40 protein-coding genes are annotated in these 43,106 nt (G+C 69.1%); 17 read left to right on the forward strand and 23 right to left on the reverse strand.

What is annotated here, in order from left to right:
• Positions 1-207 precede the first annotated feature (207 nt).
• Positions 208-1,635: a hypothetical protein gene (locus tag OXS49_RS17470; protein WP_267425868.1), complete on the reverse strand. Its 1,428-nt coding sequence runs from the start codon at positions 1,633-1,635 to the stop codon at positions 208-210.
• Between the two features lie 594 nt (positions 1,636-2,229).
• Here OXS49_RS17470 and OXS49_RS17475 point away from each other — a divergent pair.
• The 5 genes from OXS49_RS17475 to OXS49_RS17495 all read left to right on the forward strand — a co-directional run bounded on the left by OXS49_RS17475 (position 2,230) and on the right by OXS49_RS17495 (position 9,513).
• On the forward strand, positions 2,230-3,819 hold the full coding sequence (locus OXS49_RS17475; RefSeq protein ID WP_244007894.1) for a TolC family outer membrane protein: 1,590 nt from the start codon (positions 2,230-2,232) through the stop codon (positions 3,817-3,819).
• 119 nt (positions 3,820-3,938) lie between these two features.
• Positions 3,939-4,559: a DUF2497 domain-containing protein gene (locus OXS49_RS17480; RefSeq protein ID WP_267425870.1), complete on the forward strand. Its 621-nt coding sequence runs from the start codon at positions 3,939-3,941 to the stop codon at positions 4,557-4,559.
• 78 nt (positions 4,560-4,637) lie between these two features.
• Positions 4,638-7,355, forward strand: a complete 2,718-nt coding sequence (locus OXS49_RS17485; RefSeq protein ID WP_267425895.1) for a valine--tRNA ligase — start codon at positions 4,638-4,640, stop codon at positions 7,353-7,355.
• A 144-nt stretch (positions 7,356-7,499) separates the two neighbouring features.
• Positions 7,500-7,694 (forward strand): type II toxin-antitoxin system VapB family antitoxin, encoded by a 195-nt coding sequence (locus tag OXS49_RS17490; RefSeq protein WP_267425872.1) that lies wholly within the window; start codon positions 7,500-7,502, stop codon positions 7,692-7,694.
• Between the two features lie 277 nt (positions 7,695-7,971).
• Complete coding sequence (locus tag OXS49_RS17495) at positions 7,972-9,513, forward strand: Do family serine endopeptidase (RefSeq protein ID WP_267425873.1); 1,542 nt, start codon at positions 7,972-7,974, stop codon at positions 9,511-9,513.
• Between the two features lie 130 nt (positions 9,514-9,643).
• Here OXS49_RS17495 and OXS49_RS17500 read toward each other — a convergent pair whose 3' ends face one another.
• The 7 genes from OXS49_RS17500 to dxs form a co-directional block, all read right to left on the reverse strand.
• Positions 9,644-10,354: a phosphorylase gene (locus OXS49_RS17500; RefSeq protein ID WP_267425897.1), complete on the reverse strand. Its 711-nt coding sequence runs from the start codon at positions 10,352-10,354 to the stop codon at positions 9,644-9,646.
• 226 nt (positions 10,355-10,580) lie between these two features.
• Positions 10,581-12,578 (reverse strand): squalene--hopene cyclase, encoded by a 1,998-nt coding sequence (shc, locus tag OXS49_RS17505; protein ID WP_267425874.1) that lies wholly within the window; start codon positions 12,576-12,578, stop codon positions 10,581-10,583.
• 43 nt (positions 12,579-12,621) lie between these two features.
• Positions 12,622-13,923, reverse strand: a complete 1,302-nt coding sequence (gene hpnE, locus OXS49_RS17510) for a hydroxysqualene dehydroxylase HpnE (RefSeq protein ID WP_267425875.1) — start codon at positions 13,921-13,923, stop codon at positions 12,622-12,624.
• The gene (hpnD, locus tag OXS49_RS17515) at positions 13,923-14,774 is read right to left on the reverse strand and encodes a presqualene diphosphate synthase HpnD (protein WP_267425876.1); all 852 of its coding nucleotides are present in this window, start codon (positions 14,772-14,774) and stop codon (positions 13,923-13,925) included. The genes hpnE and hpnD overlap by 1 nt, the downstream gene beginning before the upstream one ends.
• Complete coding sequence (gene hpnC / locus OXS49_RS17520; protein ID WP_267425878.1) at positions 14,771-15,718, reverse strand: squalene synthase HpnC; 948 nt, start codon at positions 15,716-15,718, stop codon at positions 14,771-14,773. The genes hpnD and hpnC overlap by 4 nt, the downstream gene beginning before the upstream one ends.
• On the reverse strand, positions 15,715-16,743 hold the full coding sequence (hpnA, locus tag OXS49_RS17525) for a hopanoid-associated sugar epimerase (protein WP_267425880.1): 1,029 nt from the start codon (positions 16,741-16,743) through the stop codon (positions 15,715-15,717). The genes hpnC and hpnA overlap by 4 nt, the downstream gene beginning before the upstream one ends.
• 149 nt (positions 16,744-16,892) lie before the next feature.
• The gene (gene dxs / locus OXS49_RS17530) at positions 16,893-18,833 is read right to left on the reverse strand and encodes a 1-deoxy-D-xylulose-5-phosphate synthase (protein WP_267425898.1); all 1,941 of its coding nucleotides are present in this window, start codon (positions 18,831-18,833) and stop codon (positions 16,893-16,895) included.
• Positions 18,834-19,318: 485 nt separating this feature from the next.
• Here dxs and OXS49_RS17535 point away from each other — a divergent pair, with 485 nt between their 5' ends.
• The 3 genes from OXS49_RS17535 to ettA all read left to right on the forward strand — a co-directional run bounded on the left by OXS49_RS17535 (position 19,319) and on the right by ettA (position 22,363).
• Entirely contained in the window at positions 19,319-20,212 is an 894-nt protein-coding gene (locus OXS49_RS17535) for a DNA/RNA non-specific endonuclease (RefSeq protein ID WP_267425882.1), read from the forward strand.
• Positions 20,213-20,221: 9 nt separating this feature from the next.
• Positions 20,222-20,530, forward strand: coding sequence for a hypothetical protein (locus OXS49_RS17540; protein ID WP_267425884.1), 309 nt, complete (start codon positions 20,222-20,224; stop codon positions 20,528-20,530).
• 180 nt (positions 20,531-20,710) lie between these two features.
• Positions 20,711-22,363: an energy-dependent translational throttle protein EttA gene (ettA, locus tag OXS49_RS17545; RefSeq protein ID WP_243925452.1), complete on the forward strand. Its 1,653-nt coding sequence runs from the start codon at positions 20,711-20,713 to the stop codon at positions 22,361-22,363.
• A 108-nt stretch (positions 22,364-22,471) separates the two neighbouring features.
• Here ettA and OXS49_RS17550 read toward each other — a convergent pair whose 3' ends face one another.
• Positions 22,472-23,419, reverse strand: coding sequence for an NAD(P)-dependent oxidoreductase (locus tag OXS49_RS17550; protein WP_244006867.1), 948 nt, complete (start codon positions 23,417-23,419; stop codon positions 22,472-22,474).
• A 258-nt stretch (positions 23,420-23,677) separates the two neighbouring features.
• Here OXS49_RS17550 and OXS49_RS17555 point away from each other — a divergent pair, with 258 nt between their 5' ends.
• On the forward strand, positions 23,678-24,880 hold the full coding sequence (locus OXS49_RS17555) for an OpgC domain-containing protein (RefSeq protein WP_267425887.1): 1,203 nt from the start codon (positions 23,678-23,680) through the stop codon (positions 24,878-24,880).
• Positions 24,881-24,889: 9 nt separating this feature from the next.
• Positions 24,890-25,057: a DUF2256 domain-containing protein gene (locus OXS49_RS17560; protein WP_244006871.1), complete on the forward strand. Its 168-nt coding sequence runs from the start codon at positions 24,890-24,892 to the stop codon at positions 25,055-25,057.
• A 4-nt stretch (positions 25,058-25,061) separates the two neighbouring features.
• On the opposite strand, the gene OXS49_RS17565 is transcribed toward OXS49_RS17560, so the two are convergent.
• From OXS49_RS17565 to OXS49_RS17580, 4 genes are read right to left on the reverse strand one after another with little or no spacing between them, the layout of a single operon-like run.
• Positions 25,062-25,655 (reverse strand): nucleotidyltransferase family protein, encoded by a 594-nt coding sequence (locus OXS49_RS17565; protein WP_244006873.1) that lies wholly within the window; start codon positions 25,653-25,655, stop codon positions 25,062-25,064.
• Positions 25,648-26,682: a molybdopterin-binding protein gene (locus OXS49_RS17570; protein ID WP_244006876.1), complete on the reverse strand. Its 1,035-nt coding sequence runs from the start codon at positions 26,680-26,682 to the stop codon at positions 25,648-25,650. The genes OXS49_RS17565 and OXS49_RS17570 overlap by 8 nt, the downstream gene beginning before the upstream one ends.
• Entirely contained in the window at positions 26,679-27,380 is a 702-nt protein-coding gene (locus OXS49_RS17575; RefSeq protein WP_244006877.1) for an XdhC family protein, read from the reverse strand. Before OXS49_RS17575 ends, OXS49_RS17570 begins: the two co-directional genes overlap by 4 nt.
• Complete coding sequence (locus OXS49_RS17580; RefSeq protein ID WP_091720836.1) at positions 27,380-27,703, reverse strand: XdhC family protein; 324 nt, start codon at positions 27,701-27,703, stop codon at positions 27,380-27,382. Before OXS49_RS17580 ends, OXS49_RS17575 begins: the two co-directional genes overlap by 1 nt.
• A gap of 384 nt (positions 27,704-28,087) precedes the next feature.
• Here OXS49_RS17580 and OXS49_RS17585 point away from each other — a divergent pair, with 384 nt between their 5' ends.
• Positions 28,088-29,482: an ATP-binding protein gene (locus OXS49_RS17585; RefSeq protein WP_267360645.1), complete on the forward strand. Its 1,395-nt coding sequence runs from the start codon at positions 28,088-28,090 to the stop codon at positions 29,480-29,482.
• 6 nt (positions 29,483-29,488) lie between these two features.
• On the opposite strand, the gene OXS49_RS17590 is transcribed toward OXS49_RS17585, so the two are convergent.
• Positions 29,489-29,794: a hypothetical protein gene (locus tag OXS49_RS17590; protein ID WP_267425890.1), complete on the reverse strand. Its 306-nt coding sequence runs from the start codon at positions 29,792-29,794 to the stop codon at positions 29,489-29,491.
• Between the two features lie 175 nt (positions 29,795-29,969).
• On the opposite strand from OXS49_RS17590, the gene OXS49_RS17595 reads away from it, so the two are divergent.
• Complete coding sequence (locus tag OXS49_RS17595) at positions 29,970-30,161, forward strand: hypothetical protein (protein ID WP_244006880.1); 192 nt, start codon at positions 29,970-29,972, stop codon at positions 30,159-30,161.
• 23 nt (positions 30,162-30,184) lie between these two features.
• Positions 30,185-31,366, forward strand: coding sequence for a pyridoxal phosphate-dependent aminotransferase (locus OXS49_RS17600; RefSeq protein ID WP_244006882.1), 1,182 nt, complete (start codon positions 30,185-30,187; stop codon positions 31,364-31,366).
• 117 nt (positions 31,367-31,483) lie between these two features.
• Here OXS49_RS17600 and OXS49_RS17605 read toward each other — a convergent pair whose 3' ends face one another.
• Positions 31,484-32,488 carry an esterase gene (locus tag OXS49_RS17605; protein WP_267425891.1) on the reverse strand — a complete coding sequence of 335 codons (1,005 nt, stop codon included), beginning with the start codon at positions 32,486-32,488 and terminating at the stop codon, positions 31,484-31,486.
• Between OXS49_RS17605 and OXS49_RS17610 the strand changes: the two genes are divergently transcribed.
• Entirely contained in the window at positions 32,487-32,717 is a 231-nt protein-coding gene (locus OXS49_RS17610; RefSeq protein WP_267425892.1) for a hypothetical protein, read from the forward strand. The genes OXS49_RS17605 and OXS49_RS17610 overlap by 2 nt on opposite strands.
• An 86-nt stretch (positions 32,718-32,803) precedes the next feature.
• Here OXS49_RS17610 and OXS49_RS17615 read toward each other — a convergent pair whose 3' ends face one another.
• The gene (locus OXS49_RS17615) at positions 32,804-33,322 is read right to left on the reverse strand and encodes a DUF533 domain-containing protein (RefSeq protein ID WP_244006884.1); all 519 of its coding nucleotides are present in this window, start codon (positions 33,320-33,322) and stop codon (positions 32,804-32,806) included.
• Between the two features lie 68 nt (positions 33,323-33,390).
• On the reverse strand, positions 33,391-33,735 hold the full coding sequence (locus OXS49_RS17620) for a hypothetical protein (RefSeq protein WP_244006885.1): 345 nt from the start codon (positions 33,733-33,735) through the stop codon (positions 33,391-33,393).
• Between the two features lie 233 nt (positions 33,736-33,968).
• Here OXS49_RS17620 and OXS49_RS17625 point away from each other — a divergent pair, with 233 nt between their 5' ends.
• A complete protein-coding gene (locus tag OXS49_RS17625) occupies positions 33,969-34,850 on the forward strand; it encodes a transglutaminase family protein (RefSeq protein WP_244006886.1) in 882 nt (293 codons plus the stop codon).
• Between the two features lie 10 nt (positions 34,851-34,860).
• Here OXS49_RS17625 and OXS49_RS17630 read toward each other — a convergent pair whose 3' ends face one another.
• Positions 34,861-35,889: an alpha/beta hydrolase gene (locus tag OXS49_RS17630; RefSeq protein ID WP_244006887.1), complete on the reverse strand. Its 1,029-nt coding sequence runs from the start codon at positions 35,887-35,889 to the stop codon at positions 34,861-34,863.
• A gap of 170 nt (positions 35,890-36,059) precedes the next feature.
• Between OXS49_RS17630 and meaB the strand changes: the two genes are divergently transcribed.
• Together meaB and OXS49_RS17640 are read left to right on the forward strand one after the other, a co-directional pair.
• Positions 36,060-37,046 carry a methylmalonyl Co-A mutase-associated GTPase MeaB gene (gene meaB, locus OXS49_RS17635; protein WP_244006889.1) on the forward strand — a complete coding sequence of 329 codons (987 nt, stop codon included), beginning with the start codon at positions 36,060-36,062 and terminating at the stop codon, positions 37,044-37,046.
• 136 nt (positions 37,047-37,182) lie between these two features.
• On the forward strand, positions 37,183-37,560 hold the full coding sequence (locus OXS49_RS17640) for a CsbD family protein (RefSeq protein WP_244006890.1): 378 nt from the start codon (positions 37,183-37,185) through the stop codon (positions 37,558-37,560).
• A gap of 46 nt (positions 37,561-37,606) precedes the next feature.
• Here the strand turns inward: OXS49_RS17640 and OXS49_RS17645 are convergent, their stop codons facing one another.
• From OXS49_RS17645 to OXS49_RS17665, 5 genes are all read right to left on the reverse strand, one after another.
• Positions 37,607-38,392: a 3-hydroxybutyrate dehydrogenase gene (locus OXS49_RS17645; RefSeq protein ID WP_267425893.1), complete on the reverse strand. Its 786-nt coding sequence runs from the start codon at positions 38,390-38,392 to the stop codon at positions 37,607-37,609.
• Between the two features lie 30 nt (positions 38,393-38,422).
• Positions 38,423-39,166 (reverse strand): acetoacetate decarboxylase, encoded by a 744-nt coding sequence (locus OXS49_RS17650; protein ID WP_244006892.1) that lies wholly within the window; start codon positions 39,164-39,166, stop codon positions 38,423-38,425.
• A 63-nt stretch (positions 39,167-39,229) separates the two neighbouring features.
• Positions 39,230-40,360 carry a patatin-like phospholipase family protein gene (locus OXS49_RS17655; protein ID WP_267425894.1) on the reverse strand — a complete coding sequence of 377 codons (1,131 nt, stop codon included), beginning with the start codon at positions 40,358-40,360 and terminating at the stop codon, positions 39,230-39,232.
• A 243-nt stretch (positions 40,361-40,603) separates the two neighbouring features.
• Positions 40,604-42,052, reverse strand: coding sequence for an ATP-binding protein (locus OXS49_RS17660; RefSeq protein ID WP_267425899.1), 1,449 nt, complete (start codon positions 42,050-42,052; stop codon positions 40,604-40,606).
• A 17-nt stretch (positions 42,053-42,069) separates the two neighbouring features.
• The gene (locus tag OXS49_RS17665; protein WP_244006894.1) at positions 42,070-42,765 is read right to left on the reverse strand and encodes a response regulator transcription factor; all 696 of its coding nucleotides are present in this window, start codon (positions 42,763-42,765) and stop codon (positions 42,070-42,072) included.
• Positions 42,766-43,106 lie beyond the last annotated feature (341 nt).

The following is a 43,106-nucleotide window of genomic DNA, read 5'->3' on the forward strand; positions in this document are numbered from 1 at the left end:
TGTGTTGCTTCTTGGGCCATGCCCCCGGCGCGACGAGCGCGCGGGGACGATGACGCGCATGTCGAGGAGGCCGGCATCTCGGACCGTCAGCGTGAGCGCAGCACAGCCACCCAAGCCGGCGCAACATCCGTGAGCGAGGCGTGCCTCTGGCCGCGTTCGCACCCCGCGCACAGGGTCAGGAGCCGACCGCATCGACCGCAAGCGGCCTCACTCCGCCGGCACGCCCCCCGCCAGCATCTGCGCCCGCGCCACGGAGGCGCTCTTCTCGCTCTCGCTGACGGCCATCGACATGCCGGCACACATGAAGAACAACAAGCCAAGGTCGACGAACGGAGATCCGATCGAACCCAGGACCACCTGACAGATGCAGGCCAAGCGGATGCTCTTCTGGAAGCTCCGCGTCCGGTCATCTTTGGAGGGACGGGCGAAGAAGAACAGGAGCACGAACGCGAAATACGTGACCGTGCCGATGATCCCGAGGCTCGCCAGCACCGCGAGCGGCCAGCTGGATGTCCGGGTGCTGCCGACACCGACGCCGAGCCCGTTCGTCTCGAAGAGGTTCTGCAGCCCCTGGTAGTTCCAGGAGCTTCGCTCGATGCCGGAATCGGAGGTCAGCTTTTCCGAGAACGCCGCTTGATAGATGTTCTGGACGGCATTCCAGACCGATTCCTGCAGCGCGCCGAGCATCACGAGGAACGCGACGACGAACGGGCCGAGGAACAGGAACAGCGTCGCGTTGCGGGTCGATCTCCGGTGGATGACCAGCATGTACAGGCAATTCAGGTACTCGAAGGTCACGACGATGGCCAAGCCGGCATAGGCGGTCGTCGAGGTCGACGCGATGACCGCGATGAGCGACGCAGCGGCGGCCAGGCCCGCGCGCCGGGTGAACACCTCTTCGAGCCACATCTTCCCGGTGAAGGTGAACAGAAACAGCGAGGCCGACCCATACGTGGAGGCTTCGGAGAAGGAGCCGACCACCCGCTTGAAGCCGGCCATCTCGACCTCGACCAGCATGGTGTAGCCGGCATTTCTAAGGAACGACAAAAGTTCTCCGGTCCCCGTGAGATAGGTCGCGACGTCGATCAGCCCGAAGGCCAGATTGGCGAAGGCACAGACCACGGCCGCGGAACAGAGGACCGACAGGCTGCGCGAGCCCAATTCCCGGGAGCAGGCGTAGAACGCGACGTAGGCCAGAAGATCAGAGGCGAAGTACAGGCTCTGCGTCAGGTTACCGGTCGTCGGAACCAGCGGCACGAGGGCGATCCGGACGCCATCGCCCAGGCGGGCGATCGAGTAGACGTTCGTGCTGCCCGCGAACAGGCGCGTGATCAGCACCGAGCCGGCCAGCGCGTACAGCACCGTGATCAGGAGCCAGAACCCCGGCCGCGGGAAGCTCAAGGAGGACAGTCCATCGGCAAGGCGGTAGGGATTCGTCCCGACCTTCAGCAGAACGAAGGCGAGCATGAGATGGGCCGGCTGCAGGCTGGCCCCGCCCAGCGCCGACAGGATGGCGGCCGCGGATGCCCCCAGCAGCGTGCTGAGGAAGACCATGTAGACCGAGAAGCCGGGACTGCGTCCCAAGCTGATGAGCCCGATCAGGAAGGCGACGACTCCGATCAGCTCGATCTGCATGCTGCCTCAACGCCAAAGCCGATCCGTCTCAGCCCGAAGCGCGGCCCCGAGAGGCCGCCGCGCGCCGCCCATGGATGACAGTCCGGGGGCGGCCTTCGACTGGAATTCACGTGTCTCGGACTTGACGTCGATATCACGGGCCGAGATTGTCTGTGAAGCGATCAGTCCCGCGTGCCGTCCTGAACCGGCGGCCGACGACTACCGACCCGAGCCTGCGCAAAGCCGAGGTCGTGTTCGAACGGGCAGGTTGCGGCACAGCGATTCGTGCAGTCCGCGGGGAACCGCGCTTGTCGGACCCCAGTCCGACGCGAGTCCCGCGGGTCGCCCCCGTCAGCCTTTCCGGGCGGTTGGGCGATGTGTCACCTTAATGCCCCAACCGCCGTACATTCCGACTCGCCCGGCCCCTCGGCGCAAGCCAAAGCGACCAATTTGCGCTAAGCGTGACTGTGGGGCGGGCTTGATCGGATACCAACGGACTGCCTTACCTTGGCTGTTTTCGTCGCACATATTCGGATCGGAAAAGGCCGGAAGGGCTTGTTCATCGTGACACGACGTCCGCCAGCGACTCGCTCCACGTTCCGCGCGATCGGAATGATGGCGTCCGGGCTCGCGATCTCTGCAGCGGCCCCGGCCACCGCCGAGACGTTGGAGAGCGCCCTCGCGAAAGCCTATCAGGGTAACCCGACCCTCAATGCCGGCCGCGCCGGGGTGCGCGCGATCGATGAGAACGTGGCCATCGCCCAATCCGGGTATCGGCCGCAGGTGAATGTCGGCGCGACGATCGGCGTCCAGTACCTTCAGACCCGCAGTTCCAGCACGGCGGCGGCGGCGGCCGGTGCGGCCGCGACGGGCGCGACGACGGCGACCGCCGGGACCTCGGGTGTAACATCCGGCGTCGGAACAACCGGCCTCGGGACATCGACGGGAACCACGGGCGTCGGCACATCGACCGGCATCGGAACCACCAGCACCGGAACGAGCGGGACGTCCGCGACCGGAGCCGGCGGGGTGGGCGGCGCCGAGGCCTCGACCGCGACCACCGCGCAGTCGATCACGTCGAGCAGGACGGTTCGGACGACCTATCTCCCGACCACGGCGAGCCTGACCGTCTCACAGACGATCTTCAACGGCTTCCAGACCGACAACCAGACACGCCGCGCCGAATCGAACGTCTACAGCCAGCGCGAGACCCTGCGCTTCACCGAGCTGACCGTGCTCTACAATGCCGTTCAGGCCTACATGAACGTGCTGAGCAACACGGCGACGCTCGAACTCAACCGGAACAACGTCGAAGTTCTGGAGGAGCAGCTGCGGCAGACCCGGGACCGGTTCAACGTCGGCGAGGTGACCCGCACGGACGTGGCGCAGGCCGAGGCCCGCCTCGCCGGGGCTCGTTCACAGGTCAGCACGGCTGAATCGACCCTGCGCACCAGCATCGGCATCTATCGGCAGAACATCGGCGTCGAGCCGCGGCAGCTCGCGCCCGGCCGGCCGCTGGACCGGTTCGTGCCGGCCTCGCTGGATGCGGCCATCGCCATCGGCCTGCGCGAGCATCCGCAGATCGTGTCGGCCATTCACGCCGTCGATGCGGCCGAGGCGCAGGTCAAGGTGCTCGAAGGCCAGCTCGCGCCGAACCTGAGTCTTCAGGGATCGCTGAGCCAGATCTACGATCAGACCGGCCCGAACCAGTCCTACTTCGTCGGCTTCGTCGGCGGGCGGCTCAACATCCCGATCTACGAGGGCGGCCAGACCTACGCGCAGATCCGGCAGGCGAAGGAGACGGTTGGCCAGACCCGCATCCTGGTCGATCAGGTCCGCGACCAGGTTCGGGCGCAGATCGTCAGCTTCTGGGGCCTGCTCGAAGCCGCAAAGGCGCAGGTCATCGCCGCCCAGGCGCAGGTCCAGGCCAACGAAGTGGCGCTGAACGGCGTGCGCGAGGAAGCCCGGGTCGGTCAGCGCACCACCCTCGACGTGTTGAACGCGCAGCAGGAACTCCTGAACTCGCGCGTGAACCTGATCCTCGCCCAGCGCGACCGCGTGATCTACTCCTACGGGGTGGTTCAGGCGATCGGACAGCTGACGGCCCGGTTCACCGCCCTGCCGGTCGAGTACTACAGCGCCAAGGTCCACTACGATCAGGTCAAGGACCTGTGGTTCGGCCTGCGCACTCCGGACGGCCGCTGACGCCTTTTCACGGGAGTGTGGTGAAACCACGCTTGCCGCGACGAAACGGCATGGAATACTGATTGAACATCGACCCAATCGGGTCGCGTTCCAGTCTCCCATGCCGAGTGCGCCTGCCGATGAGTGCAGCTAGCCCCAAGATCCCGGATACGAAATTCCAGGACAAGGCTGCCGATAAGGGGCAGGAGCCTTCGATGGAGGAGATCCTCGCCTCGATCCGGCGGATCATCGCCGACGATCAGGCGACCAAGCCCGCCGAAGCCTTGCCCGAGCCGGAGCCCGACGACGTGCTCGACCTCGCCGAGGTCGCCCAGCCGGTGGTGCGCCCCCGCGCCGTCGCGCCGGAGCCCGAGCCGCTCGATTTCGACGCGATCGACTTCGACGCGCCGGCCTTCGAGCCAGAGCCCAAACCGGAACCCAAGCCGGTTGCGGCTGCGCCCCTGCCGCCGCCGGCGGCACCGCCGCAGCCGGCAGTTCAGGCCGCGGCACGACCGCGCGAGCCGGAGCCGGAGCTGGCTTTCGAGCCGGAGGCCCTGGTCTCACCGTCGACGGATGCCAGCGTGAGCGGCGCCTTCAACCTGCTCGCCCACACCGTCCTGACCCAGAACGCCCGGACCCTGGAGGATCTCGTCAAGGAGATGCTCCGGCCGATGCTGAAATCCTGGCTCGACGACAACCTGCCGGCCGTGGTCGAGCGGCTGGTGCGCGCGGAGATCGAGCGGGTCTCGCGCGGCCGCTGAGCTACGTGTTGACGGGAGCGGCGTGACGGTCGAAAGCGGGACCGACCCCGTTTGGACAAGCGCCCGCCCGTACCCGCGATGATGGACAAGACCTTCGAGCCCGCCTCCGTCGAGGCGCGGATCTCCGCCGCCTGGGAAGAGGCGGGCGCCTTCCGCGCCGGCCGGCCCGAGCGCGCCGGTGCGCCCCCCTACTGCATCGTGATCCCGCCGCCGAACGTGACGGGCTCGCTGCATATGGGCCACGCCCTCAACAACACCCTGCAGGACGTGCTCTGCCGCTTCGAGCGCATGCGCGGCAAGGACGTGCTCTGGCAGCCCGGGACCGACCATGCCGGCATCGCCACCCAGATGGTGGTCGAGCGGCGGATGGCGCAGGCCCAGGAGCCCGGCCGCCGCGAGATCGGCCGCGCCGCCTTCGTCGAGAAGGTCTGGACCTGGAAGGCTGAATCCGGCGGCGCCATCGTCAACCAGTTGAAGCGTCTCGGCGCCTCCTGCGACTGGTCGCGCGAGCGCTTCACCATGGACGAGGGCCTGAGCCGCGCCGTGCTCAAGACCTTCGTGGACCTGCACCGGCAGGGCCTGATCTACCGCGACAAGCGGCTGGTGAACTGGGACCCGAAATTCCAGACCGCGATCTCGGACCTTGAGGTCCAGCAGGTCGAGGTGAAGGGCCATCTCTGGCACTTCGACTACCCGGTGGTGGACGAGTCCGGCCACGAGACCGGCGCCATCATCACGGTGGCGACCACCCGCCCCGAGACGATGCTGGGCGATACCGGTGTCGCGGTCCATCCCGAGGACGCGCGCTACACGGCGCTGGTCGGCAAGCGCGTGCGCCTGCCGCTGGTCGGCCGGCTGATCCCGATCGTCGCCGACGACTATTCCGACCCCGAGAAGGGCACCGGCGCGGTCAAGATCACCCCGGCCCACGATTTCAACGACTTCGAGGTCGGCCGGCGGCACGATCTCGGCCTGATCAACGTCCTCGACCCCGAGGGCAAAATGCTACTGGACGGCAACGCGGCCTTCCTCGACGGGGCATCGCCCGAGCCGGAAGCCCTCGCGTTGCACGGCCTCGACCGGGCGCAGGCCCGTAAGGCCGTGGTCGCGTTGATGGAGGCGCGCGAGCGCCTGCGCACGATCGAGCCGAATACCCACGCGGTCCCGCACGGCGACCGTTCGGGCGTGGTGATCGAGCCGTATCTCACCGACCAGTGGTACGTGAACGTCAAGCCGTTGGCCGAGCGCGCGCTCCAGGCGGTGCGCGACGGGCAGACCAAGTTCCTGCCCGAGAACCACGAGAAGATCTTCTTCCAGTGGCTGACCAACATCGAGCCCTGGTGCATCTCGCGCCAGCTCTGGTGGGGCCATCAGATCCCGGTCTGGTACGACGAGGCGGGCGGCATCTTCGTCGCCGAGAGCGAGGACGAGGCGCTGGCCGAGGCCGCGGCGATGCGCGGCCGGCCGGTTGCGCTCACCCGCGACGAGGATGTGCTCGACACGTGGTTCTCGTCGGCGCTCTGGCCGTTCTCGACGCTGGGCTGGCCGGACAAGACCCCGGAACTCGCCCGCTACTACCCGACCAACACCCTGGTGACCGGCAAGGATATCCTGTTCTTCTGGGTCGCCCGGATGATGATGATGGGCCTGCACCTCACCGACCGGGCGCCGTTCGACACGGTCTACCTGCACACCCTGGTGCGGGACGCGTCGGGTGCGAAGATGTCGAAGTCCAAGGGCAACGTCGTCGATCCCCTCGAACTCATCGAGAAGATGGGGGCGGACGCCCTGCGCTTCACGCTCTGCGCGCTGGCCGTCCAGGGCCGCGACATCAAACTGTCGGAGGACAGGGTCAAGGATTACCGCAACTTCACCACCAAGCTCTGGAACGCCGCCCGCTTCGCCGAGCTGAATGGCTGCCGCCTGGATCCGGCCTTCGACCCGCGCGCCGCCACGGGCGCGATCAACCGCTGGGCGCTCACCGAGGCCGCCCGGGCGGTCGACGAGGTGGCGGCGGCGCTGGAAGCCTTCCGTTTCAACGATGCGGCGGGCGCGGCCTACCGGTTCGTCTGGAACATCTTCTGCGATTGGTATCTCGAACTCGCGAAGCCCGTCCTCCAGGGCGAAAGCGTCGATCCGGCCGTCCGGACGGAAACGCAGGCGAGCGTTGCGTTCCTGATCGATCAGGTCGCCAAGCTCCTGCACCCGTTCATGCCGTTCCTCACGGAGGAACTGTGGGCGATCAAGGGGGCCGACCAGCCCGAGCGCGGCCTCCTGACCCTCGCGTCGTGGCCGGACCTCGGCGGCCTCGCCGACGCGGCGGCCGAGGCCGAGGTCGGCTTCGTGGTCGATCTCGTCACGCAGGTCCGCTCGGCCCGCTCCGAGACGAACGTGCCGGCCGCCGCGCAGATCCCCCTGGTGATGGTCAGCTCAGATTCGGCTGTTCGGTCCCGGGTCGAGGCGTGGCGGGACACGCTGCTGCGCCTCGCGCGCCTGTCCGAGATCACCTTCGCGGATGCGCCCCCGAAGAACTCAGTCCAGTTGCTGGTGCGTGGCAGCGTCGCCGCGCTGCCGCTGGAGGGCGTCGTCGACCTCGCCGCCGAGGTTGCGCGCCTCAGGAAGGAACAAGCGAAGGCCCAAGGCGAGATCAAGAAGGTGGACGCCAAGCTCGGCAATGCCGATTTCGTCGCCCGGGCCCCCGAGGATATCATCGAGGAGAACCGCGAGCGGCGGGAGACCCAGGCGGCGTTGCTCGCCAAGATCGAGGAGGCGCTCGCGCGGCTGAGCGGGGATTGAAGGAAGGCTTCAGCCAGCCGCTCAACCCGTGGGGGTCTCCCTGGAGGCCTTCGCCGCGCTCCAGAACTTCAGCATGAGGTCGAGAGCAGGACATCTGCGATCGCGTGACCGGATGCAATCGCTGATGCCGCGCACGAGGTTGGCATGCGCACGACGATCACGCTCGATGACAAGCTCGTTGAGGACGCTCGGCGGTTTACCGACATCCGCAACACATCGAACCTCGTGCACGAGGCTCTACGGGCGCTCATTCAGCGCGAGGTGTCCCGGCGCATCAACCTGCTCAGCGGCAGCGATCCGAAAGCCACAGCAGGACCGCGCCGACGACCGGATGCGTGATCATGGCCGATGCGCGAAGCCGCGAAGCCGATGCCGGATCTTGGCGCGCGACCGCCGCTCGTCTGCCGTAAGCAACCGGCTCGGACTGGGTTACCGGGCGACCCGCTGAGATCACCGGCGACGTCCGTCCTACCGGCAGGTGCCGAGGGACCCACGACCTGTCCAAACCGTAATGTGACCGCCACGCCCGGGTCAGGGGCCTCCCTGTAGACCGATTGCATCGACCGTCGCCTGAACCGGCGTCGTCCCGATCATTCCCGAGAGGTTGAGACTCCCCATGACCGAGACCCGTCCTTCCGGCCGCACCTCGCGTAGCGCCCTTGCCTCGGTGGCTGCCGCCGCGTTGATCGCCGGCGGTGCGCTGGGCAGCGGATACCTGCCGACTGCCACCCCGGCCTACGCCCAGGCGCTTCCCAAGTCGCCGATCGAGGCTCCTGAGCATCCGCCGGGCTCGTTTGCCGGCATCGTCAACAAGGTGAAGCCGGGCGTGGTCTCGGTGAAGGTCAAGCTCGACGATTCCGCGAGCAGCAGCAGCGACGACGAGGACGGGCCGAACCAGGGCCGCAACCTCCAGAACGTGCCGCCGCAGCTGCGCGAGTTCTTCAAGCGCTTCGGCCAGAACGGCCCTGGCGGCGGCGGCATGCAGCCCCAGCACCAGGGCCCGCGCGGCGCGGTCGGTTCCGGCTTCATCATCTCGGCCGATGGCTACGTGGTGACCAACAACCACGTAGTCGACCATGCCAAGACGGTGCAGGTCACGCTGGATGACGGCCGCACCCTCGACGCGAAGGTGATCGGCAAGGATGCCAAGACCGATGTGGCGCTGCTGAAGATCACGGAGGGCTCCAGCTTCCCGTACGTGCAGTTCGGCAAGGCCGCACCGCAGGTGGGTGACTGGGTGGTGGCGATCGGCAACCCGTTCGGCCTCGGCGGCACTGTGACCGCCGGCATCGTCTCGGCCCGCGGCCGCGATATCGGCGCCGGTCCTTACGACGATTTCCTGCAGATCGACGCCCCGATCAACAAGGGCAATTCGGGCGGCCCGACCTTCAACGTCAACGGCGAGGTGGTCGGCATGAACACCGCCATCGCGTCCCCCTCGGGCGGCAGCGTCGGCCTCGCCTTCGCGATCCCGGCCGAGACCGTGCAGGCGGTGGTCGATCAGCTCCGCACGGACGGCAAGGTCGCCCGCGGCTATCTCGGCGTGCAGATCCAGCCGGTGACGCAGGACATCGCCGAGGGTCTGGGCCTCGACAAGGCCAAGGGCGCGCTCGTCGACCATGCCGAGAACGGCACTCCGGCGGCCAAGGCCGGCCTGAAGGCCGGCGACGTGATCGAGAAGGTCAACGGCGACACCGTGGACAGCGCCCGTGAGCTGTCGCGCAGGATCGCCGGCATGAAGCCTGGCGCCAAGGTCGAACTGAGCTACCTGCGCGGCGGCAAGTCCGACACCGCCACCGTGACGCTCGGCACCATGCCGACCGACGGCACCAAGGTGGCGAGCCGCAGTGACGACGACTCGACGAACGGCCAGCCCCGGCTCGGTCTCCAGCTCGCCCCGGCCGGTGATGTCGGTCTGTCCGATCAGGGTGTCGCCGTGGTCCAGGTCGATCCCGACGGGCCGGCCGCCGCCAAGGGCATCGAGGCCGGCGACGTGATCCTCGATGTCGGCGGCCAGAGCGTGTCCCGTCCCTCGGACGTAGCCGCGCAGATCCGGGCCGCCGAGTCGAGCGGACGCAAGGCCGTGCTGATGCGGGTGAAGAGCGGCAAGGGCCAGACCCGCTTCGTCGCGGTCTCGCTCAGCAAGAACGCTGGCTGAAGTCGGTTCCTCCCGGCGTGGGGCTGTCCGCCTCGCGCCGTCTCATGGTGACCTCCGACTGGCGCGGGCCGTATGGTCCCGCGCCTCTTTTTTGGGCCGGCCGACACGCCCGGGAGACGCGCCGAAGCCGTCAGCCGGACCGGGCTTCACCGTTGACGGGAACACCAAGCCCAGGTCCGAGCCGTGTCCGGCACCGGCCGAGCGCCGCGAAGGCCGCGTTCGAATCCTTGGCGAGGCGCATCAGATCGCCCAACCGCGCCCTGCCCCGGGCGAAGGCGAAGAACACCGCGGCGATGTCGGGCTCGCCGTCGACCGTAAGGGCCTCGGCGGCGAAAGCCGGCAGCGCCTGGCCGGCGGGATCGCAGATCACCCGCACCGCGGCGAAAGGCAGACCGTGCCGCCCGGCGAAGGCCGCCGCCACGTGGGATTCCATGTCGACGGCCGCCGCACCCGTCCTGGCGCGCAGATCGGTCTTGCCATCGACGGCGAGGATGGCCGCATCGACCCCGGCCAGATCGGCCGGGATGACCCGCGGCCCGACTCCGGACAGGAGGTTGAGGAGCGTGGCCGAGAGATCGAGATCGGCTGCCCGCCGCCCCTCTTCGCCGACGACGCCGGTGCCCACCACCACATCGCCCGGCTTGAGCGAGGGATCGAGGCCGCCCGCAATGCCAAAGCTCACCACCGCCCGGCAACCCGGCGGCACGCGTGCGTCGAGAAGTTGACGAAGCCGGTGCGGGTTTCCGCCGGCGCCCACAGCCTCGACCCCATCCCCGGCTGCCATGCGGCGCTCGCGGGCGAGGCCTGTGACGGCCAGGACGGGTGCAGTGGGGTCGATCATGGTCCGCTGGTGGACCAGTCCGGCGAGGTCCGCAAGCAGGCGTGAACGCCGCGGCACGACAGCAGGTTGGTCCTGCTGTGAACCGGACTCGCCCGACCCCGCTCGGTCGCTGTCTGAAGAGGCCACGTGTCGGATACCGGGGCTCGCAGGTCGGTCACCGGGACGGCCGAACGCGCTGCGATCCGGTGGAAAGTGGGGCCAGCCCGTCCGAACCGGCCCCGTCGCATCACATACCGAACTGGACGCGCCGGCTGTTGGTACGCTTGAGGTTGCGGTAACGCGCCATCGCCCAAAGCGGGAAGAACTTCGGGTAGCCATGATACCGCAGGTAGAACACCCGCGGGAAGCCGGTGGCGGTGTAGCGCTCTTCCTTCCAGAACCCGTCCGCGCCCTGCGTACGGGTCAGGAAATTGATGCCCCGCGTCACGGCCGGATCGTCGACCGCGCCGGCCGCCATCAGAGCCAGCAACGCCCAGGCGGTCTGCGAGGCCGTGGACGAGCCCGGCTCGAAGGCCGGATCGATCTTGTACGAGGAGGCGTCCTCGCCCCAGCCGCCATCCGGGTTCTGGATTCGGATCAGCCAGGAGACCGCCCGCTGGATCCGCGGGTCGGCCGAATCCACCCTGGCCGCGTTCAGCGCGCACAGCACCGACCACGTCCCATAGATGAAATTCATGCCCCATCGGCCGTACCAGGAGCCGTCCTCTTCCTGATCGTTCAGGAGGTAGTTCACGCCGCGGTCCAGAGCCCGGGAGGTCGCACGGGTCTCGCCGAGCTGGGCCAGCATGCCGACCACACGGGCGGTCACGTCCGCGGTCGGCGGATCGAGCAGCGCGCCGTGATCCGAGAACGGGATGTGATTGAGGTACATGTGGTTGTTGTCGGCGTCGAACGCCGCCCAACCGCCATCCTCGGACTGCAAGCCCTCGACCCATTCCCGGGCACGGGCGATCGCGACCTTGTAATCAGGCATGCCGACGACCAGCCCGTGCTGGTGCATCGCCCGATCCATCGCCATCACCACCACGGCGGTGTCGTCGAGATCGGGATAGTGCGGGTTGGCGTACTGGAATGCCCAACCGCCGGGCCGGACCTTCGGCTTGCGCGCCGCCCAGTCGCCGACGATGTCGAGCACCTGGCGGGGCTTCAGCCAATCGAGCCCAGCGCGGGCCTGGGCCTCGGCCTCGGGGCTGCCGGCTTCGAGCAGGGCGTGGCTCGCCAGAGCCGTGTCCCAGACCGGCGAGACGCAGGGTTGGACATAGGCCTCGTCGGCCTTCTCGACCACGAGCTTCTCGATGGCGTCGCAGGCGACGCGAACCTGCGGGTGATCGGGACGATAGCCCATCACCTCGTACATCAGAACTGAGTTAACCATGGCGGGGAAGATGGCGCCCAGCCCGTCCTCGCCGTTCAAACGCTCGCTGACCCAAGCGCGGGCCATCTCCATGGCGCGTTGCCGGCTCTTGCGCGGCAGGTGGTTCTCGACCGACTGCAGGATCCGGTCGATGAAGCCGAAGATCGGCGTCCAGGGCCATGTGGCGTGGGGCGAGCCCGGCCAGGAGCGGACGCTCTCCGGCGGCGTGACGAACAACTCCTGCACGCTGATGCCGCGCGGGTTGCGCGCCCGGGGCTTGGTCGCCTGGAGCACGAACAGCGGCACCACGGTGGTGCGGGCCCAGTAGCTGATCTTGTCGAGGTGGAACGGGAACCACTTCGGCAGGAACATCACCTCGACAGGCATCACCGGCACGGCGCGCCACGGCACCTCGCCATAGAGGGCCAGCATGAACCGGGTGAACACGTTGGCGTTGGCCGCGCCGCCGCGGGACAGGATGCCCTCGCGCGCCCGGCGCATGTGCGGCGCCTCGATGTCGTCGCCGATCATCTTGAGCGCGAAATACGCCTTGACGGTGCAGCTCATGTCGAACGGCCCCTCGTGGACGAGGGCCCAGCCGCCGTGACGGCCCTGGGTGCGGCGCAGGTAATGGCCGATCTTGGCCTCGAGGCCGTCGCGGATCTGCGTGCCGCGGAACTGGTGGAACAGGATATATTCGGACGGGATCGTGGCATCGGCCTCGAGTTCGAAGCAGATGTGCCCGTCTTCGTGGGCCAATGTCGCGAGGGCGCGCGTCGCCTGCGCGATGCCGCGCTCGACATCGTCCAGCGAGATCCCTTGCGTCTTCGAGCGCTGCAGCGGCTCGACTTTGCTTACGGCCTCTCTCATCGTCCTCGACCTTGAGCACCCACCTCCCGGCGGACGCAATTCCTCAAGCTGCGCCGCGCGCCGGGGTTCCGGAGCGCGCGACCGATCCAACGCGCAGGGCGCGTGCGGCCGTCTTGCCCGAGCGGATCGCTCCCTCGATCGTCGACGGCAGACCTGTGGCGGTCCAGTCGCCTGCCAGGACGAGATTGTCGTAGGCGGTTTCAGCCCCCGGGCGCCGCGCGGCTTCCGCCGGCGTCGCCGCGAAGGTGGCACGCTTCTCCTTTACGATCTGCCAGCTAGGCAGTTCCGGTGCAAGATCACACAACTGTGCGATCTCGGACCAGATCTGGCGAGCGAGATCCTCCCGAGGCACGTCGAGGAGCCTGTCGGCACCGCTGATCGTCACCGAATACCGGTCCGGATAGGCGAACAGCCACTCCGTGAGGCTATTGACGACGCCCAGCACCAGCGGGCTCCCGGGCTTCGGGACCAGCTTGAAATGCGCGTTGACGATGGAGCGGAATTCCACCGGGGCGAGGAGACCGGGCAACACCTCGCGGGCCACCCAGGGCGGCAGGGCCAGCACGATCCCGTCTTCGGGGCCGAGTGCCTCGGCGCCGTCCGAGAATTGAAGCTGGGCGACGCGCCCCTCCGCCAGATCGAGGCCGCGCAGGCGCCGGCCCAGCCGGATCGCGCAGCCGCGGGCCGTGAGGTAGCGCAGGGCCGGGTCGACGAAGGCGTAGGACAGGCCCTCCACCGCCACCAGCGGCCGGCAGGCCTTGCCGCCCGCCCCCAGGGTCTCGCGCAGGATCCGGGCGGCGAGCCCGACATCGCTGTCGCGCGGCTCGGTGTTGAGGGCGGCGAGCAGCACCGGGTGCCAGAGCCGCCGGTAGAGGTCGCCCGTGCACTCCATATGGGCGCCGATGGTGCCGCCCGCCCCCTCCGCCTTGCCGGAGGCCGCCCGCAGGATCCCGAGCGGGGCGAGGTAGTCGCGCGCCTTCGTGCCGGGGACACGGCGCGACGGGCTCATCACCCACCAGGGCAGCCGGCCGTCATTGGGACGCAGGCGCCAGCGCTCACCGGTCGCAAGATCGGCGAAATCGAACTCCGCCGCGTCGGGCCCGACGAGGGCGTCCGCGGGTGCGCCCACCGTCTTGAGGAAGCCCAGGGCATCGGCATTGCCGGAGAGCAGCAGATGGTTGCCGTTGTCGAGGGTCAGGCCGAGGGCCGGATCGTAGTAGGAGCGGCAGCGCCCGCCCGCCTGCTTCGCCGCCTCGTGCAGCACGACCCGCGCGCCGGTTTCGGCCAGCGCGACGGCCGCGGACAGGCCGGCGAGACCGGCCCCGACGACGTGAATCGTGCCCATCAAATCACGCCGTGGCGGAGGACGACGCCGAGCAGCACGAGCTTGCCGGGCTTCACCCGGGCCCGGGGCATGGCCCAGCCGCGTTCGAGCACGGCCTTCAAGTAGAGATGATAGGCCGCCGCCATCAGCCGAGCCGCCTTGGTGGCCTTGCGGGGGCTGCGCCGGATGATCTCCCAGGTCGCTTGGTAGTGCTCCTCGGCCTCGCGGGCGAGGGACATGCAGACTTCGCCGATGCGGGGATGGCTGATCGCCTGGACCGGCGTCGGATCGGTGAGCCCGATCGCCTCAAGCTTCTCGCGGGGCAGGTAGAGACGGCCGCGCTCGGCATCCTCGTCGATGTCGCGCAGGATGTTGGTGAGCTGAAGAGCCCGCCCCTCGTGCCACGCGAGCCCGATGCCGTCCGCCTCCGGCATGCCGAAGATCCGCACCGACAGGCGCCCCACCGCACTCGCGACCCGGTCGCAGTAGAGATCGAGGGTCTCCGCATCGGGGGCGACGATGTCCTCCATCGCGTCCATCGCCATGCCGTCGATGACCGCCTGGAAATCCTCACGCTTCAGGCCGAAGCGGCGTACCGGCTCGACGAGGTCGCGCACCCGCGGCACCGGACGTCCGGCATAGAGCCCGTCGATATCGGCCCGCCAGCGGTCGAGCTCGGCCTGCCGGACCGGCCGGGTGCCGCCGTCATCGGCAACGTCGTCCACCGCCCGGCAGAAGGCGTAGACCGCGTACATGGCCTCCCGCCGCTCCTTCGGCAGCAGGCGCATGGCCGTGTAGAAGGAAGAACCGGCAGCCGGGAGCGCCGGGGCCGTCTCCGTTCCGGCCGGGGCAGGCGTCGCGGTGGCGCTCACGGGCGGCTTCCCTGCGACGAGCGACTCGCCGGAGACGAACGATCGGCCTGCGCGCGCGTCCCACGGGCGGCGGCCCGCACGGTCCGATACCGGAGGGGGCGGCGCATCAGCGTGGCGGCGACCCCGCCGAGCGCCGTGAGCGCGAAAGCACGCTTGCTGTGGCGGACCTTCTCAGAGAGCGGATCGCGCTCCAGCAGGCCCCGGGCGAGGACGACCGCGAGGCGGTGGATCGCGGCGATCTCCATCGAGAGGCGCAGATCGTCGATCAGATCCGGCAGGATCGCGCCCTCGTCGAGCAGGTCGAGGCAGTTCTGAGCCAGCTCGCGGATCACCGCCAGGAGCTGCGGCGCCGCCTTGGCCTCGCCCAGCATCGCCACCGTGGCGCCATGCCGGTCGAGGATGTCCTGCGGCAGGTAGACCCGGTCGAGGGCGGCAAAATCCTTGCCGCAATCCTGGAGATGGTTGATCACCTGCAACGCGGCACAGACCGAGTCGGACGGACCCCAGACCCGTACCGGATCCTCGCCGTGGACGTCGAGGACGAAGCGCCCCACCGGCATCGCCGAATAGCGGCAATAGTGGATCAACTCGTCCCAGGTCGCGTAGCGGTTCTTCCGGGCGTCCATCCGGAACGCCTCAAGCAATTCGAGGGCGTGGCGGGGCGGAAGGACCCGGGCCGCCAGCTCGCGCTTCAGCGGCGCGGCCTCCGGATCGGCCGGGCCGGCCCCGGTCAGCGCCTCCGCCAGCCGGTCGAGGAGCTCGATCTTGCGCTCCGGCGACAGCTCCGCGTGGTCAGCCACGTCATCGCCGGCGCGGACGAAGTTGTAGAAGGCCAGGATCGCACCGCGGTGCTGCGGATGGATCAGGTGCGAGGCGACCGGAAAGTTCTCGTCGCGGTGCCCCTTGCCGGAGCGGGCAGCGGTGGCAGTGTCGAGGGTGCTCATGCGAGATACCCGGCCTCCCGGAACCATGCGATCGCGTCCGACAGGCCCTCGCGATAGGGCCGGGCCGTGTAGCCGAGCTCCGCGCGGGCCTTGCGATCGGAAAAGAACATGCGGTAGCGCGACATGCGGATGCCGTCGATCGTCGCGAAGGGTTGTTTCCCGGTGACCCGCGCGGCGAGCTGCGCGAAGACCGCGACCGGATAGACCACCGCCCGCGGCAGGTTCACGGTCGGGGGCTTGCGCCCGACCATGCCGGCGATGTCGGCGAGCATCTGCGACAGGAACACGTCCTCGCCACCCAGGATGTATCGCTCGCCGATGCGCCCCTTCCGGAGCGCCAACAGGTGCCCGTACGCCACGTCGTCCACGTGGGCGAGGTTGAGACCGGTATCGACGAAGGCCGGCATCTTGCCGAGCGCCGCCTCTTGGATGATCCGCCCCGTCGGCGTCGGCTTCACGTCGCGCGGGCCGATCGGCGTCGAGGGATTGACGATGACGGCCTTCAGCCCGTCCCGGGCCACCATCTCTTCGACCACGCGCTCGGCCACGACCTTGCTGCGCTTGTAGGCGCCGATGGCGGTCTCGGGCGTCAGCGGCATGGTCTCGTCGGAGGGCGTCACGCCATCGGCCGGCGGCTTGATGGTCGCGACGCTCGACGTGTAGACAACCCGCTCGATGCCCGCCTGCAGAGCAGCGCGCATCATCAGGCGCGTGCCGTCGCGGTTGGTGCGGACGATTTCTTCCATATCGGGTGCCCACAGCCGGTAATCGGCTGCGGCGTGGATCAGGTAGCGCTGACCACGCATCGCCGCCGCCACAGCGGCCGGATCGCGCATGTCGCCCTCGGCGATCTCGACATCGGTCCAGGTCAGGTTCCGGCGCGGACTCGACGCGCGCACGAGGATGCGCACCGGGAAGCCGGCGCGACGGAACACGTCGACCAGGGCCGAGCCGAGAAAGCCGCTCGCACCGGTGATCAGCACGGGGCCGACCTCGGGAAAGCCGGGGGTTGTGGCCTCTGCCATCACGGTTCTTGAGGGTTACCGTCTCTCGGCGCGGCCGGGGATGGCCGGCCGCGCTTGTGTCATCGAACCGGCGAAGCGGCAAGCCGCGGTGCCGACGGGTGAGAATGCGGAGCCGCCGCGCGGAGCGTCCCGCGCAGAGTCCTCTTCGATCAGGCGAGCCGCAGCCGCGACCGACCCTCCTTGCGCTCCGGCAGGGTATCGAGGGCGGTCCTGACGATGGTGTGCGCGTCGAGGCCGGCCTCGGCGTACATCTTCTCCGGGCTGTCGTGGTCCTGGTACGTGTCGGGCAGCGTCAGCGTCCGAACCCGCACCCGCCCCGCATCCAGCGCGCCCTTCTCGGCCAGAAGATGCAGCACCATCGCGCCGAACCCGCCGCGCGAGCCCTCCTCGATCGTCAGCAGCACCTCGTGGTCGCGCGCCAGATCCAGGATCAGCGCCTCGTCCAGCGGCTTGGCGAAGCGTGCATCCGCGACCGTGACCGCAACGCCCTGCTCGAACAGCGTATCGGCCGCCTTCAGGGCCTCCGCCAGACGCGTGCCGAGCGAGAGGATCGCCACCCGCGCCTCTGCGTCCCGCCGCACCACCCGGCCCTTGCCGACGGCCAAAGCCTCGCCCCGCTCGGGCAACTCCACGCCGACGCCCTCGCCGCGCGGGTAGCGCAGCGCGATCGGGCCGCTGTCATGGGCATGCGCGGTCGCCACCATGTGGACCAGCTCGGCCTCGTCGGAGGCCGCCATCACGGTCATGTTGGGCAGGCAGCACAGGTACGCCAGATCGAACGCCCCGGCATGGGTCGCCCCGTCCGCCCCGACCAGGCCCGCCCGGTCCAGGCAGAACCGCACGGGCAGGTTCTGCAGCGCCACGTCGTGCACGACCTGATCGTAGGCCCGCTGCAGGAAGGTCGAGTAGATCGCCACGAACGGCCGGTAGCCCTCCGTCGCCAATCCGCCCGCAAAGGTCACCGCGTGCTGCTCCGCGATGCCGACGTCGAAGGTCTTGTCCGGATGGGCTTTTCCAAAAAGATCGATGCCGGTGCCGCCCGGCATCGCCGCGGTGATCGCCACGACTTTGTCATCCGCGTCGGCCGCCTTGATCAGGCTCTCGCCGAACACCCGCGTGTAGGCCGGCGCGTTCGGCTTGGCCTTGGCCTGGACGCCCGAGACCACGTCGAACTTGACCACGCCGTGGTAGCGGTCGGCACTCGCCTCGGCCGGCGCGTAGCCCTTGCCCTTGCGGGTGACCACGTGGAGCAGGATCGGGCCGTGCTCGGCGTCGCGCACGTTCTTGAGCACCGGCAGCAGGTGGTCGAGGTTGTGCCCGTCGACCGGGCCGACATAGTGGAAGCCCATCTCCTCGAACATCGTGCCGCCGCCGACCACGAGCGAGCGGGCATACTCCTCCGCCGCCGCCGCGCGCTGGTAGATCGCCTTCGGCAGGAGCTTGCCGAGCTGCTTGGCGGTCTCGCGCAGGGTCTGGTAGGCGCCGCCCGAGGCGAGGCGGGCGAGGTAGGCCGACATGGCGCCCACGGGCGGGGCGATCGACATGTCGTTGTCGTTGAGGATGACGATCAGGCGCGAGTGCAGGGCGCCGGCATTGTTGAGCGCCTCGTACGCCATGCCGGCCGACATCGAGCCGTCGCCGATCACCGCGATGGCGTTGCGGCGCTTGGGCGTCCCGCCCTTGTGCTTGGCGGTGGCGTTGTCGAGGTCGCGGGCGACCGCCATGCCGAGCGCCGCCGAGATCGAGGTCGAGGAATGCGCCGCGCCGAACGGGTCGTAGACGCTCTCGGAGCGCTTGGTGAAGCCGGACAGGCCGCCGCCCTGGCGCAGCGTGCGGATGCGGTCGCGGCGCTCGGTCAGGATCTTGTGCGGGTAGCACTGGTGGCCGACATCCCAGACGATGCGGTCGTCGGGGGTGTCGAACACGTGGTGCAGCGCGACGGTCAGCTCGACCACGCCCAGCCCCGAGCCGAGATGGCCGCCGGTGATCGAGACGGCGTCGATCATCTCGGCGCGCACCGCATCCGCCACCGTCTGCAGCTCCGATTCCGGAAGACGCCGCAACGCTGCCGGGTTCGGGACGCGATCCAGCAACGCCGATTGCTCAGGTGATATCGCCAATGGTCGAATCCGCTCGTTCGAGTGTGGCGACGGCCCCTTCGCGTGCCCTTGGCCGGCGCGATACAGGCATCCGGAGGCCCGCGTTCATGCTAGAACCCACCCGTCCGTCGCTGTCATGATAGTGCCAGTTACGGATGATCGGCTGCCCGATCAATGTCAGGCCGCCACTTTTTTCAGTTACGTGCCTTCACCGCCACAAGAGGTCCACCTTTGAGTCCGGCTCGTCTGTGCACAATCCTGCTCACGCTGGCGATTACGGGTAACGGCCAAGCTTACGCCCAGCCACGACAGCCGGACGGTAACCTTGATTTCCTCTGCAACTTCCTGGGCGATTGCCCGCCGCGGCTCGCCCCCGGCGGCCCGGATCGCGACGTGCGGCCCTTCGCCCGACATCTCGGCCGCCCCTGTACGTGGCGGAACCGACCGACGCCGGAGGGCGAGCGGCGGGTGCGCGTATGCTGGTGAGCATACGACGGAGGCTCTGTGCCACGGCACTCCTCCTCATTGCGTCGTCCGCTCCGGCCGCGCGGGCCGAGGACGCCTGTCCAGCTCTGTTCTCCGACGGGCAGGCGCCGGTTCTTACAAACCCCAAGCTGGCGACGCGCACGGTCCGGCTCTGCTTCGAGGCGTTTGCGGTGCTCCATTCTGGCGTGACGCACACGCCGCTCTATTCCGTGGAGCACCTGACCCGCGCCAGCGTCGCCGCGGCCCGCACCGTGGCGCGCGACGATTCGTTTCACGAGGAACTGCGGCTGCCGGCGGATGAGCGGGCCTCGCTGGAGGATTACGTCCGCAGCGGCTTCGACCGGGGCCACCTCGCCCCGGCGGGCGACATGCCGACGCTCAGCGCCCAGGCCGAATCCTTCAGCCTCGCCAACATCGTGCCGCAGAACCGGGCCCTGAATCGCGGGCTCTGGGCTGATATCGAGGAGAGCACGCGGCGGCTGGCGACCCGACGCGGCTCGATCTTCGTAGTCACGGGCGTCATCTTCTCGGGGGATGCAGTCCAGCAGATCAAAGGCGGCGTGCTGGTGCCGACGCAACTGTTCAAGGCGCTCTACGATCCGGCAAGCGGTGAAGCCGGAGCCTATCTTGCCCCCAACGAGGATTCGCGCGACTGGCGCGCGGTTTCCATCGACGAGCTGAACCGGCAGGCCGGGATCGACGTTTTCCCGGGACTGCCGGTCGGGGCCCGGACCACCGCGATGACCCTGCCGGACCCGCACGCTTCCGCCCGCGCCGATGAGCACCGTCCGCGCCATGAGCCGACGTGGCAGGACTGGCTCCAGCGCGAGATCAACCGCGCCCTGCGCAAATTCGTCCGCGACGTGCTGCGCGGAATTTTCTGAGAGGGATGCATGCAAAAGGACAGGCCGCCGGACAAGCGCCGCGCCAAAGCCGAGCCCCCATCCGAGTCCTTCGCGCCCTTCGCGGACGATGCCGGGGTGCGCACTATCGGCGCCCTCTGCTTCGAGAACGGCACAGACCGGATCGCGCTTCACGGCTCCCTCGATCTGACCCGGGACAAGAGCGGCCTCACCCAGGCGCGGCTGCTCAAGCAGACGCTCGACGCCATCGTGAAGGCCCTGGAGGGCGACGACCTGCCCGAGGCGGTGGCGGAAGGTCTCGAGGCGGCGCCGAAATCGGTCCCGAACCCGTTCGCCTGAGCGGTCCGGTCAAGCGGGGCAAAGCCGGCATCCTTGCCGCGTCCCGGCGGGCCTGATAGGCGAACAGCGTGATTCCTATATCGTCGGGGCGTGCGTACAGGACGGGGGATGGGCCCCGCGCCTGCCCCGTGCCATTGGCACGCATCGCGCATCCCGCACACCACGCCGAGGATTTCCGCGATGGCTCGCGAATTCATCTACCACATGCGGGGCCTGACCAAGGCCTATACCGGCGGCAAGAAGGTCCTGGATAGCGTCAACCTGTCCTTCTACCCCGACGCCAAGATCGGTGTGCTCGGCATCAACGGCTCGGGCAAGTCGACGCTGCTCAAGATCATGGCCGGCCTCGACAAGGAGTTCACCGGCGACGGCTGGGTCGCGCAGGGCGCGCGCGTCGGCTACCTGCCGCAGGAGCCCCAGCTCGATCCGAACAAGTCGGTCCGCGAGAACGTGATGGAGGGCGTCGCCGAGAAACAGGCGATGCTGGACCGCTACAACGAGCTCGCCATGAACTACTCGGAGGAGACCGCCGACGAGATGACCGAGCTCCAGGACCGGATCGAGTCGCTGGGCCTCTGGGAACTCGATTCCAAGATCGATCAGGCCATGGAGGCGCTGGGCTGCCCGAGCGACGAGCAGCCGGTCGCCACGCTCTCGGGCGGCGAGCGCCGCCGCATCGCGCTGTGCCGCCTGCTCCTGTGGGAGCCGGAACTGCTGCTCCTCGACGAGCCGACCAACCACCTCGATGCCGAGACGGTGAACTGGCTCGAAGGCCACCTGCGCCAGTATCCGGGTGCGATCCTGATCGTGACCCACGACCGCTACTTCCTGGACAACGTCACGAGCTGGATCCTGGAGCTCGATCGCGGCAAGGGCATCCCGTACGAGGGCAATTACTCGGCCTGGCTGGTGCAGAAGCAGAAGCGCCTGGAGCAGGAGGGCCGCGAGGACATGGTCCGGCAGCGCTCCATCGCCCGCGAGCAGGAGTGGATCGCCGCCTCGCCGAAGGCGCGCCAGTCCAAGTCGAAGGCGCGCATCACCCGCTACGAGGAGCTGGTCGCCAAGCAGAACAACAAGGTCGATGCGTCCGCGCAGATCGTCATCCCGATCGACGAGCGGCTCGGCAACAACGTCATCGAGTTCGAGCACCTCAGCAAGGCGTTCGGCGACCGGCTGCTGATCGAGGATCTGTCGTTCAAGCTGCCGCCGGGCGGCATCGTCGGCGTGATCGGCCCGAACGGCGCCGGCAAGACCACGCTGTTCAAGATGATCACAGGCCAGGAGAAGCCCGACAACGGCAAGATCGAGGTCGGCGAGACGGTCAAGCTCGGTTACGTCGACCAGTCGCGTGACGCCCTCGATCCGAACGCCACGGTCTGGCAGGAAGTCTCGGGCGGCAACGACATCATCTATTTCAACAAGCGCGAGATCAATTCGCGCGCCTATTGCGCAGCCTTCGCGTTCAAGGGGCCGGACCAGCAGAAGAAGGTCGGCACCCTCTCGGGCGGCGAGCGCAATCGGGTGCACCTCGCCCGGACCCTGAAGGGCGGCGCCAACGTGCTGCTCCTCGACGAGCCGACCAACGACCTCGACATGGAGACCCTGCGCGCCCTTGAGGATGCGCTGGAGGATTACGCCGGTTGCGCGGTGATCATCAGCCACGATCGCTGGTTCCTGAACCGCATCGCGACCCACATCCTCGCCTTCGAGGGCGACAGCCACGTGGAATGGTTCGAGGGCAACTTCTCCGACTACGAGGCCGACAAGGTTCGCCGGCTTGGGGCCGACTCCATCATGCCGAAGAAGATCAAGTACAAGCGTTTCTCGCGCTGAGCGTCAGCGGAACGATTGTGGGGCGCGAGCCATCCGGACGTCGCGCCCTCCTCCTCTCCGGGGGAGACGGCCGGCGGCGCTGCGCTCGATCTCCACGACCGTGCCCCGTCACCCAAGCCGCACGCGAGCCTCCGCAAGGATCGCCGACAGGCTCTGCGGGAGGGGAATGACCGGCTTCCAGCCCGTCGCCGCCATGAAGGCCGACGGGTCGCAGCCCTCGGCGAGGGTGCTCGCGTCCCGCACCCGGTCGGACACGACCCGCACCGTGAAGGTCGCGTCCGTCATGTCGCGCAGCGCGTTTAGGATTCCGGAGACCGGGGTCACGGTGCCGGATCCGACATTGTAGATGCCGCCATCCGGCAGATCCGCGAGCCGCTCTGTCAGGCGTATGCAGGCGGCCGTGAAATCGGCCACGTCGAAGAAATCGCGTCCCGCCGAGAGATCGCCGACCTGCAGGCACGGAGGCGCGAGCCCGCGCTCGATGCGGGCGATCTGGCCGGCCAGTGAGGCGACCACAAAGGTCTCGGCCTGCCCGGGTCCGATGTAGTTCGATGGCCGAAGTACGAGATGCTTCACGCCGGCATGCGCCAGCACGTCGCGCAGGATGTACTCGCAGGCGGTCTTGGTCCGTCCCGAGATCGTGTCGGGCCGCGGGGTCACGCTCTCATCCGGACGCGGCTTGACCCGGAACGCCTCGCCGTAGACCACGCTCGCACTCAAGAACACGAGGGTCGCACCCGATTTCGCCAGCGCCTCGGCGAGGTTCAACGTGCCGAGGAGATCCGCCCGCCACGCGTAGGATGGCGTCTCGCGCGATTGAGCGACCGAGGCCAGAGCGGCGAGGTGGAACACGAGGGTCGGTTCGAATTCCGCCACCGCCGCGCCGAGCCGTCCGGCATCGAACGGATCGACCATGAGGAACGTCACGCCGTCGAGCGGCGGCTGCGCGGCGCGGTCGACGCCGAGGATGCGGCTGCCGGAGGGCAGGTCCCGGCGCAGCGCCTCTAGCAGGCGGCGGCCGAGAAAACCTCCGGCTCCGGTGACGAGGACGCGCATGAACCCTACCCCTGCCCGGCACCGTCGCTGGCGGCGGGATCGATCCGTCGCGTCTATACCCCCTCCGGGCGCGAGGCGAGCGCCCTTCGCCGCACCGCGTCGGGCAGGACCCGGAGCGCGCGCATGCGCCCTCCATGGATGAGCTCACGCCGCCCGTGAACAAAGACGCGTGATCGACGTAGTCTCCCGCAGCGCCCGCGCTGCACTGCGGTATTATCGCGCCGTATCCGACCGCAGCGCACCCGACGATGACCTAATTTGAACCGCATCGACGATCTCGAACGCCGGGCGCTCAATGCCGCGCCGCGTCCTCCCGCGGATCCCGCTGAGACGCCGCATCCCGCAAAGCCCCTGCGGGATGCGCGGGTCGACGTGCTGCGCGGGCTGGCGCTGCTGACGATCTTCGTCGACCACATCCCGCGCAACGCCCCGGCCCTGTTCACGGTGCACAATTTCGGGTTCTCGGACGCGGCCGAAATCTTCGTGCTGCTGGCCGGCTACTCCTCGATGATCGCCTATGGCGGGCTGTTCCGGCGGGCGGGGACCCGGACCGCGCTGGCGCGCATCGCCCGGCGCTGCCTGCGCATCTACCTGTTCCAGGCCGGGCTGCTCCTGGCCACGCTGATCATCGTCCGGATCTGGATGGATCTCACCGGGCTCGTGCCGCGATTCGGCGTGGCGCCCCTGATCCAGATGGGCCTCGTGCCGGGCCTGCTGCGCGGGCTCGCGCTGAACGCGCTGCCCAACTACCTCGACATCCTGCCGCTCTACATCCTGCTGCTGGCCGTGTTCCCGCTTGTCCATTTCGGGATGCGGCGCGGCGTCTGGGGCGTGCTGGCGCTGTCCGGCACGCTGTGGCTCGCGGCAAACGTCGATCACCAGCTCAACCTGCCGAACGCCGCCGCGGTCGATGACGGATGGTACTTCAATCCGTTCGCGTGGCAGTTCCTGTTCGTGATCGGGGCAGCCTTGGCGCTTGCGGTCCGGGCCGGGGACGGGCTGCTGCCCTGGCGCAACTGGGCTGCGGCGGCGGCCGGTGCCTATCTCGGCTTCGCGCTGCTGCAGGGCGGTTCCTGGACCGCGTGGGGCCTGCCGGATCTCAGGCCGCTGGCGATCGACGCGCCCGACAAGAGCCATGTCGGGCCCCTGCGGCTCCTCGACATCCTGGCGCTGATCTATCTGCTGCTCAGCGTACCTGTGATCGCCCGCCTCAGCCGATGGCGCCGGCTCCGGCTGGTCGATGCCTGCGGCCGGCATTCGCTGGAGGTCTTCGCCGCCGGCTGCCTGGCGGCGCTCATCGGCCGCATCCTCTACCGGACCTTCGACGCCACATGGCCGCTTCAGGTCGCCGTCAATGTCGGCGGTATCGCGGTCATGCTGGGCCTCGCGCACCTCCTGGATGCGCGCGCGCGGCACAGGCAAACCCAGGATCGCCCGAACGCAGGGCCGGTGCAGGGATAAGGAGGACGGATGCCGCCGATGCGCCGCAAGGGCGACCTTCCGCAGAAGGTCTGCGAACAATGCGGCAAGCCGTTCGCGTGGCGGAAGAAGTGGGCACGGGTCTGGGACGAGGTGCGCTACTGCTCGGACCGGTGCCGCGCCGAGGCCCGCACGGCGCGCAAGAGCGCCGAGACCTGACCGCTCAGGCCTGAATGTCCCGCAGGGCCGCGAGTGCGGCCGGCGTATCGATGTCGAGTCCGGTGGCGGCGTCGCCCGGAATCTCCAGCACATCCGCCCGTCCCCGAAGGAGCGGCCCGGCGCCATGGTCGCCGCGCAGGTGCGAAATGTCGGCGCCGAGGCGGCGCAGGTTCAGGAGCACCGGGTTCCCGTAACGCCCGTCCTGCACGGGGACCACGGCTGCCGGCTCCGCATCCGCGAAGGCCGAAACGAGGCGGTCGATATGGGCGGCCGTCACCCGTGGCATGTCGCCCAGAACCACCACGGCGGCGGTGCAGGATGCCGGCAGCGCCGCGAGCCCGGCCCGCAGCGATGTGGCGAGGCCCGCGGCGAAATCGGGATTCTCCACGTAGATCAGGTCGAGGCCCGCAAGCGCCGCCCGGACCGCATCCGCGTGCGCGCCCAGCACGATCACCACCGGGCGCGGCCCGGCACCCAGAGCGGACTCCGCGGCGTGGCGGACCAGGGGCTTCCCGTCGAGCGGCGCGAGCAGTTTCGGCGCCGGGCCGAACCGGCTCCCGCGTCCCGCGGCGAGGAGCACCGTTCCGATCTCAGGCATCGGCCTCCGCCTCGCCGACGGCCTCACCCCCGGCGCGGGGCTGCGGCCGGGAGACGATCTCCATGAGAAGGCCGCCGACGCCCAGCGCCACGATGTCGGCCCGGGTCACGGTCAGGTCGGCCAGCAGGCGGTGAAGGATCCAGTCGAAGCCGTTCTCCCTCGGCGAGCGCGCGCAGCCCGGGGCGCCGATCACCGGAACGTCGCCCCGGCTGCCGACGAGGAGCAGGTTGCCGGGATCGACCGGCATCCCGAGATGGGCGACCCGGCCCCCGGCGGCCTCGATGCCGGCCGGGATGACGTCGCGGCGGTCGGCGATGGCCGAGGCGCCGAACACCACCACGAGATCGGCCCCGGCGCCGTCGATTGCGCCCGCCAGAGCCTCCGCGACGGAATCGGCCGCGTGCGGCACCCGGATCTCGGCCACGATCGTGGCGTCCGCGGGGGCGAGGCGCTCGGCCAGCACCCGAAGGGTCTTGTCGATCGTCGTCTCCTTGAGGCTTGGCAGCCGGGTCGACACGACGCCCACCTGGCGTCGGCGATAGGGCGCAACCGCGAGCGTGCCGCCCCCGGCCGCCGCGCAGGCGCGGTCCAGCACCGCGCCGGGCACTGCATAGGGGATGATCTTGACGGTCGCGATCATCTCGCCTGCCACCACCGGCTTGAACCGGGGGAGCGTGGCCACCGTGACCGCTTCATCGACCGCGTTCGCCGCGTCGATCCGGGCCGGGTCCAGGGTCAGCACACCTGCGGTCTCGGCGTAGAGGTTACAGCGGCCGGTGAACGGCGCCTCCACCCGCAGGTTCGGCCCGGCGAGGTGACACGCAAGGCGCGCCGCGGCGGCATCCTCACCGACATCGCCCGGTTCGAGGGCGGCGGCCACGACCTCCGACACACCGGAACGGGCCAGATCCGCCGCCAGATCCTGCGGGATCACCGCGCCCTTGCGCAGGGTCAGCCCCTCCCGCCGCACGGTATGGGCGCTGATCAGCCCGGCCGCCTCGGCGACCGGGACGGGGCCGAACCTCACGCGGCCTCCGGGCGGGGCACGCGGCGCAAAGAGGCCACGACCTCGCCGAGCACGGCGAGTGCGATCTCGGCGGGGCTGACCGCTCCGATCGGCAGCCCGATCGGCGCACGGATCCGGCCGATCTGCTCCGGCGTGAAGCCGGCTTCGGTAAGCCGGGCGACGCGGGCCGCATGCGTCTTCCGGGAGCCAAGGGCGCCCACGTAGAAGCAGTCCGCCGCGAGCGCCGCCTTCAGCGCCGGATCGTCGATCTTCGGATCGTGGGTCAGGGCGGCGAGCGCGCAGTAGCGATCGAGCGCCGGCACGCGGGAGCCCAGCACGGCATCCGGCCATTCGGCCACGAGTTCGACGCCCGGGAAGCGCTCGGGCGTGGCGAAGGCGGTGCGCGGATCGATCACCGTCAGCGCCAGATCGAGCCCCGCCGCCATCGGCGCCATGGCCTGCGAGATATGGACGGCGCCGATCACCACGAGCCGCACCGGCGGCACATGCACGGTCAGGAAGAGCGTGCGTCCGTCCGCTTCCACGAGGCCGCTCTTGGCCGAGGCAAGATGCTTGGCGAGCACCGCGCCGAGGGGATCGGCGGCGATCTCCGCCTCGCGCACGAGGCGCTGCGCGCCGTCGGCGATGTCGGTGACCAGGATGGCAGCCCGGCGGGCGGCCCGCTCGGCGTTGAGGACGGACAGGAGGTCGGCGCGCATCAGTCGACCCGCTCGACGAAAACCCGGATCCGCCCGCCGCAGGACAGGCCGGCCCGCCACGCGGTCTCGTCGGCGACGCCGAATTCGAGGACGCGCGGCGCCCCGGCTTCGATCACCTCGATGGCCTCGGTGATCACGGCGCCCTCCACACATCCCCCCGAGACGGAGCCCAGGAAGTTCCCCGCATCGTCGACGATGAGGTGGCTGCCCACCGGGCGCGGGGCGGAGCCCCAGGTCTCGATGACGGTGGCGAGCGCCACGGCGCGGCCATCGCGCCGCCAGGATTCGGCGGCTGAGAGGATGTCTGTGTCGGTGCTGAGCATTGCGCGCGGAAGCCTTCGGCGGGCGCCCCCCCGCAGGCTTACAGGTATAGCCCCAGCGGCGGCGCGCAAGTCGGTCCGGCCTCCGCCGAAAGGGTCGCGTCTCACGAGACGATGGCGGAGAACGGCGAACCCCAATACCTTATGGATCCATGCGTTCGCACAGGCAGTGTCCCGAGACGTGTTCGGCCGATCCAACCCACGCCCTCATCCTGACGCGCCGGAGCGAAGCGGCGGCCTCGAAGGAGGACTCCGGACCGCGCCGCGATTTCCGGAGGCCTCCTTCGAGGCGGCTGCGTCACACCTCAGGATGAGGGCGTGGGTTGGACGTTGTGCGCAGACCGATATCCGCGTCTCCCGATCGGCCCGGTCCGGGCGCCCGCCCTCATGAACGCCCCCGATCCCGCCCTCGCCCGCGCCCTGCGCCAGGATCCCCCGCGTTCGGGCCCGCGCCGGCTGTGGAAGCGAATCAGCCGGGCGGTGGGCGACCGGCTGCCGAAGGGGCTCTACGCCCGGTCGCTGATCATCATCATCGCGCCGGTGGTGCTGCTCCAGTCGGTGATCGCCTACACCTTCATGGAGCGGCATTGGCAGCTCGTGACCAAGCGCCTCTCGGCGGCGGTCACCGCCGACGTCGCCGCGCTGATCGACATCTACGAGAGCTACCCGCAGGACAAGGACGCCGAGACCCTCTCGCGCATCGCCGGCGAACGGCTGAACCTCGACCTCGACATCCTCAAGGGCGCCAAGCTGCCGCCGCCGGGGCCGCGGCCGTTCTTCTCGATCCTGGACGAGGCACTCTCGGACGAGATCCAGCGTCAGATCCGCCGCCCCTTCTGGATCGACACCGTCGGACGCTCGAACCTGATTGAGATCCGGGTGGCGATCCCCGACGGGGTGATGCGCATCACCGCCCGGCGCAGCCAGGCCTACGCGTCGAACTCGCACATCTTCCTGGTCTGGATGATCGGCTCCTCGCTGGTGCTGCTCGGCGTCGCGATCCTGTTCCTGCGCAACCAGATCAAGCCGATCCTGAGGCTCGCCGCCGTGGCGGAGGGGTTCGGCAAGGGCCGGGAGATCGAGTTCCGGCCGCGCGGCGCCCGGGAGGTGCGGCAGGCCGGCCACGCCTTCATCGAGATGAAGCGCCGCATCGAGCGGGCGATGGAACAGCGCACCACGATGCTGAACGGCGTCAGCCACGACCTGCGCACGATCCTCACCCGGTTCCGCCTGTCCCTGGCGCTGATCGAGCAGACGGACGAGATCGAGGACCTCAGCCGCGACGTCGACGAGATGAGCCGGATGCTCGAAGGCTACCTCGCCTTCGCCCGCGGCGATTCGGCCGAGCTCGCCAGCCCCACCGACATGCGGTCGCTGCTGGAGGACATCCGCACCGATGTCGAGCGGCTCGGCGCGCATGTCTCCACGGTGGAGCTGGCCGGGGCGCCCGAGATCACGGTGCGCCCGGATGCCTTCCGGCGCTGCCTGTTCAACTTGGCATCCAACGCTGCCCGCTACGGCGAGACGGTGGCGATTTCCGGCCGGCTGGAGGCCCGCGCCTTCTTCGTCTCGATCGACGACGACGGGCCGGGCATTCCCCCGGAGAGCCGGGAGGCGGTGTTCAAACCCTTCGTGCGGCTCGACGATGCCCGCCAGGATGCCGGCGGCTCCGGCCTGGGGCTCGCGATCGCCCGGGACATCGCCCGCGCCCATGGCGGCGACATCGCCCTGCATGATAGCCCGCTCGGCGGCCTGCGGGCCACGGTGCGGGTCCCGGCTTGAACCGGTTCAGGCGTCGGCGGGCCTGCGCAGGCGCAGGAACTCGTCCTGGGCGTTCCGCAACAGATGATTGATGCTGGCCGCGTCGAGACCGGCCGCCGTGAGGCGCGCGCGCAGGGCGGCCTCGCCGTTCCAGGCATAGCCGGCATCGGTTGGCAGGTGGCGCAGCAACAGGGGGCTGACGATCGCTCCGCGCCGGTAGGCCGGGTGGCGCAGCAGTTTCCCGATCTGCGCAGCCAGCATATCGACGGGGGACGCACCGGAGCCCGAAGCGCCCGGCCCTTTTCCTGGCCACTGGACCGTTGATCGGCTCATTCGGTTTCGATCTCCCGAGATCAGTATCGAGCCGAAAGATTGAGCAAGCGTGAGCGGACCGGCGGCTCGGCGAAAAACTGCAGCCCCCGGGGTCCCAACCGGCGCGGCACGGTGCTATGCAGGTTCGTTTTCCAGGGGCGCGCACGCCGTTGCACGCCGGATCCGAGTGCCGAACATGAACCCGCTCGTTCCCATCTTCATCCTGCTCTCGCTGCCGCTCGCGGCGATCGGCCTCGTGCTCTACACCGACACGGGCATCGAGCCGGCCCTGTTCTACGCCTCGGTGAAGACGTTCGTGATTCTCGGCCTGATCTCCGTGGGGATGTCGTTCGCCGCCATGAAGCTCGGCGAGCGCACCAAGCCCTGACATCCCAACGCGCGGAGGGCGCGATGCTGCACGTGGTCCCGGCCTTCTCCCGCATCGGCGAGGAGAACGCCTTCGCGGTGCTGGCCCGCGCCCAGGCCCTGGCGGCCCAGGGCCGCGACGTGATCAATCTCGGCATCGGCCAACCCGACATGCCGACCCCGGGCCATGTGGTCGAGGCCGGCATCAAGGCGCTGCGCGACGGCCATCACGGCTACACGCCGGCTGTCGGTATCCCGCCCCTGCGCGAAGCGGTTGCCCGCGACATCCACCGCCGCCACGGCGTCGCGGTCTCGCCGGATTCCGTGATGATCGTGCCGGGCGGCAAGGTCACCATGTTCATGGCGATCCTGATGTTCGGCGCGCCCGGCGTGGAGATCCTGTATCCAGATCCCGGCTTCCCGATCTATCGGTCGATGATCGAGTTCACGGGCGCGACGCCGGTGCCGGTGCCGATCCGCGAGGCGAACGGCTTCGCGTTCTCGGCGGCCGAGACCCTGTCGCTGATCACCCCCAGGACCCGGTTGCTGATCGTCAATTCGCCGGCGAACCCGACGGGCGGCGTGACCCCGAAGGCCGAGATCGACGCCCTGGTGCAGGGGCTGGCCGACCATCCCGACGTGGCGGTGCTGTCGGACGAGATCTACGGCACGATGACCTACGACGGCGAGGCCCATCACTCGCTGTTAAGGTACGAAGAAATCCGCGATCGGCTGATCTACCTCGATGGTGCGTCCAAGACCTACGCGATGACCGGTTGGCGGCTGGGCTGGTCGGTCTGGCCGAAGCCGCTCTACGAGGCCGCGCGCAAGCTGGCGGTCAACGCCCATTCCTGCGTCAACGCATCGACGCAGTGGGCCGGCATCGCAGCCCTCGACGGCCCACAGGATTGCGTGTCCGACATGGTCGCCGCGTTCGACCGGCGCCGGGCGATCGTGGTGGACGGCTTGAACGCCCTGCCGGGGATTTCCTGCATCGCGCCGAAGGGGGCGTTCTACGCCTTCCCGAACATCTCCGAGACCGGCTGGAAAGCGAAGGCGCTGGCCTCCACGCTCCTTGAAGAGGCAGGCGTGGCGGTGATCGGCGGACCGGATTTCGGAGTCCACGGCGAGGGCTACATCCGGCTGTCCTACGCCAATTCGGAGGCGAATATCCGCCGGGCGCTGGAGCGGATGGGGACATTCCTGAGCGAGCGCAAGCCGGACTGAGGTCCCCGGCTCAATCCCAATTTCCACCTCATCCTCAGTGCCGGAGCATATCGGAGGCCTGCTGACGTAGGCCCCTCGGGATGCGTGGGGTGGACGGGATTGGACCACTGCCCCGCGTCAAGATTTCACCGCGGCCCGCTTCTCGATCCAGCCGGCCAGCCAATCGGCGATATCAAGGCTGTTCTTGTCCTGCATCAGCATGTGCGAATTGCCGTGGATGCCGATCTCCGGCAGCAGGATCAGCTCGGCGCGACCGCCCGCGGCATTGGCTGCCGCCACGAAGCCGCGGCATTGCTTGAGCCGGGGTGCCCAGCGTGACGAGGTGTCGACGTAGTCGCCGAACAGGACCAGGATCGGCAGGTCCTTGTACGGCGCGAGGTCGTCCTTGGCCGGGTCCGGGCAGCCTGCGGGCTCAATGGCGACGATCGCCCGGATGCCCGTGCGGTCGAGGGCGGTGGTCTGGAACGGGTAGATCCCCGATTGCGAGTGCGAGACCAGCACCGCACCCTTGAGTCGCTTGGCGAGTTCCGAGAGGGCCGGCACGGTCGGGTTCGGCACCGGCAGGGCAGCCGACCAATCCGGGACCATCTGCTTCCAGAACTCTTCTTGAGCCTCCAGGGGGAACTGCATCCCCGGAAACACCTTCGGATATTCCGGGCCGAACCGGAAGATCGCCCAGGCCGGCTCCCGGCCGGCCGAGAACACGGCCGGCAGCGTGTTGGGCTCGGCTCGGCCCATCTTCACCGCGTCGACCTGAGCCGGGCTCGCCGCCGAGCGGCCGCGCCACGCCTGATCGATGACGTAGGTCGGAAAGCCGCGGCGCACGAAGTACTCGTCCCAGCCCATGCGGCCGTCCGGCGTCGTCTCCCAGGTTTTTCCCGTGAGGCAGCAGCCATGGATCAGGACCAGCGGTGGTCGGACCGGCGCGACCGGGAGCTGATAGCGGACATAGATCTGGTCGACGCTGATCGTGCCCGAGGGCGCGTAGGCCGGCAGCGTCGAGAGCGTGTCGGACTGGACATCGCGGCCGCCCACGAAAAAGCTGCCCTGCGCGGCGATGGTGAGCGGTCCCGGCGACGGATCGGCTGCCTCGGCGGCCCCAGTCAGCAACAGGGCGGCCATGGCACAGACGGCCGGCCATGCGCGGGACAAAGCGGGCGGCGACAATCCTGCCATGATGCGTCCCGGCCCTCTCGATCGGGCCTGTCCGGCCCTTCCCCGGGCCGCGATGCTAAGCAGACTTGCGCCGATTAGCCAGCGTTCAGCCAGCCAGATCTTCCTCAAAGCATCGCTGGGTGTTGCAGAACGGCAGAACCCCGTAACAAAAGCTGTTTCCAGCCTGATTCGATGAGATCCCCATCTCCCACCACGAGAACCTCCGCACCCATGGCGGAAGGATCCTCGCGGCGTCGGGCGTGCCAAGCCGTGCGGCGACGGTCAGGCGGCGATGTCGCGTTCGATTCGGTTCGTCGCGTCGGCCGGCAGATCCAGGGCCTCGGCCAGCATCTTCAGGAACTGGCGCTCCTGCAGCGTGTCGGGATCGATGGCGAGCCGGGCGGCCGCATAGATCCGGGCCGCAGCGTCGGGGCCCGCCACCCGCTCGGCGATCTCATCCACATCGGCGGGGCTTTCGAGCTCCCGCTCCAGCCAGGATTGCCCGTCCGCATCGAGCCCGGCCTCGGAGACGGCGGCCTGGAGGCGCTTGCGCTCCGCGGCATCGACCAGACCGTCTGCAATTGTGGCCGCCACCATCGCCCGGAGCATCAGCCGGGCCTCATCCTCCGCGACGGCCGCGAAATCCGGACCGCCCGAGGCGGGCGGTGGTGCCTCGGTACCGCGCAGGGCCCGGAAGGCGAGGCCGCTGATCAGCGCGAGCCCACCCAGCGCCGCACCCGCGGCGAGGCCGCTCCGCCGTGAGCGCACCAACGCGTCGACCATCCGCCTGCTATCGGCCATGCAACCCTCCCGGTCTCGATCCCGAATCGGTTCGAAAACGGCCGGGGGGCGCTTCGGTTCAGACGCGTTCAGGCGTCGGCTTCATCTTCGTCCTCGTCGATGTCGACCAGGAAGACGATGTCGGCCTCGTCCTCGTCGGTCTCGCCGTCCGAATCAGCGCCGGAATGGTGCGCGTCTTCGACGTACGCGCCTTCGCCGTCATCCTCAGCGAGGGCGTCCTCGAAGATCTCGATCTCGTCCTCGGTGGCGGCCCGGATCTTGAGCGCCGAGGTGCCGTTCCAGAGCGGCTTGCCCTCGCTCGTCATGGTCCGGATGTCTTCCTTGAAGCCCGCACAGGTGAACAGGTCCTTGGCGGACGCCTCGTCGCTGTTGATCACCGCTACGGCGGTGCCCTCGATCTCGAGCGTGAACATGGCCGGCATCCCTCTCGTAACCGTCCTCGGGCGCGCCCGGTCAGCGGGATCGCGCGGGTGCGACGCCGGGCCCCGGACGAAAACCCGTGGGTTTCGTCCGGCGGTCCTGAGCGCCGCCAGGGGGATGCTGTAGGGGTGAAGCGGGCGGGCGCCAAGCCCGTCGCCACGGTGCCGGCGCGATTTGGCGCGGCGCACCCGGCTCGGGACAACAGCGGACAAAAGGATCACCGCGCATGCGGATCAGGCTCGGCTGCGAGATGCGCTACGCCTTCCCCTATCCGGTGCCCATGGTGGTCATGCTCAATGTGCATCCCACCCGGGCCGAAACCCTCGAAACACCCGACACGCTGCGCACCGATCCCCCCGTTCCGGTGGAGACCTACCGCGACGGGTTCGGCAACCTGTGCGGGCGCCTGACCGCCCCGGCCGGCAACTTCACCATCGGCACCGACGCGGTGATCCGTGACGACGGCGCGCGCGATCCGGCCCACCGGCAAGCCGAGCAGCACCCGGTCGAGGCGCTCCCCGCCGACACCATCGTGTTCCTCCTGCCGAGCCGCTACTGCGAATCGGACCTGCTGGCGGACGAGGCGTGGCGGCTGTTCGGCGACGTCGCGCCGGGCTGGGACCGGGTGCAGGCGGTCTGCGACTTCGTTCACCACCACATCGCGTTCGGCTATGAGTTCGCTCACCGGGACCGTACCGCCCTGGACGCCTATGCGGGCGGGCGTGGTGTCTGTCGGGACTTCACCCATCTCGCGGTGGCCTTGTGCCGGGCCCTGAACGTGCCGACCCGCTACTGCACCGGCTACATCAGCTTCATCGGCGAGCCCGAGCCGCACCCGGCCGGCGATTTCGCCGCCTGGATGGAGGTCTATCTCGGCGGGCGCTGGCACGTGTTCGACCCGCGCAACAACGCTCCGCGGATCGGGCGGGTGATGGTGGCCTATGGGCGCGACGCCGCGGACGTGCCGCTGACCCACACCTTCGGGCCCAATCCGTTGGTGGGCTTCCGGGTCTGGGCCGACCAGATCGACCACAGCGACGGCTCCGACGCGGCGATCCCGCCGGAGGAACCCTTGCCGCCGCAGAGCATGGCGACCCGGACCGGGTGACGGTCCAGCCTCAGACGCCGGCGCCGCGCGCGATCGCCCGCTTGACCACGCCTTGCACCTCCGGGTTCGAGAGGAACAGGTCGTGGTTGATCAGGCCGCCGCCGTAATCCGAGGCATCGGCGACCCGCACGCCGAGCGCCTCCAGCTTCGCCCGGTCCACCGCGCCCGCGCGGACGCCGCCGGCCAGAGCCGCGGAGAGTTCGAGCGCCCGGTCGTTGGTCGCCGAGATCACGGTGATCTTCGACACGTCCGGCCCGAGCCGGGAGACGCCGTTGGAGAACAGGTCGAAGTCGATGTCGGGGGCGGCCAGCACCACCGCGCCGATGCGCCCCATCGCCGCCTCGCCGGCCTCCGCGCGCAGCATGCGCACGGTTTCCAGTGTCAGGAGCGTGCCCATCGAGTGCGCCACGATGTTGATGCGGCCGCCGCTCGGCGTCGCGGCCAGCGCCTTGAGCAGATCCTCGAAGGCGTCCCGCGACCACAACGCGCTCTCGCGATCGTAATTGTAATCCAGGGTCGCTGCCGCGGAGGGCCACGTGAACAGGCCCGAAACACCGCGGAAGCGGATCCCGTCCGACAGCCGCGCGGCGCTGACGGCGGCCGACTCGAACGATTCGCGGTAGCCGTGGACGTAGATCAGCACGTCGCGGCCGAGCGCCGCCTGCGCGAAGGCATCCGCGGCGCCGGGCCCGCTCTCGGTCTTGGGCACGGCGCCGATCGTCCAGTCGCCGGTGATGACCGCGGAGACCTTTCCGAGCAGCGATCGATCCGGGGGCGACAGACGCACCTCCGCGAAGCTCAGGCCCCGGCCGCGCTCGCTGCTGAAATACGGTGGCCGCGGCGGATTGCCCACGGGCTTGCGGGTCGTGGCGACCAGCAGCACCGGCATGACATCGAGCGCAGATTGCTTCTCGGGCAAAGCCGAGCCGGTCCCGAGATCGTCGGTGACGCAGGCGCCGAGAGACGGGGCAAGACCAGCAGCGCCCGCGAGGGCACCGAACCGGAGGATAACGCGGCGTGAGACGGTCTGGCTCGGCATGATCCGGGTACGCTCGGGCGGGGGCCGCTTCCCTGGCGCATGATCTTGGCCGTGGCGGGGCAGGCGCGTCGCGGATCGCTGTGAAGTACGGGCACGGTGTGGCTTGTTGTGCCCGGGACACAAGCCGCGCTCCCCCTCGACGGCGGCCCGCGTCCCCGCCATGAAGAGGTATGACGCCGTCCATCGACATCGAGACCCTGCGCGAGCGCCTACTGCACGGCGACCGCGCCGCCCTGGCCCGAGCCATCACCCTGGCCGAGTCGAAGCGGGCCGATCATCGGGCGCTGGCCGCCACGCTGATCGATTCCGTGCTGCCGCAGACCGGCAAGGCGATCCGGGTGGGAATTACCGGCGTGCCCGGCGTCGGCAAATCGACCACCATCGATGCCCTCGGTTCGAACCTGACGGCGGCCGGCCACAAGGTGGCGGTGCTGGCGGTCGACCCGTCCTCCTCGCGCACCGGCGGCTCGATCCTGGGCGACAAGACCCGGATGGCCCGCCTCGCCCACGATCCGAACGCCTTCATCCGTCCCTCCCCGTCCTCGGGCACCCTGGGCGGTGTCGCGGCCAAGACCCGCGAGACCATGCTGCTCTGCGAGGCCGCGGGTTTCGACGTGATCCTGGTGGAGACGGTCGGCGTCGGCCAGTCGGAGACCGCGGTGGCGGACCTCACCGACTTCTTCCTCGTACTGATGCTCCCCGGGGCGGGCGACGAGCTTCAGGGCATCAAGAAGGGCATCCTCGAACTCGCCGACATGATCGCGGTCAACAAGGCCGATGCCGGCGAGGCCGAGCACCGGGCCAACGCGGCGGCCTCCGAGTATCGGGCGGCCTTGCACATCCTGACCCCGGCTTCCGCGACCTGGACGCCGCCGGTGGTGACCATCTCGGGCTTCCACAACCTGCGGCTGGAAGCCCTCTGGGCCAGGATCGTCGATCACCGGGAGAAGCTCACCGCCACCGGCGAGATCCAGGCGAAGCGTCGGACCCAGGACGTGAAGTGGATGTGGGCGCTCGTCGACGAGCGTCTGCACCAGCGCCTCGTCGGGTCGCCGGAGGTCCGCCGCCGCACCGCCGAGGCGGAGGCGGCCGTGGCCCGGGGTGAGACCTCACCGGCCGCAGGCGCCACCGCGATCGCCGAATTGATCGGGCTCTGACGCCGACGGCGCTGTCGGGCTCCGGGCGCACAAATTCCCGTCGGACGGGGGCACAAACCCCATCTCGCGCGTTCCGAGGACGACGGCGTATCGAGCGGCGCCCCGTCGCGGCGCCGCGCACGTCCAGGAGAGTGTCATGGTGGATACGGATCGGATCGTCGGCGGCGCCAAGGAAGCCGTCGGCAAGGTTCAGGGTGCGGCCGGCGATTTCGTCGGCTCGAACCGGGACTCGGTCGAGGGGCGATTCCGCGACGCCCAGGGCCAGGCGCAGAACGTCTACGGGCAGGTGAAGGACACGGCCCGTGATCTCGCGGACCGGGCCGGCGACGTCGCGAGCGACGCCTATGACCGCGCGGGCGACGTGGCGGGCGACGTCTACGATCGGAGCGGCTCCTACTTGCGCGACGGGCGCGCTGCGGTCGGCGCCCGCGTCGAGGAGAACCCGATGGTCGCGCTGCTGATCGCGGGTGCAGTCGGCTACGGCATCGCCCTGCTGATCCACGGCCGCCGCTGATCGAACACGGCCCCACCCGGTCGCGCGGGCGGGGCCGAATAGGGCGCTACTGCGCCGTCCAGCCACCATCCATCGGGATGTTGGCACCGGTGATCTGGCTCGCCGCGTCGGAGCACAGGAACACCGCAAGCGCGGCGACCTGATCGACGGTGACGAACTCCTTGGTTGGCTGCGCCTTGAGCAGCACCTCCTCGATCACCTGTTCCTTGGTGAGGCCGCGGGCCTTCATCGTGTCGGGGATCTGCGCCTCGACGAGGGGCGTCCAGACATAGCCCGGCGAGATGCAGTTCACCGTCACCTTGTGGGGCGCGAGTTCCAGCGCTGCCGTCTTGGTCAGGCCGGCGATGCCATGCTTGGCGGCCACGTAGGCCGACTTGAACGGCGAGGCCACCAGCGAGTGGGCCGAGGCGGTGTTGATGATCCGCCCCCAGCCCCGCGCCTTCATGCCGGGGATGGCGGCATGCATCGCGTAGAAGGCCGAGGACAGGTTGATCGCGATGATCTGCTCCCACTTCTCCGCCGGGAAATCCTCGATCGGCGAGACGAACTGGATGCCGGCGTTGTTGACCAGCACGTCGAGGGATCCGAAGCATTCCTGCGCGTCCCGGACCATCGCGTCGATCTCGGCGGGCTTCGACATGTCGGCCCCGGAATAGAGCGCGCGCACCCCGAACTCCGCCTCGATGGCGGTGCGGGCCTGCTCGATCTCCTCCGGCTTGCCGAATCCGTTCAGCACGATGTTGGCGCCCTCGGCGGCGAACGCCCGGGCGATCGCGAGCCCGATCCCGCTGGTCGAGCCGGTGACGAGGGCGGTCTTGGTCTTGAGCGTCATGGCATCCTCCGGATCTGGGCGGGCCTGTGATCAGGCGAGATAGTCGTGCAGCACTGTGCCGTACGGGAGGGTGAAGTCCACGACCATGTGGCGCGCCCCGACGAGCCGGCGCACCGGCAGGTCGGCAACGCGGCAATTGACATGCGGGATCAGGTCGAGGCGGCCCTCGCCGTTCCAGGCGCCGTGGACCGTGATGTCCTCCAGCCGGTAGCCCACGAGCTGGGCGACCTTCGGCTGGCCGTCGACATCCGGCAGCAGCTTCAGGTTGATGTTGAGCTTGCGCAAGCCCTCGCGGACGGAACCGAGGTCGTGCTCCAGGCTCTCGTGCTTATAGGTCATGGTGCCCATCGCGACCCGCTCCTCGTCGTAGAACAGCGTGCCGGTCAGGGTATCCTTCATCAGCTTGAGCTGGGGCTGGCCCCACTTCTTCGGGAAGCCCCAGATCTCACGGCCGGCGGTGATCGGCGGCTCGTCGTCGAGGTACATCTGGATCGAGAAGTTGCACGGCTCGCCGTTATAGAAGGCGTAGGCGCCGCTGCCGCTCTCCTCGTAATCGCCGAAGCCCGAGGAATCGGGCATCTTCATCCACTCGTAGAAGACGAGGTTGTCCGGGTGCGGCTCCAGCGGCTCCGGCAGCGCCCGGCGCAGGGCGAGGGGATCGGTCTCGTAGGTGATGATCAGGTATTCGCGCTGGCAGAATCGATAGGGCCCGCGCGGATAGCTCGGGCTGAAGGCGGGCATCGAGGTCGTGGACAGGATCTCGTCGCGGGTCATGGTCAAACCTCCGCTCGTCCGGGCCGGGGCGATCGGTCCGCCCCGGCTTCCGTCAGGGTCGTTTCAATCGCGGGCGTGCCGGCTGAGGTCGAAGACGGCGACGCCGTCCTCGTTATGCGCCCGCTCACGCCAGCGCCGGTGGCGCAGGGAGCGGACCGCATCGTCGTGCCCGGCCTGCCAGTGCTCCAGCATCGTGGCCCGGGAGAACTCGTAATCCTTCGAGTTCCCCTCGTAGCTCTTCTGCCGGTAGATCAGCTGCATCATCGTGATGAAGTTCTGGCGGGTGACCTGGCGCAGGAAGGTCACGTCGTCGTCGGCCTGCATCTCCGGCGGCAGCGTCTCGATCAGCCGCCGCATGGCACGCTTGGCCCTGCGGATCTCGATGTTCTTGTCGGTGTTGAGCCGGGTCCGGCTCGAATAGCGGATGTCCTTCTCGCGCTCGGCCGCGTCGACCAGGGTGCGGGGCATCGCCCCCTGGGCCGAGAACAGATCGACCTGGTAGACCACGAGGTCGCGCTGGCGCTCGGTGTCGAGCACGTAATCGAGGGGCGTGTTCGAGACGAGGCCGCCGTCCCAATAAGCCTCGCCGTCGATGATCACCGGCGGGAAGCCGGGCGGCAGCGCCCCCGAAGCCATGATGTGCTCCGGGCCGATCCGTTCGGTCCGGGTGTCGAAATAGATGAAGTTGCCCGAGCGGACGTTCACGGCGCCGACGCTGAGGCGCATCTCGCCCCGGTTGATCCGGTCGAAATCGACGAGCCGCTCCAGCGTGCCCTTGAGGGCCCCGGTATCGTAGAGACTGAGCGCCTCCGGAGCGCCGGGCGGGTAGAACGTCGCGGGCGGCACGCGCGGCGTGAAGAATCCCGGCACGCCGAAGGTGGCGATCCAGGCCGCCGACATCTCGTTGAACGCCGTCCGGGCCTGCTCGCCCGGGACGAACGGCTTCACGGTCAGGTCGGAGGAGACCAGCTCCCAGAATTCCCGCAACCGGGCGACGCGCCGGTCCGGCGGGTTGCCCACGATCAGCGCCGCGTTGATGGCGCCGATCGAAATCCCGGCGACCCAATCGACCGTCGTCTCCTGCTTGGCGAGCGCTTCGTAGATGCCGGCCTGATAGGATCCCAGCGCACCGCCGCCCTGCAGGACGAGGACGGAGGCTTCACCGGACGGATACAGAGTCTCGGATGCGATCATCAAACTGCCACGCTTCGAGCCGCGTGCTCCCGTGGCAGATTCAGATCTTAGGAATGTGACATCCTGTCACGACCGGTCTGCGCACCGGCCCTGTCCACAGGCAGGACAGCCCGACGCTGATGGCGCCCTGTGCGATCATGCCTGCTTCATCCGGTCGACCATGGCGCCGTTCGGCAGCGTTTGGCGCCGGATGAGATCGAGCGCGCACAGCATCGTCCCGGTTCGGCACGCAGCGTTCCGTTTCTATCGGGGATCCGCCCCGGGTTCCGCCGCGCCGGCCGCATTGCCCTGAGCCAGCGGCAGCGAGACCTCCACGCGCAGGCCGGGGCCGTTGCCGAGCAGATGCAGGGTGCCCCGGTGAAGGCGCACCACCGCGTTGACGAGGCTGAGGCCGACCCCGAGCCCCGGCTGCGACCGGGATTGCTCCAGACGGACGAATCGCGCGAGCACATGCGCGCGCTCGCCCTCGGGAATGCCGGGGCCGCTGTCGGAAACCGCGAGACGAGCGAGCCCGCTCTCGCGCCAGACCGCGACGGTGATCCGCCCCGGCCCGCCCTCCGGCGGAGCGGCGTACTTCAGGGCGTTATCGAGCAAGTTGGCCAACGCCTGTCCGATCAGCTCACGATTGGCCTCGACCACCACCCCGTCCTCCGCCGAAACCTCCAAGGTGAAGCCCTGATCCTCGGCGAGTGCCTCGTAGAGTTCTGCGACGCCCCGGGCCGCCGCACCGAGGTCGTGGGGCGCCATGATCTCGCTTGCGCTGCCGGCTTCGAGCCTGGCGATCATCAGCAACGCGTTGAAGATTCGGATCAGCCCGTCGCCCTCCTCGATCACGGCTTCCAGTGCGGCGCGCAGCTCATCGGGTGTCGAGGGCCGGCGTAGAGCCTCGTCGGCGCGGTTGCGCAGGCGGGTCAGAGGCGTCTTCAGATCGTGGGCGATATTGTCGGAGACCTCGCGCATCCCGCGCATCAGCTCGCCGATGCGCTCCAGCATCTGGTTGAGGCTCGATGCGAGGCGGTCGAGTTCATCGCCGTTACCGGCCACGTGGAGGCGTCCGTCGAGGTCCCCCGCCATGATCGCCCGGGTGGTTTGCGTCATGGCGTCGACCCGGCGCAGGACGCGACTTGCCGCGAGCCAGCCGCCGATGACCCCGAGGACGATGATGGCCGCCACGGAGGTGCCGAAAGCCCGGCCGATCACCGCCCGCAGGCGGTCGCGCTCCTCAGTGTCCCGGCCGACGAGCAGCCGGAAGCCGCCCGGCAGGGTGAAGACGCGTACGATCGCCCGGTGCGCTTCGGCATCCGAATCGTTGCGGCCGTAGCGGGTCTCGCTCTGACCGGGCGTGGCCAGGATTGCGGCCGGCACATAGCCGACATTCCCGACGACGTGGTCACCGCCCGCCGTCGTGACGAGGTAAAGGGACGCGCCCGGTTCCCGCGAGCGCCGCTCGACCACGGTGATCAGGCGCCGCAGGCCGCCGGTGTTGTACTGCTCCGACAGACCGTTGATCTCGGCATCGATCGTCGACACGATCTGGTCGTCCAGCACCGCACGCGCGTTCCAGGCGACGTAGCCGAGCGCCAGGAAGGCGCAGAGCGTGAAGATCGCCAGATAGGCGAGCGACAGCTTGAATGCGGTGGTGCGGAAGAGTTTCTGGAAGCGCGCCGCACCCGTCTCGGACGGGTTGAGCATGTCGGTCGGCAGCCGGTTCACCCGGCCGCGCCCTCATCGACGCGCAGCACGTAACCTGCTCCCCGGACCGTGTGGATGATCGGCGACGGGAATCCCTTGTCGAGCTTGCCCCGCAGGCGGGAGACATGGACGTCGATGACGTTGGTCTGCGGATCGAAATGGTAGTCCCAGACGTGCTCCAGCAGCATGGTGCGGGTTACCACCTGACCGGCATGGCGCATCAGGTATTCGAGGAGCCGGAACTCCCGCGGTTGCAGCGGGATTTCGCGCCCCGACCGGGTGACGCGGTGCGACAGCCGGTCGAGTTCGAGGTCGCCGACGCGATAGCGGGTCTCTTCCGCGGTGCCGGCACCGAGCTGCCGCCGGGCCAGGGCCTCGGTGCGTGCGAGTAGCTCCGAGAACGCGTAGGGTTTCGGCAGGTAGTCGTCGCCGCCGGCGCGAAGCCCCTTCACGCGATCATCGACTTGGCCCAAAGCCGACAGGATCAGGGTCGGCGTCGCAACCTTCTGCTCGCGCAGGGAGCGAACGAGGGAGAGGCCGTCGAGCTTGGGCAACATGCGATCGACGATCAGCACATCGTAGGCGCCCTCGCGCGCCAGCGCGTAGCCGTCCAGCCCATCATGCGCGCAGTCGGCCACGTGCCCGGTTTCGCGGAACGCCTTGACCAGATAGGCCGCCGCGTCACGGTCGTCCTCGATGATGAGCAATCGCATGGATCCGGTCCATAGCGCGCCGCGCGGATCGGGGGAACGTGCCTCGCTCAGCATGGTCAAGCCATTCCCCTCCCCTCGCGTGCGGTGAACGGGCCGGAACCGTGGGGCGCAGGTCCTGGCCCGTTCCGAAGCGAGGCGTCAGAGACCTCGGAGGGCGCGAGGTCGGCCTGCGGCTTCGTTTGCACGATCCGTCGTGCAGATCCGTGCTGTGAGAACCATGAGCGAATCCCGATTACGGGACGGTCGCGGCCAGATGACTTTCCGGCAAGGTTCGACCGACGCAACGCGCACGAACGCAAACAGGCCGCCCCAGAAGGAGCGGCCTGTTTGCGTCATCGGTG

The organism is Methylobacterium sp. GC_Met_2, from assembly GCF_026540795.1.
Taxonomy (GTDB): domain Bacteria; phylum Pseudomonadota; class Alphaproteobacteria; order Rhizobiales; family Beijerinckiaceae; genus Methylobacterium.

What these genes read in the sequence shown, in the direction of transcription:
- OXS49_RS17535 (WP_267425882.1), top strand. Translation starts at nt 19,319, where the DNA reads ATGCTGGTGAGCATACGACGGAGGCTCTGTGCCACGGCACTCCTCCTC.
- OXS49_RS17500 (WP_267425897.1), bottom strand. Translation starts at nt 10,354, where the DNA reads ATGATCGACCCCACTGCACCCGTCCTGGCCGTCACAGGCCTCGCCCGC.
- OXS49_RS17485 (WP_267425895.1), top strand. Translation starts at nt 4,638, where the DNA reads ATGATGGACAAGACCTTCGAGCCCGCCTCCGTCGAGGCGCGGATCTCC.
- OXS49_RS17645 (WP_267425893.1), bottom strand. Translation starts at nt 38,392, where the DNA reads ATGACGCTCAAGACCAAGACCGCCCTCGTCACCGGCTCGACCAGCGGG.
- OXS49_RS17640 (WP_244006890.1), top strand. Translation starts at nt 37,183, where the DNA reads ATGGTGGATACGGATCGGATCGTCGGCGGCGCCAAGGAAGCCGTCGGC.
- OXS49_RS17550 (WP_244006867.1), bottom strand. Translation starts at nt 23,419, where the DNA reads ATGCGCGTCCTCGTCACCGGAGCCGGAGGTTTTCTCGGCCGCCGCCTG.
- OXS49_RS17470 (WP_267425868.1), bottom strand. Translation starts at nt 1,635, where the DNA reads ATGCAGATCGAGCTGATCGGAGTCGTCGCCTTCCTGATCGGGCTCATC.
- ettA (WP_243925452.1), top strand. Translation starts at nt 20,711, where the DNA reads ATGGCTCGCGAATTCATCTACCACATGCGGGGCCTGACCAAGGCCTAT.
- OXS49_RS17620 (WP_244006885.1), bottom strand. Translation starts at nt 33,735, where the DNA reads ATGTTCACGCTCGAGATCGAGGGCACCGCCGTAGCGGTGATCAACAGC.
- hpnE (WP_267425875.1), bottom strand. Translation starts at nt 13,923, where the DNA reads ATGGGCACGATTCACGTCGTCGGGGCCGGTCTCGCCGGCCTGTCCGCG.
- OXS49_RS17595 (WP_244006880.1), top strand. Translation starts at nt 29,970, where the DNA reads ATGAACCCGCTCGTTCCCATCTTCATCCTGCTCTCGCTGCCGCTCGCG.
- OXS49_RS17480 (WP_267425870.1), top strand. Translation starts at nt 3,939, where the DNA reads ATGAGTGCAGCTAGCCCCAAGATCCCGGATACGAAATTCCAGGACAAG.
- OXS49_RS17605 (WP_267425891.1), bottom strand. Translation starts at nt 32,488, where the DNA reads ATGGCCGCCCTGTTGCTGACTGGGGCCGCCGAGGCAGCCGATCCGTCG.
- OXS49_RS17475 (WP_244007894.1), top strand. Translation starts at nt 2,230, where the DNA reads ATGGCGTCCGGGCTCGCGATCTCTGCAGCGGCCCCGGCCACCGCCGAG.
- OXS49_RS17575 (WP_244006877.1), bottom strand. Translation starts at nt 27,380, where the DNA reads ATGCGCGCCGACCTCCTGTCCGTCCTCAACGCCGAGCGGGCCGCCCGC.
- OXS49_RS17600 (WP_244006882.1), top strand. Translation starts at nt 30,185, where the DNA reads ATGCTGCACGTGGTCCCGGCCTTCTCCCGCATCGGCGAGGAGAACGCC.
- OXS49_RS17560 (WP_244006871.1), top strand. Translation starts at nt 24,890, where the DNA reads ATGCCGCCGATGCGCCGCAAGGGCGACCTTCCGCAGAAGGTCTGCGAA.
- OXS49_RS17590 (WP_267425890.1), bottom strand. Translation starts at nt 29,794, where the DNA reads ATGAGCCGATCAACGGTCCAGTGGCCAGGAAAAGGGCCGGGCGCTTCG.
- meaB (WP_244006889.1), top strand. Translation starts at nt 36,060, where the DNA reads ATGACGCCGTCCATCGACATCGAGACCCTGCGCGAGCGCCTACTGCAC.
- OXS49_RS17565 (WP_244006873.1), bottom strand. Translation starts at nt 25,655, where the DNA reads ATGCCTGAGATCGGAACGGTGCTCCTCGCCGCGGGACGCGGGAGCCGG.
- OXS49_RS17625 (WP_244006886.1), top strand. Translation starts at nt 33,969, where the DNA reads ATGCGGATCAGGCTCGGCTGCGAGATGCGCTACGCCTTCCCCTATCCG.
- OXS49_RS17660 (WP_267425899.1), bottom strand. Translation starts at nt 42,052, where the DNA reads ATGCTCAACCCGTCCGAGACGGGTGCGGCGCGCTTCCAGAAACTCTTC.
- OXS49_RS17630 (WP_244006887.1), bottom strand. Translation starts at nt 35,889, where the DNA reads ATGCCGAGCCAGACCGTCTCACGCCGCGTTATCCTCCGGTTCGGTGCC.
- OXS49_RS17650 (WP_244006892.1), bottom strand. Translation starts at nt 39,166, where the DNA reads ATGACCCGCGACGAGATCCTGTCCACGACCTCGATGCCCGCCTTCAGC.
- OXS49_RS17610 (WP_267425892.1), top strand. Translation starts at nt 32,487, where the DNA reads ATGGCACAGACGGCCGGCCATGCGCGGGACAAAGCGGGCGGCGACAAT.
- OXS49_RS17495 (WP_267425873.1), top strand. Translation starts at nt 7,972, where the DNA reads ATGACCGAGACCCGTCCTTCCGGCCGCACCTCGCGTAGCGCCCTTGCC.
- OXS49_RS17580 (WP_091720836.1), bottom strand. Translation starts at nt 27,703, where the DNA reads ATGCTCAGCACCGACACAGACATCCTCTCAGCCGCCGAATCCTGGCGG.
- OXS49_RS17615 (WP_244006884.1), bottom strand. Translation starts at nt 33,322, where the DNA reads ATGGCCGATAGCAGGCGGATGGTCGACGCGTTGGTGCGCTCACGGCGG.
- OXS49_RS17665 (WP_244006894.1), bottom strand. Translation starts at nt 42,765, where the DNA reads ATGCGATTGCTCATCATCGAGGACGACCGTGACGCGGCGGCCTATCTG.
- OXS49_RS17585 (WP_267360645.1), top strand. Translation starts at nt 28,088, where the DNA reads ATGAACGCCCCCGATCCCGCCCTCGCCCGCGCCCTGCGCCAGGATCCC.
- hpnC (WP_267425878.1), bottom strand. Translation starts at nt 15,718, where the DNA reads ATGAGCACCCTCGACACTGCCACCGCTGCCCGCTCCGGCAAGGGGCAC.
- OXS49_RS17540 (WP_267425884.1), top strand. Translation starts at nt 20,222, where the DNA reads ATGCAAAAGGACAGGCCGCCGGACAAGCGCCGCGCCAAAGCCGAGCCC.
- shc (WP_267425874.1), bottom strand. Translation starts at nt 12,578, where the DNA reads ATGAGAGAGGCCGTAAGCAAAGTCGAGCCGCTGCAGCGCTCGAAGACG.
- OXS49_RS17655 (WP_267425894.1), bottom strand. Translation starts at nt 40,360, where the DNA reads ATGATCGCATCCGAGACTCTGTATCCGTCCGGTGAAGCCTCCGTCCTC.
- OXS49_RS17490 (WP_267425872.1), top strand. Translation starts at nt 7,500, where the DNA reads ATGCGCACGACGATCACGCTCGATGACAAGCTCGTTGAGGACGCTCGG.
- hpnA (WP_267425880.1), bottom strand. Translation starts at nt 16,743, where the DNA reads ATGGCAGAGGCCACAACCCCCGGCTTTCCCGAGGTCGGCCCCGTGCTG.